At 54.2% G+C, this 57671-nt stretch carries 59 protein-coding genes (1 of these 59 only partly in view); 29 read left to right on the forward strand and 30 right to left on the reverse strand.

Annotation, left to right across the window (positions count from 1 at the left end; genetic code table 11):
* Positions 1 to 475, reverse strand: partial view of an aminodeoxychorismate synthase component I gene (locus tag KO497_RS00940; RefSeq protein WP_215942097.1) — the 5' end (the start) only. 671 nt of this gene lie to the left of the window's left edge; only the first 475 of its 1146 coding nucleotides appear in the window; it begins with the start codon at positions 473 to 475; its stop codon lies off the left edge, out of view.
* A 162-nt stretch (positions 476 to 637) separates the two neighbouring features.
* Here KO497_RS00940 and KO497_RS00945 point away from each other — a divergent pair, with 162 nt between their 5' ends.
* Genes KO497_RS00945 through KO497_RS00955 form a run of 3 tightly spaced genes read left to right on the forward strand, consistent with a single transcriptional unit; the run spans position 638 to position 2699 of the window.
* A complete protein-coding gene (locus tag KO497_RS00945) occupies positions 638 to 1510 on the forward strand; it encodes an S-methyl-5'-thioadenosine phosphorylase (protein WP_215942098.1) in 873 nt (290 codons plus the stop codon).
* Positions 1511 to 1514: 4 nt separating this feature from the next.
* Positions 1515 to 2141 carry a LysE family translocator gene (locus KO497_RS00950; RefSeq protein ID WP_215942099.1) on the forward strand — a complete coding sequence of 209 codons (627 nt, stop codon included), beginning with the start codon at positions 1515 to 1517 and terminating at the stop codon, positions 2139 to 2141.
* Between the two features lie 27 nt (positions 2142 to 2168).
* Positions 2169 to 2699: an adenine phosphoribosyltransferase gene (locus KO497_RS00955; RefSeq protein WP_215942100.1), complete on the forward strand. Its 531-nt coding sequence runs from the start codon at positions 2169 to 2171 to the stop codon at positions 2697 to 2699.
* 60 nt (positions 2700 to 2759) lie between these two features.
* Here the strand turns inward: KO497_RS00955 and KO497_RS00960 are convergent, their stop codons facing one another.
* From KO497_RS00960 to coxB, 10 genes are all read right to left on the reverse strand, one after another.
* Positions 2760 to 4175, reverse strand: coding sequence for an FAD-binding oxidoreductase (locus KO497_RS00960; RefSeq protein ID WP_215942101.1), 1416 nt, complete (start codon positions 4173 to 4175; stop codon positions 2760 to 2762).
* 29 nt (positions 4176 to 4204) lie between these two features.
* Positions 4205 to 4795, reverse strand: coding sequence for a GNAT family N-acetyltransferase (locus KO497_RS00965; protein WP_215942102.1), 591 nt, complete (start codon positions 4793 to 4795; stop codon positions 4205 to 4207).
* Entirely contained in the window at positions 4795 to 6054 is a 1260-nt protein-coding gene (locus KO497_RS00970; protein ID WP_215942103.1) for a M16 family metallopeptidase, read from the reverse strand. The genes KO497_RS00965 and KO497_RS00970 overlap by 1 nt, the downstream gene beginning before the upstream one ends.
* A complete protein-coding gene (gene thrC / locus KO497_RS00975) occupies positions 6051 to 7433 on the reverse strand; it encodes a threonine synthase (protein ID WP_215942104.1) in 1383 nt (460 codons plus the stop codon). Before thrC ends, KO497_RS00970 begins: the two co-directional genes overlap by 4 nt.
* Positions 7434 to 7459: 26 nt before the next feature.
* Positions 7460 to 8140, reverse strand: coding sequence for an SURF1 family protein (locus KO497_RS00980; protein WP_252729452.1), 681 nt, complete (start codon positions 8138 to 8140; stop codon positions 7460 to 7462).
* An 88-nt stretch (positions 8141 to 8228) separates the two neighbouring features.
* Positions 8229 to 9032, reverse strand: a complete 804-nt coding sequence (locus KO497_RS00985) for a cytochrome c oxidase subunit 3 (RefSeq protein ID WP_215942105.1) — start codon at positions 9030 to 9032, stop codon at positions 8229 to 8231.
* A gap of 42 nt (positions 9033 to 9074) precedes the next feature.
* On the reverse strand, positions 9075 to 9656 hold the full coding sequence (locus KO497_RS00990) for a cytochrome c oxidase assembly protein (RefSeq protein ID WP_215942106.1): 582 nt from the start codon (positions 9654 to 9656) through the stop codon (positions 9075 to 9077).
* Positions 9656 to 9820, reverse strand: coding sequence for a cytochrome C oxidase assembly protein (locus KO497_RS00995; protein ID WP_215942107.1), 165 nt, complete (start codon positions 9818 to 9820; stop codon positions 9656 to 9658). Before KO497_RS00995 ends, KO497_RS00990 begins: the two co-directional genes overlap by 1 nt.
* A gap of 1 nt (position 9821) precedes the next feature.
* The gene (gene cyoE / locus KO497_RS01000) at positions 9822 to 10772 is read right to left on the reverse strand and encodes a heme o synthase (protein ID WP_215942108.1); all 951 of its coding nucleotides are present in this window, start codon (positions 10770 to 10772) and stop codon (positions 9822 to 9824) included.
* Positions 10773 to 10901: 129 nt separating this feature from the next.
* Positions 10902 to 11765: a cytochrome c oxidase subunit II gene (coxB, locus tag KO497_RS01005; RefSeq protein ID WP_215942109.1), complete on the reverse strand. Its 864-nt coding sequence runs from the start codon at positions 11763 to 11765 to the stop codon at positions 10902 to 10904.
* Positions 11766 to 11942: 177 nt separating this feature from the next.
* Here coxB and tldD point away from each other — a divergent pair, with 177 nt between their 5' ends.
* Both tldD and dprA read left to right on the forward strand, forming a co-directional pair.
* A complete protein-coding gene (gene tldD, locus KO497_RS01010; protein ID WP_215942110.1) occupies positions 11943 to 13364 on the forward strand; it encodes a metalloprotease TldD in 1422 nt (473 codons plus the stop codon).
* 237 nt (positions 13365 to 13601) lie between these two features.
* Entirely contained in the window at positions 13602 to 14744 is a 1143-nt protein-coding gene (gene dprA / locus KO497_RS01015; protein ID WP_215942111.1) for a DNA-processing protein DprA, read from the forward strand.
* Between the two features lie 222 nt (positions 14745 to 14966).
* Here the strand turns inward: dprA and KO497_RS01020 are convergent, their stop codons facing one another.
* Positions 14967 to 15857, reverse strand: a complete 891-nt coding sequence (locus KO497_RS01020) for a LysR family transcriptional regulator (protein WP_215942185.1) — start codon at positions 15855 to 15857, stop codon at positions 14967 to 14969.
* Positions 15858 to 15955: 98 nt separating this feature from the next.
* Here KO497_RS01020 and KO497_RS01025 point away from each other — a divergent pair, with 98 nt between their 5' ends.
* Positions 15956 to 16453 (forward strand): lactoylglutathione lyase family protein, encoded by a 498-nt coding sequence (locus tag KO497_RS01025; protein WP_215942112.1) that lies wholly within the window; start codon positions 15956 to 15958, stop codon positions 16451 to 16453.
* A gap of 115 nt (positions 16454 to 16568) precedes the next feature.
* Here KO497_RS01025 and KO497_RS01030 read toward each other — a convergent pair whose 3' ends face one another.
* The gene (locus KO497_RS01030; protein ID WP_215942113.1) at positions 16569 to 17048 is read right to left on the reverse strand and encodes a hypothetical protein; all 480 of its coding nucleotides are present in this window, start codon (positions 17046 to 17048) and stop codon (positions 16569 to 16571) included.
* A gap of 163 nt (positions 17049 to 17211) precedes the next feature.
* Here KO497_RS01030 and topA point away from each other — a divergent pair, with 163 nt between their 5' ends.
* From topA to KO497_RS01070, 8 genes are all read left to right on the forward strand, one after another.
* Positions 17212 to 19842: a type I DNA topoisomerase gene (topA, locus tag KO497_RS01035; RefSeq protein WP_215942114.1), complete on the forward strand. Its 2631-nt coding sequence runs from the start codon at positions 17212 to 17214 to the stop codon at positions 19840 to 19842.
* Positions 19843 to 20027: 185 nt separating this feature from the next.
* Positions 20028 to 20726 (forward strand): CoA transferase subunit A, encoded by a 699-nt coding sequence (locus KO497_RS01040; protein WP_215942115.1) that lies wholly within the window; start codon positions 20028 to 20030, stop codon positions 20724 to 20726.
* 23 nt (positions 20727 to 20749) lie between these two features.
* On the forward strand, positions 20750 to 21856 hold the full coding sequence (locus tag KO497_RS01045; RefSeq protein ID WP_215942116.1) for a GSCFA domain-containing protein: 1107 nt from the start codon (positions 20750 to 20752) through the stop codon (positions 21854 to 21856).
* Positions 21853 to 22647, forward strand: a complete 795-nt coding sequence (locus KO497_RS01050) for a hypothetical protein (RefSeq protein WP_215942117.1) — start codon at positions 21853 to 21855, stop codon at positions 22645 to 22647. Before KO497_RS01045 ends, KO497_RS01050 begins: the two co-directional genes overlap by 4 nt.
* A 67-nt stretch (positions 22648 to 22714) precedes the next feature.
* Complete coding sequence (locus tag KO497_RS01055) at positions 22715 to 23368, forward strand: 3-oxoacid CoA-transferase subunit B (RefSeq protein WP_215942118.1); 654 nt, start codon at positions 22715 to 22717, stop codon at positions 23366 to 23368.
* A 156-nt stretch (positions 23369 to 23524) separates the two neighbouring features.
* Positions 23525 to 24526 carry a lysylphosphatidylglycerol synthase transmembrane domain-containing protein gene (locus tag KO497_RS01060; RefSeq protein WP_215942119.1) on the forward strand — a complete coding sequence of 334 codons (1002 nt, stop codon included), beginning with the start codon at positions 23525 to 23527 and terminating at the stop codon, positions 24524 to 24526.
* A complete protein-coding gene (locus tag KO497_RS01065; RefSeq protein WP_215942120.1) occupies positions 24523 to 25890 on the forward strand; it encodes an FAD-binding protein in 1368 nt (455 codons plus the stop codon). Before KO497_RS01060 ends, KO497_RS01065 begins: the two co-directional genes overlap by 4 nt.
* Positions 25887 to 26639, forward strand: a complete 753-nt coding sequence (locus KO497_RS01070) for an SDR family oxidoreductase (RefSeq protein ID WP_215942121.1) — start codon at positions 25887 to 25889, stop codon at positions 26637 to 26639. The genes KO497_RS01065 and KO497_RS01070 overlap by 4 nt, the downstream gene beginning before the upstream one ends.
* A 272-nt stretch (positions 26640 to 26911) precedes the next feature.
* Here the strand turns inward: KO497_RS01070 and KO497_RS01075 are convergent, their stop codons facing one another.
* Complete coding sequence (locus tag KO497_RS01075) at positions 26912 to 27910, reverse strand: lytic transglycosylase domain-containing protein (protein ID WP_215942122.1); 999 nt, start codon at positions 27908 to 27910, stop codon at positions 26912 to 26914.
* Positions 27911 to 28267: 357 nt separating this feature from the next.
* Between KO497_RS01075 and KO497_RS01080 the strand changes: the two genes are divergently transcribed.
* The 12 genes from KO497_RS01080 to KO497_RS01135 all read left to right on the forward strand — a co-directional run bounded on the left by KO497_RS01080 (position 28268) and on the right by KO497_RS01135 (position 39266).
* A complete protein-coding gene (locus KO497_RS01080) occupies positions 28268 to 28459 on the forward strand; it encodes a hypothetical protein (RefSeq protein WP_215942123.1) in 192 nt (63 codons plus the stop codon).
* 51 nt (positions 28460 to 28510) lie between these two features.
* Positions 28511 to 28702, forward strand: coding sequence for a Flp family type IVb pilin (locus KO497_RS01085; protein ID WP_215942124.1), 192 nt, complete (start codon positions 28511 to 28513; stop codon positions 28700 to 28702).
* Between the two features lie 289 nt (positions 28703 to 28991).
* Entirely contained in the window at positions 28992 to 29837 is an 846-nt protein-coding gene (gene cpaB, locus KO497_RS01090) for a Flp pilus assembly protein CpaB (RefSeq protein WP_215942125.1), read from the forward strand.
* 268 nt (positions 29838 to 30105) lie between these two features.
* Complete coding sequence (locus tag KO497_RS01095) at positions 30106 to 31518, forward strand: type II and III secretion system protein family protein (RefSeq protein ID WP_215942126.1); 1413 nt, start codon at positions 30106 to 30108, stop codon at positions 31516 to 31518.
* Between the two features lie 4 nt (positions 31519 to 31522).
* Complete coding sequence (locus KO497_RS01100; RefSeq protein ID WP_215942127.1) at positions 31523 to 32182, forward strand: OmpA family protein; 660 nt, start codon at positions 31523 to 31525, stop codon at positions 32180 to 32182.
* A 194-nt stretch (positions 32183 to 32376) separates the two neighbouring features.
* Positions 32377 to 33624 carry an AAA family ATPase gene (locus KO497_RS01105; protein ID WP_215942128.1) on the forward strand — a complete coding sequence of 416 codons (1248 nt, stop codon included), beginning with the start codon at positions 32377 to 32379 and terminating at the stop codon, positions 33622 to 33624.
* A gap of 42 nt (positions 33625 to 33666) precedes the next feature.
* Entirely contained in the window at positions 33667 to 35127 is a 1461-nt protein-coding gene (locus KO497_RS01110) for a CpaF family protein (RefSeq protein WP_215942129.1), read from the forward strand.
* Between the two features lie 14 nt (positions 35128 to 35141).
* The gene (locus KO497_RS01115; RefSeq protein WP_215942130.1) at positions 35142 to 36110 is read left to right on the forward strand and encodes a type II secretion system F family protein; all 969 of its coding nucleotides are present in this window, start codon (positions 35142 to 35144) and stop codon (positions 36108 to 36110) included.
* Between the two features lie 18 nt (positions 36111 to 36128).
* On the forward strand, positions 36129 to 37112 hold the full coding sequence (locus KO497_RS01120; RefSeq protein WP_215942131.1) for a type II secretion system F family protein: 984 nt from the start codon (positions 36129 to 36131) through the stop codon (positions 37110 to 37112).
* 74 nt (positions 37113 to 37186) lie between these two features.
* The gene (locus KO497_RS01125; protein ID WP_215942132.1) at positions 37187 to 37789 is read left to right on the forward strand and encodes a tetratricopeptide repeat protein; all 603 of its coding nucleotides are present in this window, start codon (positions 37187 to 37189) and stop codon (positions 37787 to 37789) included.
* A gap of 125 nt (positions 37790 to 37914) precedes the next feature.
* Positions 37915 to 38772, forward strand: a complete 858-nt coding sequence (locus tag KO497_RS01130; RefSeq protein ID WP_215942133.1) for a tetratricopeptide repeat protein — start codon at positions 37915 to 37917, stop codon at positions 38770 to 38772.
* Entirely contained in the window at positions 38772 to 39266 is a 495-nt protein-coding gene (locus KO497_RS01135) for a prepilin peptidase (protein ID WP_215942134.1), read from the forward strand. Before KO497_RS01130 ends, KO497_RS01135 begins: the two co-directional genes overlap by 1 nt.
* 96 nt (positions 39267 to 39362) lie before the next feature.
* On the opposite strand, the gene KO497_RS01140 is transcribed toward KO497_RS01135, so the two are convergent.
* Entirely contained in the window at positions 39363 to 40997 is a 1635-nt protein-coding gene (locus tag KO497_RS01140; RefSeq protein WP_215942135.1) for a hypothetical protein, read from the reverse strand.
* 165 nt (positions 40998 to 41162) lie between these two features.
* Between KO497_RS01140 and KO497_RS01145 the strand changes: the two genes are divergently transcribed.
* From KO497_RS01145 to KO497_RS01155, 3 genes are all read left to right on the forward strand, one after another.
* The gene (locus tag KO497_RS01145; RefSeq protein ID WP_215942136.1) at positions 41163 to 42476 is read left to right on the forward strand and encodes an ATPase; all 1314 of its coding nucleotides are present in this window, start codon (positions 41163 to 41165) and stop codon (positions 42474 to 42476) included.
* A gap of 68 nt (positions 42477 to 42544) precedes the next feature.
* The gene (locus KO497_RS01150) at positions 42545 to 43348 is read left to right on the forward strand and encodes an NAD(P)-dependent oxidoreductase (protein ID WP_215942137.1); all 804 of its coding nucleotides are present in this window, start codon (positions 42545 to 42547) and stop codon (positions 43346 to 43348) included.
* 34 nt (positions 43349 to 43382) lie between these two features.
* Positions 43383 to 43919 (forward strand): GNAT family N-acetyltransferase, encoded by a 537-nt coding sequence (locus tag KO497_RS01155; RefSeq protein ID WP_215942138.1) that lies wholly within the window; start codon positions 43383 to 43385, stop codon positions 43917 to 43919.
* Positions 43920 to 44010: 91 nt separating this feature from the next.
* Here KO497_RS01155 and folD read toward each other — a convergent pair whose 3' ends face one another.
* The 15 genes from folD to ruvC form a co-directional block, all read right to left on the reverse strand.
* Positions 44011 to 44913, reverse strand: a complete 903-nt coding sequence (gene folD / locus KO497_RS01160; RefSeq protein WP_215942139.1) for a bifunctional methylenetetrahydrofolate dehydrogenase/methenyltetrahydrofolate cyclohydrolase FolD — start codon at positions 44911 to 44913, stop codon at positions 44011 to 44013.
* Positions 44910 to 45221 carry a chorismate mutase gene (locus tag KO497_RS01165; RefSeq protein WP_215942140.1) on the reverse strand — a complete coding sequence of 104 codons (312 nt, stop codon included), beginning with the start codon at positions 45219 to 45221 and terminating at the stop codon, positions 44910 to 44912. The genes folD and KO497_RS01165 overlap by 4 nt, the downstream gene beginning before the upstream one ends.
* A gap of 179 nt (positions 45222 to 45400) precedes the next feature.
* Positions 45401 to 47335 carry an ATP-dependent zinc metalloprotease FtsH gene (gene ftsH, locus KO497_RS01170; RefSeq protein WP_215942141.1) on the reverse strand — a complete coding sequence of 645 codons (1935 nt, stop codon included), beginning with the start codon at positions 47333 to 47335 and terminating at the stop codon, positions 45401 to 45403.
* Positions 47336 to 47414: 79 nt separating this feature from the next.
* Positions 47415 to 48698, reverse strand: coding sequence for a tRNA lysidine(34) synthetase TilS (gene tilS / locus KO497_RS01175; RefSeq protein ID WP_215942142.1), 1284 nt, complete (start codon positions 48696 to 48698; stop codon positions 47415 to 47417).
* A gap of 74 nt (positions 48699 to 48772) precedes the next feature.
* Positions 48773 to 49642 carry a tol-pal system protein YbgF gene (ybgF, locus tag KO497_RS01180; RefSeq protein WP_252729453.1) on the reverse strand — a complete coding sequence of 290 codons (870 nt, stop codon included), beginning with the start codon at positions 49640 to 49642 and terminating at the stop codon, positions 48773 to 48775.
* A 40-nt stretch (positions 49643 to 49682) separates the two neighbouring features.
* Positions 49683 to 50234 carry a peptidoglycan-associated lipoprotein Pal gene (pal, locus tag KO497_RS01185; RefSeq protein WP_215942143.1) on the reverse strand — a complete coding sequence of 184 codons (552 nt, stop codon included), beginning with the start codon at positions 50232 to 50234 and terminating at the stop codon, positions 49683 to 49685.
* A gap of 85 nt (positions 50235 to 50319) precedes the next feature.
* Positions 50320 to 51588: a Tol-Pal system beta propeller repeat protein TolB gene (tolB, locus tag KO497_RS01190; protein WP_252729460.1), complete on the reverse strand. Its 1269-nt coding sequence runs from the start codon at positions 51586 to 51588 to the stop codon at positions 50320 to 50322.
* A gap of 80 nt (positions 51589 to 51668) precedes the next feature.
* A complete protein-coding gene (locus KO497_RS01195) occupies positions 51669 to 52883 on the reverse strand; it encodes an energy transducer TonB (protein ID WP_215942145.1) in 1215 nt (404 codons plus the stop codon).
* The gene (gene tolR / locus KO497_RS01200; protein WP_215942146.1) at positions 52852 to 53337 is read right to left on the reverse strand and encodes a protein TolR; all 486 of its coding nucleotides are present in this window, start codon (positions 53335 to 53337) and stop codon (positions 52852 to 52854) included. Before tolR ends, KO497_RS01195 begins: the two co-directional genes overlap by 32 nt.
* Before the next feature lie 3 nt (positions 53338 to 53340).
* Positions 53341 to 54036: a protein TolQ gene (gene tolQ, locus KO497_RS01205; protein WP_215942147.1), complete on the reverse strand. Its 696-nt coding sequence runs from the start codon at positions 54034 to 54036 to the stop codon at positions 53341 to 53343.
* 149 nt (positions 54037 to 54185) lie between these two features.
* Positions 54186 to 54575, reverse strand: coding sequence for a tol-pal system-associated acyl-CoA thioesterase (gene ybgC / locus KO497_RS01210; protein ID WP_215942148.1), 390 nt, complete (start codon positions 54573 to 54575; stop codon positions 54186 to 54188).
* Between the two features lie 81 nt (positions 54576 to 54656).
* Positions 54657 to 55295 carry a hypothetical protein gene (locus tag KO497_RS01215; protein ID WP_215942149.1) on the reverse strand — a complete coding sequence of 213 codons (639 nt, stop codon included), beginning with the start codon at positions 55293 to 55295 and terminating at the stop codon, positions 54657 to 54659.
* A gap of 69 nt (positions 55296 to 55364) precedes the next feature.
* Complete coding sequence (gene ruvB, locus KO497_RS01220) at positions 55365 to 56408, reverse strand: Holliday junction branch migration DNA helicase RuvB (RefSeq protein ID WP_215942150.1); 1044 nt, start codon at positions 56406 to 56408, stop codon at positions 55365 to 55367.
* A gap of 3 nt (positions 56409 to 56411) precedes the next feature.
* The gene (ruvA, locus tag KO497_RS01225) at positions 56412 to 57098 is read right to left on the reverse strand and encodes a Holliday junction branch migration protein RuvA (RefSeq protein ID WP_215942151.1); all 687 of its coding nucleotides are present in this window, start codon (positions 57096 to 57098) and stop codon (positions 56412 to 56414) included.
* Positions 57095 to 57664, reverse strand: a complete 570-nt coding sequence (ruvC, locus tag KO497_RS01230; RefSeq protein ID WP_215942152.1) for a crossover junction endodeoxyribonuclease RuvC — start codon at positions 57662 to 57664, stop codon at positions 57095 to 57097. Before ruvC ends, ruvA begins: the two co-directional genes overlap by 4 nt.
* Between the last annotated feature and the right edge of the window lie 7 nt (positions 57665 to 57671).

Raw genomic sequence — 57671 nt, forward strand, 5'->3', positions numbered from 1 at the left:
ACAACTGACGCGCTGACCCGTCGCAATGCACAGCCATCGGAAAGGTCAGATTCACCTGATAACAATCGCCGGCCTCAATATAAGCTTTGGCACGATCGAAAGCGGTTGTGTAGCGTTCCAACGTCCAAGCAGGTGACAGATCAGATTGCACATTTGCGACATTCTGAATTTCGTTCAAAGGCTTTGGCGCTTCATAGACACCAAATTCCAACAATGGCAGCAGATCACCTGTTCGGGCAAAACGAAGCAATGCAGGATCAAGCAACATGCCCAATTCATACGACATATACCCCGCGAGCCACGCGCCTTGGGCTTGGGCATTTGCAACGGCTTTGAACGCTGCGGGTAGGTCATCTTTCGTATAGGCACGGATGATCGAAGACGGTGTCTCAAACACCGTACCTTGCGCCGCCTTTGCACTGGACGCTGACGAGGCTGCCCCCGCAAGAGGGCCTGTGTCGAACTGTATACGCATCAAAACCTGCTCGTTTCACGGGCGCTTCTATTGCTTTTTGATCGGTTACGCCAGTCTGCAACACGCAGCCTTTAAACATATCGTGATTCGGGGCGCATTGTCCCTTTTCGCCAAAGGCAGAAGAGCTTAGGCTTTGATCAAATGCGAATATAAGGGGTCAAAATGGAACGCGTGATTGGTGTGATGGGCGGCTCTGGCGTCTACGAAATCGACGGGCTTGAAAACGCGGTTTGGCAAAAGGTCGAGACGCCTTGGGGCACCCCATCCGATGAAATTTTGACGGGCGTGTTGGATGGCGTAAAAATGGCTTTTTTGCCACGTCACGGCCGCGGACATGTTCACACGCCGACGACTGTTCCTTATCGGGCGAATATCGATGCGCTTAAACGGCTTGGCGTGACCGATCTGTTGTCTGTTTCGGCCTGCGGATCGTTCCGCGAAGACATGGCACCGGGTGATTTTGTCATTGTTGATCAGTTTATTGACCGCACATTCGCACGCGAGAAAACCTTTTTTGGTACAGGCTGCGTGGCGCATGTCTCTGTGGCACACCCTGTTTGCGAGCGCTTATCTGGGCTGGCATATGAGGCCGCGCGCGCCACAGGTGTGACAGTACACAAAGGCGGCACATATTTGGCCATGGAAGGCCCGCAATTTTCCAGCATCGCGGAAAGTAAAATGTACCGCAGCTGGGGCTGTGACGTAATCGGCATGACCAATATGCCCGAGGCAAAATTGGCCCGCGAAGCCGAGATTTGTTATGCCTCCGTGGCGATGATCACCGACTTTGACAGCTGGCACCCAGATCATGGTGCGGTGGACATCAACGCAATTATTGCCACGCTTGGGGCCAATTCAGCCACTGCGAAATCTTTGGTGGCGGCAATGCCAAAGCTGCTGGGCGCAGCTTACGCCCCATGTGAACATGGGTGTGATCGCGCGTTGGAATACGCTGTAATGACTGCGCCAGACAAACGCGATCCTGCGCTTATTGCCAAGCTTGATGCGGTCGCTGGCCGTGTTTTGAAAGGATAGAGTAATGCCATTTGAACTTTGGGTTGCCTTTGCCACGGCCTCTCTTGCCTTGATAGTTATTCCAGGCCCCACGGTTTTGTTGGTACTGTCTTATGCTTTGGGCCAAGGGCGGCGCGTGGCCGTGGCCAGTGCCATGGGTGTTGGGCTGGGCGATGTGTTGGCCATGACTGCGTCACTGCTGGGGCTTGGTGCGCTGATCGTGACCTCTGCTCTTGCCTTTACGGTGATCAAATGGATCGGGGGAGCCTATCTTTTGTACCTTGGGGTCAATATGTTGCGCTCGGCTGGTTCAACACAAATGGGCGATTTGATGCGCACTGAAAACGTAAGTGAACGCAAAGTGTTTTCCCACGCTTTTATCGTGACCGCGCTGAATCCCAAGAGTATTGGTTTTTTCATTGCCTTTGTGCCGCATTTTATCACACCAGAGGCAGCATTAGCGCCGCAATTTACAGTGATGATCGCAACCTTCGCCACGCTCGGATTTTTGAATGCTCTGTGTTACGCCCTACTCGCTGGCAGCTTGCGCAAGACAATTGCCAAGCCCCGCATTTTGCGTAACTTGACGCGTGGCGGCGGGGTTGCCTTGATCGCGATGAGCGCTTTAACCGTCAGCCTGAAACGCAGCTAAACGCGTCACTGACCGAAGGACTTTTCAATGAAAACCGTCAAAGACTACATCCGCACTATCCCTGATTTTCCACACAAAGGGATCATGTTTCGCGATGTCACCACCTTGTTTGCCGATCCGCGCGGGATGCGTTTGACCATTGATCAAATGCTAGCACCTTATGTCGGCATGCAGATCGACAAGGTCGTGGGACTTGAAGCACGTGGGTTTATATTGGGGGGCGCTGTGGCGCATCAATTGTCAGTGGGCTTCGTGCCAGTGCGCAAAGCTGGCAAGTTGCCGGGCGCTGTGATTTCACAAGACTATCAATTGGAATATGGCCAAGCGACGGTCGAGCTGCATGATGACGCGATTGAAGCAGGTGAAAAAATCTTGGTCGTAGACGATCTTTTGGCCACAGGAGGCACGGCAGAAGCCGGAATAACACTGATCGAACGTTTGGGTGGGGAAATCGTCAGTTGCGCTTTTATCGTGGACTTACCTGAGCTTGGCGGGCGCCAGAAATTGGAAGCCTTAGGATATGACATCAAGACGTTGTGCGACTTTGAAGGCAGCTAAGGCCGCGCCTTTCTATAAAGCGTAGTTTTCTATATGTTTGCCAAATCACGCGCGCCAAAGTCACTTCGGCCGAAGTACCGCCCCTGGGTTCAGAATACCCTTAGGATCCAAGGCCTGTTTGATCGCCCGCATCGCGGCGAGTTTTACAGGGTCTTGGTATCGTTCTAGGTCTGCAACTTTCAATCGTCCAACCCCATGCTCTGCGCTGATGGAACCATCATAGGCCTGCGTCAAATCATGCACGCATTGTTTCACAGCTCCACGAATGTCATCAAATTCTGCGCGGTCCCGCCCTTTTGCGGGAAAGACATTGTAGTGCAGATTTCCATCCCCCAAATGACCAAAACAGTTGATGCGAACATCTCCCAAAGCTTGCAGTTTTGTGATGCCTTCAGGAATAAAGTCGGGAATGCGCGACAGCGGAATAGAAATATCGTGAGACGAAATAGACCCGATGTGACGATTGCCGGTCGGGATGTTTTCACGCACGGACCAGAACGCTTGACGCTGCGCCTCGTTTTGCGAAATCACCCCATCGGAGACCAAGCCCGTCTCTGATGCGGCCTCAAACAAGCCCAAAAGCATATCCTTAGGATCGCCCTCGCCAGAGAGCCCCAGATCGATCAACACGCACCAATCGGGCCTTGTTTCAAAGGGTTGGCGCACATCGGGCAGTGTCTCGGCTAGAAAGTCCAAACCGACGCCAGAGATCATTTCGAAAGCAGATATGCCTTCACCCAAAGTTTGCTGCGCCAATGCCAGCAAATCAATCGCGCCCTGTGGATCATCCACAACCAAGATCGCAGCAGCCTCGTGTCGGGGGCGCGGAAACAACCGCAGGGTCGCCGCTGTAATGATACCAAGTGAACCTTCGGAACCGATCATCAGGTTTTTCAAGTCATAGCCAGTGTTGTCTTTACGCAGGCGTTTGAGGCCATTCCAAATCGTACCGTCGGCCAAAACAACCTCAAGCCCCAAACACAGATCGCGGGTATTGCCATAGCGCAGGACATTCAAACCGCCAGCATTGGTCGCAAGATTGCCGCCAATGCGACAGCTGCCCTCGGATGCCAAAGACAGTGGGAACAACCGATCAACAGCTTCAGCCGCCGCCTGTACATCATGCAAAATTGCGCCCGCCTCGACCACCATCGCGTTTTCTGACGGGTAGATTTCGCGCACAGCGGTCATGCGCTCAAGCGAGATCACAACTGGCGCGGGGCCTTCAAAGACCACCTGTCCCAAGACCAACCCCGTTCCCCCACCAAGCGGGACAACCCCCACATCGGCCTCAAAGCACAATCGCACGATTGTTGAAACTTCCATAACAGTTCGCGGCATCGCCACTGTCACACTTAATCCCTGATGACGCCCACGCGGGTCATCAAGTTCGCCATCTTTATGTGCACGAAATGTCCCCTCAGGCAGGGCGGCGTATAGCTTATCAAGAAACTCTGGTGTGGCGGTTGTGGGCATTAAAGTCTCCTGTGGGTCGTATGGAATGGCTAGGCCAATCCCACTTGGGTCGGACCGCGCCGATCGTTGCGCAAATAAGCGTATAGAACGTGATTGCGCCAGCGGCCGTTGATCTGCAAATAAGACTGCGCGACGCCTTCATATTTAAAGCCTGCCTTTTCCAAGACCCCACGCGAGGAGATGTTTTCAGGCAGACAAGCAGCCTCAATACGGCTCAGGTCCAGCTTACTAAAAGCATAGTGCACAACGCCGCTAAGCGCTTCGCGCATATAACCTTGGCGGGCGAATTCAGAACCGATCCAATAGCCAACGGTGCCCGCTTGCGCAGGACCACGACGTATGTTGTCCAGCGTCAAAGCCCCAAGCAATGCACCATCTTCGCGGCGGGTTAAGAACAGCGGCAGGGCCGTTTCCGACGCTACAGAACGCTGCGCCCAATACACACGGTTGGTAAAGCCTTTACGCGACAAATGATCAACGGACCACGTTGGTTCCCAAGGCTGCAAAAACGGTGCACCATTGGCGCGCAGCTCACACCAAGCGCGATAATCCCCATGGGTCGGCAGGCGCAACGTCATACGCTCAGTCTCGATCCGAACCTTGGGGCGCCGCGCGAACATTATGCAACAAGCCTTGCTTTAAGTGTCTCTAATGATGGCGCTGTTTCAGCGGGGCCGTAGAGCGCCATAGCCGCGCGACCCGTTCCCATTTGACCAATAAAATCACGCACACCTTGGGTGGTGACGGCATCGATTTTCGCCACGGTTTCAGCCAAGCTGGGCACGCGATCCCAAATGCCGATCATCCGCGCATTACGTTCCACACGCGACCCGGGGCTTTCCAAGCCCATCAACAGACCGGCTTTGATCTGCGCACAGGCGCGTTGAACCTCAGCGTCAGACATGTCATCCGCTGCGCGTTTCAATTCGTCCATGGTCAATTCGGTCAGTTGCGTCACATCTTCGCCAGAGGTGCCCGCATAGATCGTGGTCACGCCGGTGTCAGAGTAGGCACCGCTTTGGGCGTAAATCGTATAGCACAGACCCTTTTGTTCACGCACGGATTGGAACAGACGCGATGACATGCCCCCACCAAGTGCTGTGGTGGCAGCTTGCGCAATGTAGATGTCTTTGTCGCGGTAGCTTGGACCTTCAAAGGCGATGGCGACATGGACCTGCTCAAGATCCTTATTTGCGCGATGTTCGCCGCCAACAAAATTTGCGGGATCGATGTAATCACTGCCATGGGCTGTCAAATGGCCAAACAGTTTTTCAGCCTCAGCGACGATTTTGTCATGATCCACATTACCAGCAGCGGATAAGACCATACGTTCGGGCGAATAGTGTTCTTCGACAAAGCCTGCAAGGTCTTCGCGGCTAAAGGCCCGCACGCGGTCTTCAGGGCCTAAAATGGTCCGCCCCACGGCTTGATCGGGGTAAGACACGCCTTGCAACCAATCGAAAATGATATCGTCTGGCGTATCCAGAGCTTGGCCGATCTCTTGCAAAATCACGCCACGCTCGACCTCAAGTTCCCGCGCATCAAAAATCGGGTTCAACACAATATCAGCGATCACGTCCAGCGCCAAAGGTACGTCCTCTTTGAGCACACGCGCGTAATAAGCTGTCGTTTCTCGCGAGGTATAGGCGTTCAGGTATCCGCCCACGTTTTCAAGAACTTCAGCGATTTCCAACGGGCTGCGACGAGCGGTGCCTTTGAACGCCATATGTTCCAGAAAATGCGCGATGCCATTTTGCTCTAGACGTTCATGCCGCCCGCCCGCTTGGACCCAAACGCCAATCGAAGCGCTTTCCATTGAGGGCATATGTTCGGTCACGATGCGTAGGCCATTGCTGAGCCGGTGTGTTTTGAGGCTCAAGAAATGCGCTCCTTCACTAGAGATTTAAGACCCGCCAGATCGTTTGGCACCACTGTAAACCGTTCATCACGGTCAAACAGGTCGGCCATATGCATGGGCAGGTCGGGGTGAATACCGCAGGCCGCTTTAACGGCTGCAGGGAATTTCGCAGGATGTGCTGTGGCCAATGTGATCATTGGCACGTCGGACAGGTTTTCTTCAGCGACTTTGACGCCAACGGCAGAATGCGGGCACAGAACTTCCGTGGTGCGGATCTGCATGTCTTTAATGGTTGCTGAGGTCTCATCCTCGGACGCGCGCCCAGAGGAGAAGGTATCACGCAAAGTTTCCATCGCCCCTTGAGAGATTTTGAATTCACCTGATTTCAACTCATCCATCAGTTGCGCGACGGCACCACCATCGCGGCCATAAGCATCGAACAAAGCACGTTCAAAGTTGGATGACACTTGGATGTCCATCGACGGTGACATCGACGGTGTCACGCCCTCTTTGGTGTAGGCGCCCGTTTGCATGGTCCGGTGCAGAATGTCATTTTGATTGGTGGCGATCACCAGCTTCTCAATCGGTAGGCCCATTTTCTTAGCGATGTAGCCAGCAAATATGTCACCGAAATTTCCTGTTGGTACGGTGAAAGACACTTTGCGATGCGGCGCGCCCAAGGACACGGCAGATGAGAAATAGTATACAACTTGCGCCAAAACGCGGGCCCAGTTGATCGAATTCACCGCTGCGAGTTTCACACCATCGCGGAAATCGATATCGGCAAACATGTCTTTGAGCGCTGCTTGGCAATCATCGAAATCGCCTTCCACAGCCAGCGCGTGGACGTTGCTTTCAACCGGTGTGGTCATCTGACGACGTTGCACATCGGAGACACCACCATGCGGATACATGATAAACACATCAACGTTGGACAGGCCTTTGAAGGCCTCAATAGCGGCAGAACCGGTGTCGCCAGAGGTCGCCCCCACGATTGTCACGCGTTTTCCAGAGCGCGACAAAGCCGCTTGGAACAATTGTCCGATGAGTTGCATGGCGAAGTCTTTGAACGCAAGCGTCGGACCATGGAACAGCTCAAGTAGGAAATGGTTCGGCCCAAGCTGCACAAGCGGCGCGCGGGCATCATGGCCGAAGCCTGCATAAGATTTCGCGATGATCTCTTTGAATTCAGCGTCGGTGAACGTATCGCCGATGAACGGCTTCATCACCCGAAACGCGATGTCCTCATAGGACAGGCCGGCTAAAGCGGTGATTTCGTCCGCAGTCATGGTCGGAATGGTTTCAGGCACATAGAGCCCGCCATCAGAGGCCAGACCAGTGAGCATTGCATCTTCGAAGTTCAAGGCGGGCGCGGTGCCGCGTGTAGAGATATATCGCATGGGGCCCTATCAGAGTTGGGATCGCGTTAAACAGTTCGGGTTTTGATACGCCACAGAAGGAAGAGTGTCATCCCCAACCAGACAAGAGCGAGAGAAAACCATGTGATTGCGTAGCCAAGATGGTCATTTTTGACACCCGTGATGCCCACAGGCATGGCTTCAATGCCCTGCCCCGTGTCGGCACGCGCGACGATCAGCACTTCGGCAGTGTCCAAGGCGCGCGCCATGGCGGCGATATCGCGCCCGAACCAGATGTTTTCAGACATATCAGGTTCAGGGGTTGAACTGTTCATATCATCCGGCCAATGCAGATTTCCAGTGATGGTCGCAGGACCGCTGGCGCGAAACACATCTTTGGCCTCAGGTTTGATAAACCCACGATCCAGCAACACCCGCCGCCCGTCATCCAATTCAAACGGCGCAATCACGCGGTAGCCTGCCCCGATTTCCAAACGCGACACCAGCACGTGCAGTTCGTCTTGCCCGATGGTGCCTGTGGCTGTGACCGGCAGGTATTTCATATCGGTTGAAATCAGTGTTGGCACAGGCACGGGATCGGCTGCAATTTCGGCGGTGATTTCGGCCAAAATACCTTGTTTCCACGCCAATCGCTGCACCTGCCATGTGCCAAGCCAAAGCAAAATAGCGATACCAATCACTCCCATCAAAATAGGGCCGATCATGCGTTTGATCACAGGTTTGATCATGAGACGTTCCTTCGGAATACAAAAGGGCGCAGCTGGTGCCGCGCCCTTGTAACCTGATTATTACGTAAGGCGAAGCCTCAGCGCAGGGTTATTGACCCCAGATGTAGACGGCCACGAACAGGAAGAGCCAAACCACATCCACAAAGTGCCAGTACCAAGCGGCGGCTTCAAAGCCGATGTGATCGTCTGGTGTAAAGTCACCTTTGATCGAGCGCACGAGGCAGATGGTCAGAAAGATTGTGCCCACAAGAACGTGGAAGCCGTGGAACCCTGTGGCCATAAAAAATCCACCAAAGAACACGTCACCGCCGAATGTCCAACCCTCATGGACCAACAGTTCGTAGTACTCATAGGCTTGGAACATGGTGAACACAGCGCCAAATCCAACACCGATGGCCAGTCCAGCCACCAAGTCTTTGCGCACATTGCCGTGCACCAACGCATGGTGCGCCCAAGTGACGGCACATCCAGACAAGAGCAACAGCAATGTGTTGATCAATGGCAGGTGGAAGGCATCAACCGGAATGATCTCTGGTTTGACGTATTCTGTGCCCGCGTATTCATACATCGGGTAAATAGCGCTTTTGAAAAACGCCCAGAACCAAGCGACAAAGAACATCACTTCGGACATGATGAACATGATAAAGCCATAGCGCAGACCGATGCGCACAACGGGCGTGTGATCGCCAGCTTTGTTTTCCAAAATCGTTTCACGCCACCAAGCCCACATCACATAGAGCACGCCCAGAAGACCAGCCAAGAACATAAATGGCGTGCCTTTGGCCATCCACATGACAGCGCCAAAGAACATGATAAAGGCTGCAACAGAACCCATAAGTGGTTTCGTTGATGGTGGCAGAATGTGATAATCGTGGTTCTTTACATGAGCCATAGTCTTGCGTCCCTCTCCCTTGGGGTATTTTCCCTAATGGGTTCAGTTAAGATCTGTAACCTTAGGCGTGTCGCTTTGCAAAGCGGCAAGTTCCTCGGGCAGATCGGTTTCGTAGAATGTATAAGACAAAGTGATGCGATGTACATATTTCGCGTCACGGTCTGTGGTGATTTCGGGGTCCACATAAAACGTCACGGGCATCAACACGGTTTCGCCGGGCTGAAGCACCTGTTCTGTGAAGCAAAAACAATCGATCTTGGTGAAAAATCCGCCCGCCTCATAGGGGGCTACATTATAGGACGCAGTGCCAGCAATGACACGGTCCGTTGGGTTATGTGCCTCGTAAAAGGCGAGACCCGTTTCACCGATGCGGATTTCCATCTCGCGCTCAACAGGCTTGAAAGACCACGCCATGCTGGGGTCTGTATTGGCGTCAAAGCGGATTTTGATCGTCTCGTCTAAAATGACGTCAGACCCGGCATCGGCTTCCAATGTAGTGCCCCCAAAACCGGTGACGGCACAAAACCAGCTGTAGAACGGCACCGATGCCCATGCCAAAGCGCCCATGGTGAACACAACACCAACGAGCTTAAGAACCGTTTTTTGTGGACCATCCATCGCCATTAATTGTGCGCCTCTGCAGAGCCGATATTGCTGATCGGGGTGGTTGTCACTTTCACCATGGTCAAGCCAAGGATCAACACAACGAAGACGGCCAATACCAACCCAAGGCCGACATTGCGCGACTTGCGCCGTCTGTGAATTTCATGAAGTTTGGTAATCGCCATCTTAGAAAAGTCCCCCAATGCCCATACCGTCAAAAAGACCGCTGAGCATTCCGTCGAACATGAGCGCCGTGAAATGCGCGAAAAGATAGGCCAAAGACAGCTTAAAGAAAGACCGTTCTGCTTTGAAATTATCTGCTTTGGACGCCGCATCATCACGACGCCAAATCTTTACTGCCCCCAAGATGAACAAGGTGTTCATCACCAAAAACGCGGCAAGGTAGACCCAGCCTGCGATGGACGTGAACAACAACGCTCCCGCGGTGACAGCCAAAAGTAAAGTATAGGCCAGAATGTGATTGCGCGTGACGCGTGTGCCATGCGTCACAGGCAGCATCGGCACTTTTGCCTTGCCGTAATCCGAGTTCATGAACAAAGCCAAAGCCCAAAAATGCGGTGGCGTCCACATAAATGTCAAAGCAAACATCAAGGTGCTCGCGATGGTGATATCGCCGGTAACAACAGCCCAACCGATCATCGGAGGAAAGGCACCAGCGGCCCCGCCAATCACGATATTCTGTGGTGTCGAGCGCTTCAGCCACATGGTATAAATCACCACATAGAAAAAGATCGTAAAGGCCAAAAGCCCGGCAGCAACCCAATTGGACGCCAGCCCCAGCATGATCACGGAAAATGCAGACAGCGTCAGGCCGATGGCCAAAGCCTCGCCTTCCGTTACTTTGCCAGCAGGAATAGGGCGTCCCTGAGTACGCTTCATCACGCGGTCGATGTCCGCGTCATACCACATGTTCAACGCACCAGAGGCACCGCCACCGATCGCGATACACAGCACGGAAAAGAACGCGACAAAGGGATGCACCGATCCGGGCGCAACGATAAGCCCGACCATCGCGGTGAACACGACAAGCGACATCACGCGGGGCTTTAACAGCGCAAAAAAATCGCCAAAGCTCGCTTCCTTATCGTCGTCAAGTGTTATGGTCGCGTCGGTCATGTGGTGCCTTGCTTTTGGTGCCTGCGGACCTGCGTCGCCATATCGGCTACACTAAGGCTTCGCATAATATAGAACAGTCAGCGGGCGGGGCGATGATCTTCGCCCGCGCCCAGATGTCGCAGTGATCGCTTACTCAGCAGAAGCCAATTGGATCAGCTGTTCGCCGGCATCCAAAGACGCGTATTCTTCGATCGCGCCAGCCAACCATGCATCGTAATCTTCTTGTGAGACAACTTTCACAGTGATCGGCATGTATGCGTGGTCTTTACCGCACAACTCTGAACACTGACCAAAGAAGGTGCCAGTTTTCTCGGCGTTGAACCAAAGCTCAGCCACACGACCAGGAACCGCATCTTGCTTCACGCCAAACGCAGGTATTGTCCAAGAGTGGATCACATCCGCGCCGGTGACGCCCATAACAACTGTGGAGCCAACAGGCACAACAACAGCTGTATCAGTTGCCAATAGGTAGAGGCTTTGGTCGTAACCAGCCGCTTCCAATTCGTCGCGCTCAAGTTTGTAGCTGTCGAATGCAAAGCCTTCATCAACGTACTCATAGCCCCAGTACCACTGGTAACCCGTCACCTTGATGTATAGATCGCCTTCTGGAATTTCTTGCTGTTTGAACAAAACAGGCAAAGAGAACGCGCCAATTCCGACCAAGATCAGAATCGGGATCAATGTCCAAGCAATCTCGATGGTGGTGTTATGCGTAAAGCTTGCTGGGTTTGCATTGGCGCGGCGATTGTAGCGCACCATCACCCAAACCAACAAAATACAAACGAACAATGTGATCAGGCCAGTGATCCACAAAAGCAAGTGGTCCAATCCTTGCAAATCGCGTGCAAGCTCGGTTGCGGCAGGTTGAAAACCCATTTTACCGTTCACCGGCGCACCCAGCAATTCACCGGCTTGCTGTGCCATGGCGGCACCTGAAACGGTGGTGGCTAAAACTGTGGCGGCAAAGCCAGACAAAAAGCGTTCTGTGCGCATGTTCTTTTCCCATTTCGCAAGCGCAACAGTGATATGTGCGCCGCAGTGCCTGATGTTCAGGCGAATTTCGTTTGAGTCTTGCCCCCCAAAAACCATATTACTCGGCGTGGGACAAGATTTCCGCGCCGCCATTGACCGTGTTTTTTGATTTAGATCAAGTCCCCAAGGAGAAAATAGATGACAACGAGACGTTTTGACCCATTCGAAACCCTGTTGGATCAGGCCTCAGCCCTATCGATCTTGCAAAATGCCACCGCAGGCGCAGATGATGGCGAACTATTCTTCGAGCGTCGCACATCTGAGGGCATTGTCTTGGATGACGGGCGAATCCGCAATGCGACATATGACGCATCAGAGGGATTCGGCCTGCGCGCGGTACGTGGCGAGACCGCAGGCTACGCCCATTCCACCGAAATTTCCGAATCGTCTTTGCGCCGCGCAGCTGAAACCGCGCGTTTGGCCGTGGGCGCGGGCGGCGGCACTTTGGCGGATGGCCCGCGTGCCACCAACGTCAAACTCTACACCGACGAGAACCCAATGGACGGCGCGGCCTTCGAGGTCAAAATCGATACGCTTAAAGAAATCGACGATTTCTTGCGCGCCCTTGATCCGCGTGTGGTGCAAGTCTCGGCCTCGATGGCGGCCTCATATCAAGAAGTCTTCATCTTGCGCCCCGACGGTACGCTTGTGTCGGACCAACGCCCCATGGCGCGTCTCAATATTTCGGTCATCGTTGACAAAGATGGCCGTCGCGAAAGCGGCTCAGCTGGCGGCGGCGGGCGCACAGGTCTTTTGGGAATGCTCGCTCCGGATCACTGGAAATCCGTCGCCACCGAGGCCCTGCGGATCGCTTGCGTCAACCTAGAGGCCATCCCTGCCCCCGCTGGCGTAATGGATGTCGTGCTTGGCAATGGCTGGCCTGGTATCTTGCTGCACGAAGCCATCGGTCACGGGCTAGAGGGCGATTTTAATCGCAAAGGCACGTCTGCTTTTGCGGGCCTGATGGGGCAACAAGTGGCGGCCAAAGGCGTCACCGTTTTAGATGATGGCACCATTCCTGATCGTCGTGGGTCCATATCTGTCGATGACGAAGGCACGCCCAGCGCCAAGAACACCTTGATCGAAGACGGTATTCTGGTCGGTTACATGCAAGACCGCCAAAACGCGCGCCTTATGGGCGTCGAGGCCACGGGCAACGGACGCCGTGAGAGCTACGCCCACACCCCCATGCCTCGCATGACCAACACTTATATGTTGGGTAGTGACGCTGCGCCTGAAGACATTGTTGCCAGCCTCAAAGATGGTATTTACGCAGTTGGTTTTGGTGGCGGACAGGTCGACATCACCAATGGCAAATTCGTGTTCTCTTGCACCGAAGCCTACCAAGTCAAAAACGGCGTGGTTGGCGCCCCCGTCAAAGGCGCCACTTTGATCGGCGATGGCGCGACATCCCTGAAGCACATCCGTGCCCTCGGCAATGACATGGCGCTGGACCCTGGTATGGGCAATTGCGGTAAGGCGGGACAATGGGTGCCTGTTGGGGTCGGCCAGCCGACGACCTTGATTGGTGAATTGACCGTTGGCGGGTCCGCCACCTGAGTCGCAAAGGTTAACGTCTCCAAGCTCGCGTTATAGAAATCTGAAACTTAAGGCGGTCTTCGGACCGCCTTTTTACAATTGTTCTACTCTAGTCACGATATATTTGCGACAAAATCGCTTGAATTCAGGAAGATACAGAAAAATTCGATAAATTTGAGGATTGTTGAGTAACGGTAACGGCTCATTAACCAATTTGCGCGATGGTGTAATGGCAAGAGACGGAGAGAGCTGGTCAATATGGATTTCATCCCTTCCCACCACCCCCTCACCCCACCCCACACTGCGGAAGACCGCGCCATCTGGCTCCGCCTCTTGCGATCACGCCGTGTTGGCGTATCAACCTTTTATCGCCTCATGAATGATCACGGCTCTGCCGCAGATGCGTTGACGGCTTTGCCCGAAATTGCGCGCGAAGCGGGTGTGAGCGGCTATCAAACCTGCCCCATGGCTGTCGTCGACAAAGAACTCAAAGCGGGCCGCAAAGCAGGCGCGCGACTGATGGCGATTGGCGACACAGATTATCCTGCCGCCCTTGCTCTTATCCCTGATGCCCCGCCGCTGTTATGGGTCAAAGGCGACCTTTCCTTGTTTGAACGCCCGATGATTGCCCTTGTGGGCGCTCGCAATGCCTCGTCTTTGGGGCTGCGTATGGCGCGGGCTTTGTCGCGTGATTTGGGGGACGAGGGCTTTGGCATCGTCTCTGGCATGGCGCGCGGCATTGACAGGGCTGTGCATGAGGCGGCCTTGGGAACAGGCACCATCGCGGTTTTGGGTGGTGGATTGGATGTGATCTATCCCGCGGAAAACAAAGATATTTACGCAAAAATCGCCGATACTGGCGTCATAGCGTCCGAACAACCTATGGGCATGAAACCCTTCGCGCGGCATTTCCCAATGCGCAATCGCATCGTTTCTGGCATGGCCTTGGCCACCGTCGTGATAGAAGCGGCTGCCAAATCCGGCTCACTGTTGACCGCGGGCAATGCGATGGAACAGGGCCGCGAAGTCATGGCCGTGCCAGGCCACCCGTTTGATGGGCGCTCCTCAGGTTGCAACAACCTGTTGCGCGATGGCGCCAGTTTGGTCCGTGGGGCGCGTGATGCGATTGATGTACTGGCCAGTGCTTCGCCCTTGGCGATCACCGCGATGGACACGCCTGAGGACGCGCTTGTACCTATTGAACCGGAAAGGCGCGGCCTTGATGATCACACCGCCTTGCACAGTGAAATCCTGTCCCGTTTGGGCGGGGCTGCGGTGGCCGAAGACCAGTTGATCCGCGACATCGGAGCGCGCGCCGAAGAGGTGAGTTCCCAGATCATGACGCTGGAACTCAACGGCCAAATCCTGCGCAAAGCCGGTGGTCTTTTGGCCCGGGCCTAATTGCATTCTGTGCGATATTTTAAACATTTGCATAACAATGCGGCACGTCTTTACAACATTTTAAACCTTTCCCCTATCGTCGGTTTACATGTTTTAAAGGTCAATTTCCGTGGATTTTGACCCGTTCGCGATTAACCTTGATGAATAAATCCTAAGCTTCGCGCACGATAGGGTCAGAAACGCGCCATCTAAGTTAAATTTATACATTATTCCCGAGCAGAGTTATCGCAAAGCTTTTGACACCTGAAGAATGAAATCACTTAAAGCCGCGATACGCGAGATCTCCGTCCGCCTCTTACGGGATATAATCCACAAATCATGATACCGTCGTTTCGGCAATTGAAAGATCGCCAGCTTCTGTTTTCCATGAAAGGCATCCACGCCGGATTTGGGCAATATTGTATACCCAAGTCCCTGCGCAACAGGCAGCGGGATTTGTCCGATCTGGTTGACGAATGTCCTGACCTTGAGGTGATCAGAGCCTTTGTAATCCCTTGGGAAGTTCAGCGAAAACAAGTCATCCGCATATGCATAGCCGTCAGGATGCGCAACAAACCCCAACCCGTTCAACTGCGGCAGGTCAAGATCTCGCTCTGCATAGGGGGGCGGAACCACCAAACACAACTCTTCACGAGTCAATTCCTGCGCCTCAAGGCGCGGATGACTGATGGGTTCGGCGACGATCCCCAGATCAAATGCGCCATTCAAAACGGATTTCACAATGCTCATGTGCGGGGCGGCCGTAACATTGATCACCAGCTCTGGCGCCTGATGCAACCGATCAAGAATATGCGGATAGAGCCACATAGCAAAGCTGCCGGAACACCCAATGCTGATTTCACCTACGTTTGGATCATCAAAATTGATTACGTCTTTCAACTCGCGCTCTTGTTGACGTCGCGCAAGGCCGATGGCCAGAACGGCTTCACCAGCGGGGGTGAGTGTGAAGGATTTCCCGTCTTTTGAAATGAGTGGTTTGCCGACTTGGGTGGTCAGTTTGTGCAGGTGCTGCGACACACCAGGCTGGGTCATGCCCAACAGATCCGCCGTACGCGTGAAATGCCCCACATCACAGAGCGTCGTAAACGTTTCTAACCATGTGGCGTTCAACATCATCAACTCAAAATATTATGAAAATCATATAAAATGATAATTTTTATTACGAATTAAGTCCATCTAAATCTCTTTCGACACCCTCGAAAGGAAACACTATGCAACCTACTCCACGCTCATTTTCTCATATTGGCTTGTCTGTCCCAGATTTGGACAAGGCGATTGAATTCTACGGCAACGTCCTTGGCTTTTATGTCATCATGGACCCTACGATCATTGTCGAAGACGACAGTGACATCGGCCAGATGTGTTCAGACGTTTTTGGCACAGGCTGGGGCCGCATGCGCATCGCGCATTTGGCGACAGCAGATCGCATCGGGTTTGAGCTGTTCGAATTTGAAGGACACGAAGCCCCCAAAGAGAACCTCAATTTCAGGCAACACGGTACGTTTCACTTTGCTATTCAAGACCCGAACCTTGAAGACCTCTTGGCAAAGATCGTCGCAGCAGGCGGCAAGCAGCGTATGCCTGTGCGCGAATATTTTCCGGACGAGAAACCCTATAGAATGGTTTATGTCGAAGACCCTTTTGGAATTGTCTTTGAACTCTACAGTCACAGTTATGAGTTGACATACTCGAACGGTGCTTACTCTTGAAACAAAAGCCGACATTCACCTCGCTCGTGAGTGTCGGCACATTTGGATTAACTCTGACCTTTGTGGCATTGAATTTCAATCGCGGCTCAACACGCAGAACCCCTTCCAAATCCTCTCATCGATAGCAAAAATCAGACATAACGATAATATAGTCAGCGCATATATCTGGTGCTGATATCCACAGGTCTGTGGCCCCAATCGAAAAATGTTGCGCGACCCATGTGTCACCGGATTTGACCAAAAGCGCCATGATGGACAGACCATCCATATCCTCAAGATAGCCATCACCATCAACACGCCAGTCACCGCGCAAAACAGCGGGAACGGTGGTGACATCGATGGGTCCGCCACCGGGGCGCTTGGGTGACAGGAAGGCCAGAGCGCGGTCGCCTGACAAGCGCAGGGTGTCCACCACGAATTGCACAGGCGCCCCCAGCTGCCATTCTGCATGAGGGCGAATGGCATCCATCAGGTCTTGACGGACTTTTGATCCACGGGTGGGTTCGGACCAGTCTTGGGCCAGGGCTGGCAAAGGGGTGGTCAGACAGGCGATTAGGGGCAAAACAAACGCAAAAGCGAACCGTGTGAAAAGCATTATCATTTCTGTCCTGTTGTAAAATCACGCCAAAAATAGGGCGCTAGTTGATTGTGCCGCAAAGATATTAACATCTTCTCACGATCTTTCATTGACAATCCGCAGTTGCGCAAACCATCTTGCCCCGCCATAAGGCCACCGTAGTCGTATCAAAGGATCTATCATGCCAGTTGTCGTCGTCGAATCCCCTGCCAAGGCCAAAACGATCAATAAATACCTTGGAAGTGACTACACAGTTTTGGCGTCCTACGGCCACGTGCGCGACCTGCCGGCCAAGAACGGATCGGTCGATCCGGACAACGATTTCGAAATGATCTGGGACATCGGCGCACAAAGCCGCCCGCATGTGAAAGCCATCGCCGACGCTTTGAAACACGACGACGTATTGATCCTCGCGACCGACCCCGACCGCGAAGGCGAAGCGATCTCATGGCACTTACAACAAGCGCTGACCAAACGCCGCGCGATCAAAAAATCCACCCAAGTGTCGCGCGTCGTGTTCAACGCGATCACCAAAACGGCCGTCACTGAGGCGATGAAAAACCCGCGCCAAGTCGATGTGCCGCTGGTCGATGCCTATCTGGCCCGCCGCGCTTTGGACTATCTGGTGGGGTTTAATCTGTCGCCCGTGCTGTGGCGCAAATTGCCCGGCGCGCGCTCTGCCGGTCGTGTGCAATCGGTGTGCCTGCGGTTGATCGTGGAACGTGAAGACGAGATCGAGGCCTTTAATCCGCAAGAATACTGGACCGTCAAAGCGATGCTGGAAACCCCACGCGGGCAGCAGTTTGAAGCGCGCTTGACGCAGCTGTCAGGCAAAAAGCTTGATAAATTCGACTTGGGCGATCGCTTGTCGGCTGAGATGGCGGTGCAAGCCGTGTCATCGCGCGATCTGAAAATCGCATCGGTTGAGGCCAAACCGGGCACACGCAACCCATCTGCGCCCTTTATGACATCGACCCTGCAACAAGAGGCCAGCCGCAAATTCGGCATGGGCGCGCGTCAAACGATGAACGCGGCGCAACGCCTGTATGAAGCGGGTCTGATCACCTATATGCGAACCGATGGCATCGATATGGCGCCCGAGGCCATCGTTGAGGCACGCGCGGCGATCAAAGCGCGCTACGGCGATAAATATGTGCCAGCCTCGCCACGTGTGTACAAAAACAAAGCCAAAAACGCGCAAGAAGCACACGAATGTATCCGCCCGACCGAACTGGCCAAAGGCCCAAAAGAGGCCGCGCTGTCGGACGGCGACCAAGCCAAACTTTACGATCTGATCTGGAAACGCACCATTGCATCGCAAATGGAAGCAGCCCGACTGGAACGCACCACGGTCGACATCGCCTCGGCTGACCAAGAGGTCGTCTTGCGCGCCACGGGTCAAGTTGTGGCCTTTGACGGTTTTATGGCGGCCTACACCGAGGGCAAAGATGACGCGGAGGGCGAAGAAGACAGCGCGCGCCTGCCCCAGATCATGAAAGATGAACCCGCGAAAAAAGTCGCGGGCGCTTTGAAATCTGACGCAGAAGGCAAAGAGGCCGCTTTGGGGGGCAACGATTCGGTGCTTGGTATGCAGCACCACACCAACCCACCGCCACGCTACACCGAGGCCACGCTTGTCAAACGCATGGAAGAGCTCGGCATCGGCCGCCCGTCCACCTATGCCTCTGTCTTAACAACGATTGTTGAACGCGAATATGTGCGCAAAGATCAAAACCGCCTGTTCCCAGAGGACAAAGGCAAGATCGTGACGATCTTTTTGATGAACTTCTTTCGCAAATATGTCGGTTATGAATTCACCGCCGATCTGGAAGGCGAACTTGATTCCGTTTCTGCGGGCGAGATGAATTATAAAGACGTTCTGAACCGATTCTGGCGTGATTTCTCTGCCGCGATTTCGGAAACGTCAGATTTGCGCATCTCGGAAGTGCTCGACAAATTGGACGAAGCGCTGACGCCAACGCTCTACCCGCCCCGCGAAGATGGAACAGATCCACGCGCTTGCCCCAAATGTGGCGCTGGCAGCCTGCACCTGAAAACATCGCGTTCTGGTGGCTTTGTTGGCTGTTCCAATTACCCAGAATGTCGCTACACACGTCCGATTTCAGGCGAAGGCGCTGAGAGCTATGAAAAGGTTCTGGGCGAAGACAACGGCGATGAAATTTCTCTGCGCTCGGGTCGGTTCGGCCCTTACGTGCAGCGCGGCGAAGCCACGCCTGAAAACAAAAAACCACCGCGTACGTCTTTGCCCAAAGGCTGGGCGCCGGAAAGTATTGATCTGGAAAAAGCGCTTTTGCTGCTGAATCTGCCACGCGAGATTGGCCCGCACCCTGATGGAGGCGTGATTGCTGCCAATTTGGGTCGTTTTGGTCCCTATTTGGTCCACCAATTGCCAGACGAGGAAAAGCCCGTCTACGCCAATCTCAAAGAGACCAGCGAAGTGTTCGAGATCGGTATGAATTTGGCGATGGAAATGATCACGCACAAACGCGAAAACCCCGGTCGCGGACGCACCGTGGCCAAGGCGCTGAAAGAATTGGGCGATCACCCCGATGGCGGTCCGATCAAAGTGATGGACGGCAAATTCGGGCCTTATGTGAAGTGGGAAAAAGTCAATGTGACCCTGCCCAAAGAGATCAAGCCCGAGGACATCACCGTCGCGCAAGCGTTGGAATTGATTGAAACGAAAAAACCGGCCAAGAAAAAAGCCCCCGCGAAAAAGAAAGCTGCGCCGAAAAAGGCTGCGGCCAAGAAAGCGCCAGCCAAAAAGCCTGCGGCGCAAAAAGACAGCTAAACCCACAGGCTGACACAGCTTTGATCCACACGGGCGCGACATAAAGTTGCGCCCGATTTGCTTTGATGTGCGATATATTGCGCATAGCGCCCATCAGAAATTGTTACTGCAGTGCAGCAATCCATTGACACTTGCCCGTCAATTGCGTCCAATTGCGCAAATTTGACTGTTAGGGAGAGAGCGTCATGAAAAAAGTTTACGGATCCGCAGCTGAGGCCTTGGACGGCATTTTGCATGACGGCATGTTGATTGCCGCAGGCGGTTTTGGCCTGTGTGGCATCCCTGAGCTTTTGATCGAGGCTTTGGTCGAAAGCGGCGTCAAGGATTTGACCGTGGCCTCAAACAACGCAGGCGTTGACGATTTTGGCTTGGGCAAACTATTGGCCACTCGCCAGATCAAGAAAATGATGTCGTCCTACGTGGGTGAAAACGCCGAATTCATGCGTCAATATTTGAGCGGTGAATTGGAATTGGAATTCAATCCCCAAGGCACCTTGGCTGAACGCATGCGCGCAGGCGGCGCGGGCATTCCGGGATTTTACACCAAAACAGGTGTCGGCACGGTGATCGCTGAGGGCAAAGACGTAAAATCATGGAATGGCCAAGATTATATTTTGGAAGAGGGTATTTTTGCTGATATCTCCATCGTGAAAGCGTGGAAAGCCGATGCCACAGGCAATGCGATTTTCCGCAAGACAGCGCGTAATTTCAACCCGCCAGCGGCGATGTGCGGCAAAATCTGCATCATGGAAGTCGAAGAGATTGTGCCTGTCGGCTCGCTTGATCCAGATGCGATTCACCTGCCCGGCGTCTATGTGCACCGCATCATTCAAGGCCAACACGAGAAACGCATCGAGCAGCGCACAACGCGCCCAGCCGCCTAAACGGCACGGCAGGCCCGCGCGTGATGTCCCCCTATGATACATTGCCGCCCCGCGCTTTTTGGCGCAGCGGCGTCGTGGCTGAGGTGCCTGAGTCGGCTGAACCGATTCAGGTGGCTGAGCCGCTGCAGGCAATTCAGGGGCTTTACCTGCCGAAATTTGCCATCACCAAAGATACGACAATCATGACTGCGGGCAGTTGCTTTGCACAGCATGTGCATCGCAATCTGTATGAGCGCGATTGGGCCGTGTTGGATTTTGAAAGCCCACAGCACAATTTTCGCCGCGATGTTATGACCCGCTTTGGCTATGGCATGTATTCGGCACGCTACGGCAATATTTATTCCGCGCGTCAAATGGTTCAGCTACTACACGAGGCTTACGGGTTTGAGACGCCCCACGCCCCTGTCTGGCAACGTCCCGACGGCAAATATGTCGATGCGCAGCGTCCTGCGATTGAGCCTGACGGCTATGACACCCCCGAATTGGTCAGGGACGCGCGCGCCCACCATCTGCGCATTTTGCGCAAGACTTTTGAATCGGCTGAGCTGTTGATTTTCACTCTTGGGCTGACCGAAACATGGTGTCACACGGCCACGGGCACGGTGTATCCGACGGCCCCCGGAGTGATTGCCACGCCGACAGAGCCGCAAGAGATCAGCTATCGCAACGACGGGCACCGCGCCATCATGGCGGATTTGCGCGCTTTGAACGATTTTGGCAAAAGCCGGAATCCGAATTTTAAACTGTTGCTCACTGTCTCCCCCGTGCCTTTGACAGCGACGGCATCGGGCGCACATGTCTTGCCCGCCACGACCTATTCCAAATCGGTTTTGCGGGCGGCTGCAGGCGAATTTGTTCGTGCGCATGATACTGTCGATTACTTTCCATCCTTTGAGATCATCACCAATGCGGCCACGCGAGGGCGCTTTTTCGAGGCCAACCAGCGCAGCGTGACCAGCCGCGGTGTCAAAGCTGCAATGGACATGTTTTTCCAAGCCCATGGCGAAGAGGTCGACACCCATCAGCCCCGTATTTCGGCCAGTCTCACCGGCGGCATGGCAGACGAAGGCGATAACGCAGTGCAATGCGAAGAGGTACTCTTGGACGCCATGAACAGGAGCCTGACATGAAGGTCTTAGTTCTGGGCACATCTCATTCGGCCAGCCTGCGCATGAGTGCCGATTGGATCAAGCGCGCCTATCCCAGCCTTGAGGTCGATTATTTTTCCCTTCCGGGGATCGTGCATTCCAGATCACTGATGATCGGCAGCACCTTTGGCCCGACGCCCAGCGATGCTTACGGCTGTAAAATGAGCCAGCAGTGGAACGGCAGCTTGATCGTCGATTTGGCGCCTTACGCGCAGATTTTTCATGTGGGTGAACGCTTTGCCATGGGCGCGGTCACCCGTTTGATGGCCGATTACGACATCTTGGAACATGAAGAACGCAGCCTGCGCCCTGTGATGTCATTGAGTGCTGCGCGGGCCTTGATCGGCTCTGCGGTTTATGATTTCGTTGAGGCGCGCCACGATGTGTTTGGCGACGACAGACGCATCACCTTTATGCCTGCGCCCTATCCTTTGGCGCGCAGCGCGAAACGCGGGCCGGGGTTCGAGAACACGATGTCGCGGCTGAACAAACGTCACACAGCAGCCGATTGGTCGCAGATCTATGAGCACGCCATGGGGACCAGTTTGGCCGATTTTGGCTATCGGTTTATCGCGCAACCGATGCACACGCGTCAGGGTATTTTCGCAACCCAAGACATTTTTGCGCGCCCCAAGTCGTCGGTCGCAGATGTCGGCGACAAGGTCGACAACAGACATACCAATGCCAACTACGGGCAAGAGATTTTCGCAGCTTATGCACAAAGCCAATTGGGCCTCGCCCCGTTGGAAATGGCATCAGCACCACAGTCATAATCGCCAGCGCGCGCAAGCCGCTAGCAAAGGTCACACCGCAGCATTGCGGACATAGGGAGAGCACATCATGGCCACAGACACACAAGCCCCAAAGGGTTGGGATCGCAATCAAATGGCAGCGCGTGCAGCGCTTGAACTGGAAGACGGGACCTATGTAAACCTTGGGATCGGCATTCCGACCTTGGTGCCAAATTTCATTCCAGAAGGCGTCGAGGTGACGTTGCAATCTGAAAACGGCATGTTGGGTATGGGGCCTTTCCCCGTGGAAGGCACTGAGGACGCCGACCTGATCAACGCCGGCAAGCAGACCATCACCGAGTTGCCAAACACGGCCTATTTCGATTCCGCATTTTCTTTTGGCATGATCCGTGGCGGCAAAATCGCGATGGCGATTTTGGGTGCTATGGAAGTCGACGAAAAAGGCGATCTGGCCAACTGGATGATCCCCGGGAAACTGGTCAAAGGCATGGGCGGCGCGATGGATTTGGTCGCGGGCGTGGGCCGCGTTGTGGTGGTCATGGATCACACAAACAAACACGGCGACAGCAAGCTGTTAAAAGAATGTACCCTGCCCCTGACTGGCAAATCGGTTGTGGACCGTGTGATCACCAATTTAGGCGTTTTGGATGTGGTTGAGGGCGGTTTGAAAATCGTCGAGACGGCTGAGGGCGTGACCGAGGCCGATCTGCGTGCTGCCACTTTGGCGACGATTGTCGACTGATCCGCGCCGCATTCACTGTGCAAACGACAAAGGCTCCCACTCTGGGGGCCTTTTTTTTCGAATCCACGCCTCTATTGTCGCCAATTCGGCAACAGCATCATATTCTTGCCCCAATCTGTCGCTAGAACGGCGTGAAATACGGGCAAATTAGATCACATGCAGCAAGAGCAAACCCTTTCCACCACCATCAAACCCACCGCAGGAGGCTCCAAAGCCTTGCGGGATCGTTTGGTCTTGCTGGGACTTATGGCCTTGCTGATCATCGGCCTTTTGGGGGCTGCGGCCGCCACGGGCTGGTCTGAGACCCTGCACCAAATCCAAAAACTGTCCTTGTGGCAGGTCTGCGCGCTTCTGGCGCTATCGCTGATGAATTATGGTTTGCGCGGTTTGCGTTGGCATCTGTTTGCCAAACGTCTTGGGCTTGATCTATCACTGATGGCCAATATGCGCCATTTCCTTGGCGGTTTTGCCATGACGGTCACGCCGGGGCGTGTGGGCGAATTGGTGCGGATGCGTTGGATACGGCGCGAAACAGGTTGGGCGGTTGAGCGCACTGCGCCTTTGGTTTTGGTCGATCGCGCCTCTGATTTGGCGGCGATGGCTGTGCTTTTGGCGGGCGCACTTTTGTTATCAACGTCAAAAATTGCTGGCGGCGTGCCTGTCACGCTTTTGGCTTTGCTTGCCGCATTTATCGCCACACGGCCCGCGCTTTTGGCGTGGTGCGCCCGTTTGGGGTATCAAACAACGGGCAAAGCCCCGCGTCTGTTTTCTAAGGTCCGCCGCGCGGCGCGCGCGCTGGAGCCGTTCTCGCAAGGCGGCACTTTGTTTCAAGGGTCCCTGTTGGCGTTCATCGGCTGGCTGGCCGAAGGGCTGGCCTTTTATCTATTACTGGCATGGATGGGCGCGGATGTATCTGCCTCCACCGCCATCGCGATATTCCTGTTTTCAACCTTGGCGGGCGGGCTGACCGGCGCGCCAGGCGGCGTGGGCGGCGCAGAAGCCGCGATGATCGCGCTGCTCAGCCTAGAGGGCGTGCCTTTGGCGCTGTCCCTGCCCGCCACGGCCATCATTCGTTTGACCACACTTTGGTTCGCCATCGTGATCGGTCTGATCATTTTTCCCATCGCGGAACGCATATCAAAGAGAGTTCAAACATGAGCTGGAAAACAGTAGACACCACAGGTTGGGGTCGCGCACATTGCACCTCTGGCGAGGTTGCCCGCCCTGAACGCGCATTGCAACTGAAACGCCTCTTGGCAACGGCACCTGTACCGGCCTTTGGCATGCGCAGATCATATGGCGACGCGGCCCTGACTTCTGATGCGCGGTCTTTGGATATGACCCGTTTGGATCGCGTGCTGTCGTTCGATGACACCTCTGGCGTGGTGCATGTAGAAGCAGGCCTGCCGATTGGCGATCTGGGGCGAATGTTTGCCGCAAAAGGCTGGATTCCACCGGTGATGCCGGGCACGGGCTTTGCGACGATCGGCGGTTGTATCGCCAATGATGTACACGGCAAAAACCACCATGTTGTGGGCTCTTTTGGGCAACACGTGACGGAAATCACCTTGATCCAAGGCGACAAAACCCGCGTGATTACACCGAAAGACGCTGGCATCTTTCAAGCCACCGTCGGCGGCTTAGGGCAAACGGGCGTGATCGCCTCGGCCAAGATACAAATGGCCCCCTGCAAAGGCGACCTGATGGTTTTGACAGAGCGGCGCATCGACAATTTGGATGAATTTTTCGTGGCCTTTGATGACAGTTCTGCCGATTACACTGTCGGTTGGATCGATGCCACAGCCAAGGGCGCAAATCTAGGCCGCGGCGTTTTGGAAGAAAGCGAAATCACTTCGGGCGTGAACCCCGGCAGCGGCAAAAGCAAATCGGTACCGTTCAACGCGCCCCGCTGGGCTTTGTCTGCGCCGATCGTGCGTCTGTTCAACGAAATGTATTTTCGCCGCGTGCCCGCCTCTGGGCGCACAAGCGTCAAACCGATTACTGATCCGTTTTTCCCGCTGGATGCGATCCACAATTGGAACCGTCTGTACGGCAAAAACGGCTTTAACCAATTTCAATGCGTTGTGCCGCTTGAGGCCACGAATTGTTTGCGCATCATGCTGGAGCGGATTTCAGCCTCTGGGCTGGCTTCACCTTTGGCAGTGTTGAAAAAAATGGGCGCGGGACGCGCGGGCTATATGTCATTTCCGATGGAAGGCTACACTTTGGCGGTGGATTTTCCCAATCGCGGCAGCGCCGAATATTTGGTGCGTGAATTGACCGATCTGGCGCGCGAGGCTGGCGGGCGGATTTACTTTGCCAAAGATGGCTTGGCCCAAGCGAAACAGATCGCAGGCATGTATCCAGAACAAAAGGCATGGCAGCAAGAGGTGGCGAAAGCCGATCCAGAGCGCGCGATGGAAACTGATTTGGTGCGTCGCTTGCAATTGCGCGGTGCGCCAGCTGCGCCCAAGTTCCCTGAAACAAGCCTGTCTGCCAAAGACCAAGGAGAGAGCGCATGAGCAAAGCCTCACAAAACGAGACATGGATTATTCTGGGCGCAACCTCGTCAATGGCGCGGGCCTTTGCACGCGATGTGGCAGCGCGCGGCGCGACCCTGTTGGTTTGCGGACGCGACATGGATGATCTGGCCAGCACAGCGCAAGATTGCTTGGCACGCGGCGCGAAAATGGCTGAGCCATGTGCCTTTGATGCGCGCGACACATCCAGCTTTGCCCCGATTATTGAACGCGCCACGTCGGAAGACGGCGTGATCAACTGCGCCGTTTTCGTAGGCTCGATGCCAACCCAAGACGCGATTGATGCAGAGCCTGATTTGATCAATGGCACGGTACAAGACAATTTCACCGGCCCCGCGACGTTTTTGCAAATGCTGGCTCCTGAATTGGAAAGCCGCGGCAGTGGCACGGTCGTGGGCGTTGGATCTGTTGCGGGGGATCGGGGGCGCATCGGCAATTATGTTTACGGATCGGCCAAATCGGGTTTTGCCACCTATCTGTCAGGCTTACGCAACCGTTTGACCCGCGCAGGCGGCCATGTGGTCACTGTGAAACCGGGTTTTGTCGACACGGCGATGACATGGGATGTGGAAGGCATGTTCTTGGTCGCGGCCCCTGAAAAGGTGGCGTCAGACATAATGAAGGCCGTCACCAAGAAAAAGAATGTGATCTACACGCCGTTTTTCTGGCGCTACATCATGCTGATCATCCGCCATATCCCTGAGTTTATCTTTAAAAAGATGTCTATCTGAGGGATCGCGCCAAAGCGTTGCGCCGTTAAGGTTAACAGCTCGCGTTTTGCAACACATGTAAATGTCACATAAATATATGTCACACAAAAGGGACGCCCAAATGGAGCGTCCCTTTTTGATGTTTTGCGCCAGCACAGGCGGCTGTTCTCCCTGTGTTACTCGCGTTGACTTTGTTTCAAACCAACGCACCCCGAGCCTTATAAATGTTGATCCGCCATTATACCCGCCTTTTGCTATGAACTTGTACGCTTTCCCAGCGACTATATGGTCCTCTAATTCGATGAGCGCAGCGCGTTGGTGGCGAAGACGCAGCCATCGGAGTAGAGTTCGGGCTGAGTGACGCAAAGCCTGCGTGCGACTTGCCACGCAGCAAGGACTTTGGGCACATAGGCGCGGGTTTCGGGATATGGCGGCACGCCACGATTGTCTTTGACCGCGTTTTCGCCTGCATTGTAGCCCGCCAGAGCCAAGATCACATCGCCTTTAAACTCTTTGATTAACCAATCCAGATAGGTGATCCCGCCAGATATATTTTGTGAAGGGTCCATGGGATCTGTGACGCCAAAGCGCGCGGCTGTGGCGGGGATCAATTGCATCAAGCCCTGCGCCCCTGCTCCGCTCACCGCATTCGTTTTGCCTGCAGATTCCACCGCGATAACAGCCAAAGCCAAAGCGGGGCTGACATCTGTACCAATAGAATGGATCAGTAAGTCTGTGCCATATCTATTGGCCAAATCCGTGACATGTTGAAAGCTGGGGGTAGACAAGACTGCTGCACCGTCATTGTCGAGCGCGGCCAAAGCCTGCGCAAAACGTTCAGGACCAGCACCCGCCACATCATGGGGCACAACAGTCCAATACCAGTCTTGCAGATCGGCAGGCGCTTTTGGCACATCGGCCAAAGGCATCACAGTGCCTGCGGGCAGCGGACCTGTTGGACCGCTGGGGCCTTGTGGGGCGCTGGGTGATGAGGGCCGGATTTGAACGGTGATGCGATTGGTGGTGCCCGATTTGGGTGGTGTCAGGCGACGCGGTGTCACTTTGGGCCAAGGGGCTGGCGTCAGCGAGGGGGTAACCTTTTTAACAGTACTTCCAGTTTTGGGGCCGATAACGCTGGGGCCAGTTGGACCGGTTGGACTGGTTTGCGCCAAGACCGCAAGCGGTGCTGCACTGGCGAGACCCCATATGAGACCCGTATAAAGGCAACATTTCGGAACACCTGTGCGTGGCACCCTGGCCCGTATCCTGGCCCAAATAGTGATTCCACTCATGAATATGCCCAACCTGCTTTTTCTCATTTTTGTCAGTTTCGCAAAAATAAAAGGTTTCGACCAGTGATTAGCGCAAAATTGGCACCAATAACCGGTTTGGTTAACGACAAATTACCTCTCCAAGCGATAAACTGTAAAAAGGTTAATTTTAAAATCGATATATTTCAGATGCTTACAGATTTTAGTTGATCAAAAATTAACGGTACCAAAAACGTACTATTCCTGCCCCACTCTCGCCCCAGTTCGGGGGCCATATAGTCACATCGAAAGCGACAAGGCAGACGACGCGGTACGGGAAACACCGCAGCTAACACCGCTTAGAACGTGGACATCAGATATACCCCGGAGGGTAACAACATGAAATTTTTTAAACTCTACAAAAACTTCCAAGCAGACGAAGACGGCGCAGTAACTGTTGACTGGGTGGTTTTGACTTCCGCAATCGTCGGCCTCGGTGTTGCAGTTCTCGCAACTGTTGCAAAAGGCACAAAAGAAATTGGTTCTACAATTTCTTCCGATCTCGCTGGCCGCTCGGTCGTAACTTACTAAGTCAAAATATCTCAAAGTCTTTGGCTTTGATCTGAACACAGGAAATACATCATGAAATTCTTCAAACTCTACAAAAACTTCCAAGCAGACGAAGACGGCGCAGTAACAGTGGACTGGGTTGTTTTGACTTCCGCAATCGTAGGCCTCGGTGTTGCTGTTCTCGCAACTGTTGCAACAGGCACAAAGAAAATTGGTTCTACAATTTCTTCCGATCTCGCTGGCCGCTCGGTCGTAACTTACTAAGTTACCTTGATCAACGCTTTACGTGTTGATCAGACAGGCAAGACATGAAAACCGCGCTCTTAATCGGCGCGGTTTTCACCATTTGGGCCGTCTTCCTGGCTGACCATGAGATGTGAGACGATTGACCCAGAAGGGACGACAAAGATGCCCTGACAGCACTTTGTTATACAAAAACAGTAGAATCCCAGCTGTTGACGCGCGAAAACCACGAATTCGCCATATTCAACAGTCATTTTCGAACAGTGAGCAGAAGGCCCAAATCAAGGGTCAGAGGCAAGAGGATGTGAAGATGCGTATTATTTTTGGATTGGTTTTGGTGGTTGGGATGGCCCTTGCGGGCTTTGCTGTTCACATTACGAGAGGTTACCTCTCAACCTATCAAGCGGATTTGGATCGCGAAAAAGCGTTGCGCCAGAATATCGTGAAAACGGAAGAGATTTACATCGTGACAACGAAAGTTGCATACGGTGATCCCATTTTAGCCGAGGCGGTGACGCTGGCAAAATGGCCGGTAGACTTCATGCCCGAAGGCGTGTTTCGCACCGAAGAAGAATTATTCCCGCAAGGCGCCGATGTGCCTCGGATTGCCCTGCGTGCGATTGAACCGATGGAGCCGCTTCTGGGTGTCAAAGTGACCGAACCCGGTGCTGATGCAGGCGTGGCCTCGCGACTGAGCAAAGGTATGCGCGCCTTCGCGATCCGTGTAGATGTGTCCACAGGTGTGTCCGGATTCTTGCGTCCTGGCGATAAAGTTGACGTCTATTGGACAGGTAATTTGCCGGGTCAGAACAACGGTGACGTCACCAAATTGATCGAATCCTCTGTGCCGCTCGTGGCGATTGACCAAATGGCCGACGGTGAGCGGTCTTCGCCCACCATCGCACGCACTGTGACCGTAGAAATCACACCACAACAGGTTGCCGCATTGGCGCAGGCACAATCCACTGGTCGCTTGTCCCTGTCCCTTGTCGGCCGCGATGATGATACCGTGATCGATGGTGTTGAGATCGACCAAAAGACTCTTTTGGGCATCGAAGCCGCAGCACAAATTGTCGCTGCTCCCGAAGAGCGCGTCTGCACAGTGCGTACCCGCAAAGGCGCAGAGATCATCGATATGCCGATCCCCTGTAGCTAATAAAGCACAAGGCAACGCTTCATTTGCTCAAACTTAGCGGCACAGCGCAAAGTTTTGAAAAGGCAGCATCTGATAAAAGGTGCCGCCTTTTTCAATGACTTGTCGGCAAAACCCGGTCGTGACCTAGAGGCAACCTGTGACTTGTCCACATCACCAAAGCCAGCCAAGCGATTGATTCTTGCAAACAAACCGGTTTTCGGCCATGGTAACCGCAATAGGGTCGTTAGAACCCAAATCTAGAGGCGTGATCATTTCAGAGGCAGGTCACATGAAAATGATGAATATACTTAAGGCAGCCCTATTGGGGTGCGCCGTCGCGAACATGGTGCCGCAGGTGGCATTTGCAGATAAACTTCGGGTTATGACGGGATCGCCTTCTGGGGCTTTGAACGTCCCAATGAACCGCGCTGTGGTCGTTGAAAGTGACGAACCCTTTGCGGAAATTTCGGTGGCCAACGCCGAGATTGCAGATATTTCGACATTGTCTGACAGATCGATTTATGTGCTTGGGCGCTCACCTGGCCTGACGACGATGACGCTTTTGGCACCGGACGGATCTTTGATCACCAACGTTCAGATCCAAGTCACCCCAGATATTTCAGAATTCAAAGAACGCTTGCGTCAGATCATGCCCAATGAGGCGATTGAAGTGCGCACCGCCAACGATGGCATCGTTTTGTCAGGGGTGGTCCAATCGGTCACCTCGATGGAACGCGCAGTTGAACTGGCCAATCGTTATGCGCCGGATCGTGTATCCAATCTGCTAAACATCGGCGGCACCCAGCAGGTGATGTTGAAAGTGCGCTTTGCGGAAATGTCGCGCTCAGTCTCGAAAAACCTTTCAGGATCTTTGGCTTTCGTGGGCAGCGTCGGAACAAACGGCAACTGGACCGGCTCTGAGACCGGTAGTTTTCTAAGCGACGACAACGGCGTAACCACTGCGCTCACCGCAAAAGATGATTCATTGGGCGCGTTGAAACTTGGCGCGTCTATCGGCGGCACCGAGATTGCTGTGTTGCTCGAAGCGATGGAAAGCAAAGGCATCGTGCGCACACTCGCCGAGCCAAACCTGACTGCCCTGTCTGGCCAGCAAGCCAAATTCCTTGCGGGTGGCGAATATCCAATTCCTGTTGCCAGCGAAAACGGCATCACCATTGAATACAAACCTTTCGGTGTTGAGCTCGACTTTACCCCCCGTGTTGTGAACGGCGATCAGATCAACTTGGAACTCAAAGCAGCTGTGTCTGGCATTGACACCACAGTGAACTACAACCTTGAGGGATTTTCGGTGAGCTCGTTCACGCGTCGCGAGACATCGACGACTGTGGAAATGCGGGACGGCGAAAGCTTTGCCATCGCGGGCCTGTTGCAAGACGATTTCCAAGACCTTGCCGGCCAAGTACCATGGTTGGGCGACATCCCCGTTTTGGGTGCCCTATTCCGGTCAACCGATTATTCACGTGACCAATCTGAGCTGGTGATCATCGTTACGCCGCATCTGGTCACGCCGACCAATGGACTAGCTTTGGCTTTACCAACGGATCGCGTGAAAATTCCAACAGAATCTGAATTGTTTTTGTTTGGTAAAACTTATGGCGGCACTGAGCGCCCGAAAACAGGTGCTGCGGCTGAAGTCGCCAAGCAAGACTTTTCCGGTTCTTACGGCTATGTGATGGAGTAAGATCATGCGCGCAAATATCAAAATGACACTGGCTGCGACAAGCCTTTTGGCTCTCTCTGCTTGCTCTGATTCACCTGTCTTTGCGTCTTGGACACAAGAGGCCGGCGGATATTTGGACAACGGCACCTTTGGCAACGCGACGATGAACAACACTTTGATTCAAAATGGTGAATTGTCTTACGCCATTAACATGAATGAACGTTTTGCCGCCGAAGTTGACACCACAGTGAACTTTGAATTCAATTCTGCGATCTTGGATGGGCCTGCGCGCGAGACGATCAAGCGACAAGCCGCATATATCGCGCAATTCCCCGAAGTACGTTTCCGCGTCTTTGGCCACACTGATTTGGTTGGCTCTGATGCTTCGAACAAAGCGCTTGGGATGCGTCGCGCCCGTGCTGTTGTGAATGAAATGGTCCGTCACGGGATTTCAAGATCACGCGTCGAAGCGGTGATTTCCGAGGGCGAAACACAGCCCTTGGTCGCCACACAGGGTCCAGAACGTCGCAATCGTCGCACGGTGACCGAAGTGTCAGGCTTTGTCCAAAACGCACCGCTGATCATGGACAGCCGTTACGCCGATATCATTCACCGTGAATACATCGAAAGTGCGACAGCGCCTTCTGCCCTTGTAGATTATGGCCAATCTCAGCTAGCGGAGTAAACATCGTCCCGAAATAGCGAATTATTATGCTATTTTGGCCCTATTGTTGCCCACATTGCCCGTCACCTTAGACCCAATAGGAGCAGTTCGTTTGACAGTGAGTCGGACGACATGCGCCAGGGACCAAGGGGCGGGCTTTGTTTTTAAAGCAAACCTTTTTGGCTTTGGCGCTCCAAGGTGAAAAGGACGCGGCAATGACGAGTGAAACTGCATTGCATACTGAACAAGACCAATTGGTTGCGTGTACAATCTCACGCGATGTTCAGAATTTCGATCTGTTGGTCGAAGACATGGAGACCGAACTGGGAGAATCCTGGGGCGATCTTAACTTTGAGGATGCGCGGCAATTCTTCCGGCAACCTGAATCAGGCGCATTAAAATTTGTCGCCGTCGCCATTGACCAAGAAGACGAAGGTATGCTTGCCATCGTTGCAGATTTGATCAAGTCGGCCAAGGCTCAGAATGTTAAAGTCATTTTGATCGCGGATGAGGTCAGCCCGATGGCGCTGCACCACTTGCTACAACTTGGCGCTGAAGATTTTATCCCCTACCCCTTGCCCGAGAATGCTTTGTCAGAAGCCATCGCGCGTCTTGACGCACCGCGCAAGGCGCATGCTTCGGATTTTATCGAGCAAGCTACGCCCCCAAAACGCGCAGCCAATGGTGTGGTCTTGCCGGTTCAATCTGTTTCAGGCGGCGCAGGCGCGACGACTTTGGCGGTGAACTTGGCCTGGGAACTTGCCCATGTTGAAAAATCCGAACCGCAACCGCGTGTGTTGTTAATGGATTTAAATCTGCAATTCGGATCGGTTTCTACCTATCTTGATTTGCCGCGCCGCGAAGCGGTTTATGAGCTGCTGTCCTCGACAGAACATATGGATGACGAAGCGTTCAAATCGGCATTGACCAACTTCAACGATTCAATTTCGGTGCTCACCGCGCCAGCAGATTTACTGCCGCTTGATTTCATCGAGTCAGAGGATTTGGATCGCATCTTGGAAATGGCGCGCCATCATTTTGACTATGTGATCATCGACATGCCATCGGTGTTTGTGACTTGGTCCGAAGTGATATTGAACCAAGCTGACATCATCTTTGCCCCTTTCGAGCTGGATATGCGGTCGGCGCAAAACATATTGCGTCTCAGATCCGCCTTGCGGGCCGAAGACCTGCCGTTTGAAAAGTATCGCTTTTTGTTGAACCGCGCCCCCAAAGGCATGGACCTATCAGCAAAATCACGGATCAAACGCATGTCCGAGAGCTTGGAAATCGCCATTGAGGTGCAACTGCCAGATGGCGGCAAAGCCGTGCTTCAATCGAATGACCAAGGGCTGCCTCTGGCGATCGACGCAGGTAAAAACCCGCTGCGCAAAGAGATCCAAAAGCTCGCCGCATCGATACACGTACGCCAAAGCGAAGCAATGAGCGCAGCAGCACAATAAGACCTCGTGAGGGGGTTTCAGGTTTAGGTTTAGGGGAATTACATGTTTTCGAGATACAAAAAGACAGACACAAAACAAGCGCGCGCCGTTACAGGCGCGCCGGCCCAAGACGCGCCTGTGTCCCAAGCTCCCCAAGTTGCAGCCTCTGCACCGAAGCCAAAAGCGACAGTACAGCGTCGTGACATTCAGCGCACAGAAGTCATCGTGCCTGAGGAAAAAGACCGCAAACGCAAGGAACGCATTTCCGACATCAAAGTGTCGATGCACCAACGCTTGCTGGAAGACTTGAACTTGGCCGCGCTGGAAAGCGCGCCGGAAAAAGAGTTAAAGCTAGAGATTGCCGCCATCACCACAGAGTTCCTCAATGAGGAAGGTATGGTTCTCAATCGCGACGAGCGGATGGTCTTAAACCAAGATTTATACGATGAAGTCAAGGGCTTGGGGCCGCTGGAAACCCTGCTCAAAGACGACACTGTGAACGATATCTTGGTCAACGGTCCGAACCAGATATTCGTGGAACGCGACGGTAAATTAATGCTGTCGGATGTGACATTTAAAAACGAAAAGCACCTGTTGCGCATCATCGATAAGATCGTGTCGGCCGTTGGCCGTCGCGTCGATGAATCCAACCCTTACGTCGATGCGCGTCTCGCGGACGGGTCACGTTTCAACGCCATGGTGCCGCCTGTCGCGGTGGATGGGTCTTTGGTGTCCATTCGTAAATTTAAAAAAGAAAAACTGGCGATTGACGATCTGGTCAAATTTGGGGCCTTCACCGAAGAAATGGCCGCCTATTTGCAAGCTGCCGTGTCCACACGACTGAACGTCATCGTGTCAGGTGGGACGGGCTCTGGTAAAACGACCACGCTCAATGCGCTGTCATCCTTTATTGCCGATGACGAACGTATCCTAACCATTGAGGACACGGCCGAGCTTCAACTGCAACAAACACATGTGGGCCGGATGGAATCCCGTCCCGCCAACGTCGAAGGCAAAGGTGCAGTGACCCAGCGCGATTGTTTGCGCAATGCTTTGCGGATGCGCCCTGACCGCATCATCGTGGGGGAAACCCGCGGTGAAGAAGTTATCGATATGTTGCAAGCGATGAACACCGGTCACGATGGATCAATGACCACAATTCACGCCAACTCGGCACGTGATGGTGTGTCTCGTCTGGAAAACATGGTCGCCATGGCCGGGATCGAAATGCCGCTCAAAGCGGTGCGCAGCCAGATCTCAAGCGCGGTGAACCTGATCGTGCAAGCCTCGCGTTTGCAAGACGGGTCACGCCGCATGGTGTCGATCACTGAAATCACCGGCATGGAAGGCGACGTCATTTCGATGCAAGAAGTCTTTCGCTACCAACGCACAGGCCTGACGCCTGACAATAAAATTATCGGTCATTTCACAGCGACCGGCGTGCGCAGCCACTTTTCCGAGCGGTTCAAAATGTGGGGTTATGATTTGCCACCATCATTGTTCGAACCCACGAAACCGCAGTAAGGACACGAACAGCCATGGCCATTTCAACTGATCTTATCATCTACGTCGTCGTCTTTATTGCCGTGCTTTTGCTGGTCGAAGGCATTTATCTGACCGTCTTCGGCAAATCCATTTCGCTCAACAGCCGCGTGAACCGTCGCTTTGAGATGCTGGAAAAAGGGGGCAACCGCGAAGAGGTGCTCAACCAGCTGCGCAAAGAAATGGGTCAGCACCTAAAATCGCGTCAGGTGCCGCTCTACTCCATTCTGGCAGAGAAAGCGCAGAAAGCGAACATCGCCTTTTCACCGGTTCAACTGATTGGAATTATGGCGCTTTTGGCGATGATTTCCTTTGTGGGCTTAACTGTAGGCACCGCGACATCAGCCCCATTACGCGCAGGCGTCGCTTTGGGCATGGGGGTCACAGCCGTATTTGTGTGGATCAACAACAAAGCTAAAAAGCGGATGTCGATGATCGAAGAACAGCTGCCAGAAGCCGTTGAATTGATGGTGCGGTCCTTGCGTGTGGGCCACCCGTTTTCCAGCGCCTTGACCATCGTGTCCAAAGAGGTCCCCGACCCGCTTGGCACTGAGATGGGCGTGATCGCCGATGAATCAGCTTACGGGCGAGATGTGGGCGAGGCGTTGAAAGACATGGCCGAACGGCTTGATATGCAAGACATGCGCTTTCTGGCCGTGGCCGTGTCGATCCAACAGCAATCGGGTGGTAACCTGGCTGAAGTTTTGGAAGGCTTGTCCAAGGTTATTCGTTCAAGGTTCAAACTGTTTCGCCGCGTGAAAGCGATCACGGCTGAGTCGAAATGGTCCGGCATGTTCCTGTCATTGTTCCCGCTTGGGTGCTTGTTGGTCATCTTGGTGGGCAAACCCGATTACTACGACACCGTGAAACATACCGCCGCGTTTATTCCCGCCTGTCTTGTGGTTGCTGGCTTTCTGGTCGCCAATATTTTCATCATGCGCTCCCTTGTCGACATCAAAGTCTAGACGGGGAAAGGACATACCATGCTAGAGTTTTTCACATCTATTTTTGGCGAACAGCTTGGCCCCTTCGGCCCGGTGATTATCATGGGCGTGCTGGGCATCGTTCTGATGCTGTTTGCAACCCCTGCCCTGTTGAAAAAACGCGATGATCCTCTAGATCGTTTGCGTGCGCAGGTGCGTGGCAATGCCCAAACGGCAAAGGCCAAAAACGGCAAGACAACGAAATTGCGTCAGACCCAAAAGAAAGACAAGCTTGAGAAATACGCCGATTTCCTAGAACCACAGAACGAAGAAGAATATTCTGCCGTTCAGTTGAAACTGATCCAAGCGGGCTATCGCGGCAAAAACGCAGTGCGCATGTATAACTTTGCGCAGCTTGCTTTGGGCATGGGCCTTTTGGCCATCGGTGTGATTTTGGCAGTGATCAAAAGCGGCAACGCTGAGGTCTCAACCCAGTCGATGATTATGACTGTTCTGATCCCTGCTGGCATCGGCTATATGGCGCCAAAATACTGGGTCACACGCCGCGTCGAAGCACGCAAAGAAGAGATCACCAACGGCTTTCCAGACGCGCTTGACTTGATGCTGGTCTGTGTGGAAGCGGGCCAATCGCTGGATCAATCCATCGTGCGCGTGGCACGTGAAATTCGCTCGGGTTTTCCCGCATTGGCCGATGAGTTTGAGATCGTCAGCTATGAGATCAAAGCCGGTAAAGACAAGATCAACGTGTTGCGCGATATGTCCGAGCGTGCTGGCGTGGCCGATGTGGCCTCATTCGTGACCGTGCTGATTCAATCTCAGTCCTTTGGGACCTCTATTGCCGATGCTTTGCGGATTTACGCGAGTGAGATGCGCGACAAACGGGTGATGCTCGCTGAGGAAAAGGCCAACACTTTGCCGACAAAAATGACCTTGGCGACCATGATGTTGACCGTGCCACCGCTGTTGATCATTTTGATCGGCCCATCTGTTTATGACATCGTCACCTTGCTGAAAGGGTTCTAAGCCTTTACGATATAGCCTATAGGGGCTGACGTTGCGCGCCCCTATATGCCCTATAAAGCAAAGGCCCGAAAGACATGTGTCTACGTCATGATCCGTCTTCCCCAAAGCTGGTACTGCGTCGGGTTGTCTTGGCGTGTTTGAGCCTCGCGACGTTGACAGGGTGTCATGATCCCAACGCGTTGGCCCCACTCAAAGAGGGCGGCGTCTATGCGCCAACAGGTATCAAGGCGAATGTCGCTTCCGTAGACGGGTTGATCGTGGGCCACAGATTGATGGCATCCGGCGAATATGAACTGGCCTTGCGTGCTTACTTGCGTGCGGCTGGGGATCGCGGCCTTGATGTGGATGTTATGTCAGCCATCGGGTCAGCCAATCTTAAGCTGGGGCGTTTGGGCCAAGCTGAAAAAATTCTGCGCCGCGCGGTTGAGGCGGACGAAACCTTCGTGCCGGCATGGAATAATTTGGGCGTTGTTTTGATGGAACAACGCAATTACGGCGAAGCAGAGCGCGTGTTCCGTATGGCCTTCGCCCTTGATAGTGGCCAATCTGCCGAAATTCGTGACAATTTACGCTTGGCGCTCGCCAAATTGAAAAATCCTGATACAATTATTCAAAATGAGAGTGATTTTACCTTGGTGCGTCGAGGAACAGGGGATTACCTGATCTTGGCACGCTAATCGGACCTCGGGAACAACCCGGCGGCGGCGATCTCAAATCATACGTTCTGTGTGATTTTGGGCAAACCGGATGCAAAAAGGCCGATATCTGGTGAAACGGGCAGTCAAAAGAGGTGGCAGGCACCATGCGCAAAGTGATTTTAACTTCGCTGACCCTTTCGGGCGCGATAATCTTGACCGGTTGCGGTCAATCAAATTTCGGTGACGTGAAGCGAGCAAAAACATCCGTCAATGTCATCGATGAAAACAACCTCAATGATGTGATGTTGTCGGCGGCAGACCCAAACGAGTCTGTGTCTTATTTTACACGAGCCTTAACTTCAGATCCGAACCGTATCGATCTGATGCGCGGGCTGGCCCAATCCTTGATCCGAGCACGCAATAATACTGCAGGCGTTAAAGCCTGGAAGGGCGTTGTTCAACACGAGGACGCCACCAGCACGGACCGCGTGGATTACGCGGATGCACTGATCCGCTCCGGCGATTGGAAAGAAGCGCAAGTACAACTGAACCTTGTTCCACCAACCCATGAAACATACAAACGCTACCGTTTGGAAGCGATGATCGCCGACAGCAATCAAGACTGGAAAAAAGCCGACAGCTTTTACGAGACAGCGGTTGGCCTGACCACAAAGCCATCGTCAGTGCTGAACAACTGGGGCTATTCCAAAATGACCCGTGGCGAATTCACTTCGGCCGAGCGGCTGTTTGCAGAAGCGATCACCTATGATCCTGCCTTGTTCACCGCAAAAAACAATCTTGTGTTGTCACGCGGCGCTCAAGGTAAATACGAATTGCCCGTCGTCACGATGACCCAAGTCGAGCGTGCGCAGCTTTTGTATACGCTGGGTCTCTCTGCGGTAAAATCTGGCGATGTCACCATCGGCAAAGGGTTGATCAAAGAAGCCATCGACACCCACCCACAGCATTTTGAAACGGCCGTGCGATCTTTGCGTGCGCTTGAATCCAACGTCACGAATTGATGCTCAACCTTGATGCGACTGCGGCCTTGTGGATTTTGATTGTCACCACGCCGCTATCTTTTCTAGCCGCGTTCAATGACTTGGCGCGGATGAAATTGCCCAATGCCCTCGTGATGGCTTTGGTGGCTATCTACGTTGTGATCGGGCCGTTTTTGTTCGATTGGCCGACCTATTTTTGGGGCTTTGCCCATGGCATTGTCATGTATCTATTTGGCATGTTCGCCTATGCCTTTATGGGAGTTGGCGCGGGCGACGGCAAATATGCGGCCGCCATGGCGATGTTCATTCCCGCCCATGATGCGCGCTTTGTGGTGCCGCTGTTTTGCGCTTACTTGATCGGGGCTTTTGTCACCCATCGGCTGTTTCGCGCCATACCTGCTGTGCGCAACGCGACGCAAACTTGGGTGTCTTGGGGGCACAAAAAATTCCCCGCTGGGCTGGCATTGGCAGGGGCTTTTACCACATATTTTGGAATCGTCGCCTTTGGCTGGTAACGGCGCATAGATTGAGAGTAACACTGAGACATCAAAAAGCCGCGCATGATTACGCGGCGTTTTTACTTGGGTCATGTGCCTACGTCTAAGATAGGTCTATTCACCCGCCTTTTTAATCGGATAAACCCACATCACATCATTCTTAATCGGTGCCCCCAAGGTCAGGTCGGCTTGTTCAATCGCGGCCAAGGTCTCACGTCGCACAAGCGCATCTCGGGGGCAGACAGGGACAACGATGACATCCGCATTCTCTATCCCTGGCAATCCTGAATAATACCACGGCGCCCCGCCTTTGAGTGGTGCAAAACCGCCCTCGATCCAAATTGAGCTGACCAAATCCGTCACAAAGACCTGCGTGAGCGATCCAAAACCATAAGGTGCGCCGCGCAATGTTTGTGCCATATATGTGTCTAAGGGGCCTTGCCCAGAGTCCAATGTACAACGCGGCAACTCTGCGCCCTGAAACGTCATAGGCTCTGACAACGGCGCGCCATAAATGGCCAAGGCTGGCACCCGCAAGGCCATCGGTCGCGTTTCAGTGATTTGCGAGACGCGATCGGCAAATACAAACACATCATGGGCCTTTGGCGCTGTCTTAAACAGCATGGCATAGCCCTCTTCAACCTCACCAAAATGGCGCATCGGGCTGGTGATCATGTTTTGAAACGAGGGCGCGATTAAAGCAAAGCTGACCAAAGCCAAAGCCGCGCTGGCATTGCGGGCGTCAGCGTTGAAAATAACCCGCGTGCCCCGCGTCGGGCGATGCGCCAGCAAAAACACACATAGAAATAACAACCATTTGGGGTCGTTTCCAAAGTTTTGGTAGGTGACATAGATGAACCCAGGGGCCAAGAGCAAAAGCACCAGCCCTGCCCGCCCTTGACGCCCTTGTCGCAACACGATGATGCTGAGTACCAGCACAAGTGTCCCGATCAAAAACCGCGGGCCATTTAGAACTTCGGCAAAATCAGCACTCGGGGCCGCACGGGTGGGAGATTGCGCGACAGTCAACAGATCGTGGATATAGGCAAGGTAGAAATCCACCCCAAATCCCCAAGCCACCATGAGTGCCACGACACAGCCCGAAACAAGTCCAAACAGCAAAGACATCCAAGCACCGCGCAAGGCCAATGCCGCAGAAATTGGCAGCACAAAGGCGATAAAATACGTGGGTTTCAACAAGGCTAGCCCTGCCAATAGCACGCCAATGATCAGCCCATCCAAGCGCGGGCGATCTGATCCATCCTGAGCAGGCATAGCCGCCAAAAAGAGCGCAACAAACGACATGGCCCAAGCCCAGCGGTTGTAATACATCGAGGCAGATGTCGAGGCGACGTCTTCGCCGTGAACCAATGACAACACGATCGTCATCACCACCAAACCAAAGACCCAAGCACTCATCCCGTTGAGACGAGACACGGCCACGCGCGTCACCATAGGCGCAAGCAATCCGGCAATCAAAATCTGCGCCGCGATAAAGCTTTGACCGTAACCAAGACCAAGCGCGCTGAACAACGTGATCGGATAAAACGCTGCAATCCCCAAAGGGGTAGAAATGTCGATATGAGGCACCAGCCCTGCATCGATACGCAGCAAAATATCCAACAGATGCGCCACATCTGCCTCATAACGATCGACGAAGAACCCGCCTTTGGCCAAAGCCACGCCGCCCATAACGCCGATGATCACGATCAAAAAAAGCCCATAGCGCATGCTGGAAATCTTGCTCATCACTGCCTCGTTTCATTTTTTTCAAAGATTAGGCTCAAACGCCATGGTTTGCAAAGAATTGCGCGGTAAATTCTTGGCGTGGCGCGTCAGGCTGGCTACACTGTGCTAACATCGCGGGCCGTGCGAGCATTCGCCAAAACAGCGCAGCGGAAGAGGACAAGATAGATGAACATGGACGTAACCCCAAACGTGGTCGCACCGCCCCTGCCCCGCACGATTGCCGACACGGGCCTTGGCGTCGTGATGATGCGTGATATCTTGTTGAAAACGATGTTTCGCACCAATCAAGAGCAGGTGTCGAATCTGTCCAAAACCCTCTGTTTGCCGGTGAATGTCACGCAAGAGTTGGTCGATATGGTGCGCGAGCAAGGCTTGGTCGAAGCGACTGGGACTTTGGCGGCGGGGCAAGGCTCTGAAATGGGGTTTCGTCTGTCAGATACCGGCAAAGCGCGCGCGCTTGATGCCTTATCGCAATCTGAATATTACGGCCCGATGCCGATCCCGCTTGAGGTTTACGCCGAACAAGTGAAACGCCAATCGGTGCGCAATATGCGCATCACTCGGCAGGCTTTGACCGATGCCATGGGTCATCTGATTTTGCCCCCTGACTTGCTGGACCAACTTGGGCCGGCGGTCGGCGCAGGGCGTTCTATTTTAATGTACGGACCACCTGGCAATGGTAAGTCGTCAATCTCGAACGGTATTCGCGACGCTTTGGGTGATTTGATTTATGTGCCCCGCGCCATCGATTATCATGGTCAGGTGATCACGGTTTATGACCCTATTATTCACACCATTCGCGAAGAAAACGAAGATGATGCCTCGCAATTGCGCCGCTCTGCCAACCGTTTTGATCGCCGCTATGTGCGCATCCAGCGCCCCACGGTGGTCACCGGTGGCGAGCTGACTCTCGACATGTTGGATCTGGTCTACAACCCCACTGCGCGCACCTATCAAGCGCCGCTTCAGCTGAAATCCAATGGTGGTATTTTCATCGTCGACGACCTTGGTCGCCAAGAAGAGCCTCCACAAAAACTGATCAACAGATGGATTGTGCCGCTCGAGGAAAACAAAGACATCTTGGCGCTACAATCGGGTGAAAAATTCGAAGTGCCCTTTGACACTTTGGTGATTTTCTCGACCAACTTTCACCCCAATGAAATCTTCGACAAAGCGGCTTTACGGCGGATTTTCTACAAAATCAAAATCGACGGGCCTGACCAAGAGGGCTTTTTGAAAATCTTCGCAATGATGGCGCGCAAGAAAAAGATGCCGCTGGACGAGGCCTCGCTGATCTACTTGCTGAAAGAAAAATATCCAACGATTGATAGCATTTTCGCGAACTATCAGCCGATATTCCTGATCGATCAAATGATTGCCATCTGCGAATTCGAAGGCATGCCTTACCACATGTCGCCCGACCTGATTGACCGCGCATGGGCGAATATGTTTGTGGCCGAAAGTACGTTTGATCACTAGGGGGATTGCAAAAAGCCTCTTCCCAACCCTGACCAATAGCGCCATCCTCCCCCTCAGGAGGACAAGACATGACAAAAACAGGACTGGCTGGCGTGGGCCGTATGGGCAGTGGAATGCTGACCAATATGCGCAAAGGTGGGATTGACGCGGTGGGGTTTGATATTCGCCCAGCCGGTGAATTTGGCAATCTACCGGTGACCAATGATGCCGATGCTTTTGCAAATGGGCTGACGACACTGATCACCGTTGTGCGCGATATGGTTCAGACCGATGAAGTGCTGTTCGGCCCCCAAGGCTTTGTGCTGCGCGCCACAGATTTGGAAACCATCATTGTCTCATCGACCTTATCGCCGAAATATGTGCGCGCTTTGCGGGACCGCATTCCAGATCATATCAATTTGATTGATGCGCCGATGTCGGGCGCACAAGTCGGCGCAATAGAAGGCACGCTGGCCTTTATGGTCGGCGGCGATGATGCGCCAGTTGAAGCCGCTTGGCCCTTGTTTGAAGCGATGGGCAGCAACATCCATCGTATGGGCGGGTTTGGCGATGGCATTCAAACCAAGGTGTTGAACAATCTGCTCTGTGCTTCGCATACGGTGATGACGCGGCTGATTTTGGATTGGGCCTCGGATGCCGATCTTGATCACGGTAAGCTGCTGGCGCTGGTGGAAAAAGCCACAGGGCAAAATTGGTTCGCCTCGCGTTTCGAGCAAATCGAATTTGCCCGCCAAGGCTATGAGACGGGAAACACCGTCGCGATTTTGGAAAAAGACGTGGCTGCGGCTTTGGATGCTGCGCCTGAGGGCGCGGATACCGCCCTGCCAGAGCTGCTGAAACAGATGCTGCACAATCTGGAACCGATGGATTAGATCAACATGCGGCAAAACTTATGAAAGCAAAATTATGCAAGTACAGGTGATCAAAGCCGCCCCCAATGACAAGCCTGATCTGTGGCTCGCACAAAGCCGAAGTTTGGCGCAGATACTTGTCGACAGTGTGGCGGCGGGGGCGGCGATTGGTTTCATGCAGCCTTTAAGTCTTGAGGCAGCACAAGCATTTTGGCGCGACACGGTTGCGTTAAGTGTGATCCAAGGCGAACGCGATGTGCTCATAGCGGTTGAGAACAATACAGTGTTGGGTACGGTTCAATTGGTCGGGAATATGCCGCCCAACCAACCGCATCGCGCCGAGATTGCCAAGATGATGGTTGCCCCAGAAGCGCGTCGTAAAGGCATTGGACGGGCTTTGATGCATGCCGCCTTGCGCACAGCGAAAGGCAACGGCAAAACGCTCGTCACATTAGACACGCGCACCGGCGATGTGGCTGCACCCCTTTATGCCTCTGTCGGGTTCAAGGTCGCAGGCTCGATCCCTGATTTCGCCTATGATGCCGATGGACAGGCATTGCACGGCACCACATATATGTACTGTAAGCTGTGAATCGCGAGCCTTTTTAAACAGATAAAAAGCCCGCGCAAGGTGCTCCTCAGCGCGGGCTTTTCTATGCGACTTGCGCTGGGTTTTGACGGCCTTAGGCTGTCAGACCTTCGGGTTCGGCCAAACCGTTGGCACGGCAGCAGGCGGTGACTGTATTGGCCAGCAGGCATGCGATGGTCATTGGACCTACACCACCGGGCACAGGCGTGATCGCGCCTGCGACCTCGGCGGCAGAAGCGTAATCAACATCGCCCACAAGACGGGTTTTGCCCGCGCCACGCTCGGGCGCGTCGATGCGGTTGATGCCCACATCGATGACCACAGCACCCGGTTTGATCCAATCGCCTTTGACCATTTCAGCACGACCCACAGCGGCGACAACGATGTCAGCGCCGCGCACGACCTCTTCGATATTCTTGGTGCGTGAATGGGCGATAGTGACAGTGGCGCTGTCGCGCAGCAACAGTTGCGCCACGGGTTTGCCCACCAAATTGGACCGCCCGATGACCACAGCATTTTTACCAGACAAAGACCCTAGCTGATCGCGCAAGAGCATCAAACAGCCAAGCGGCGTGCAGCTGACCATAGCGCGCTGACCACTGGCCAAAAGACCCGCATTCAACACATGCAAGCCGTCGACGTCTTTGGCGGGATCAATGCGGGCGACGATATCGCGTTCGGACAGATGGTCGGGCACTGGGAACTGACACAGGATGCCATGCACAGCAGGGTCGGCGTTCAACTGGTCAATCAGCGCGTAAAGATCAGCCTCGGAGGTGTCCGCGGGCAGTTTGTGTTCAAAAGAATTCATGCCCACTTCGATGGTCGATGTGTTTTTATTGCGCACGTAAACTTCGGACGCAGGATCGGCGCCCACAAGAATTACAGCCAAGCCAGGGGTTATGCCCTGCTCTTCTTTGAGGCGCGCCACATGGGCTGCGATTGCGCCGCGCATCGTAGCAGCAAAGGCTTTTCCGTCAATTCGGGTGGCTGTCATTCGGTGTCTCCTTTGGACATGGCCTGCTCTTCGCGGGCGATCATGTTATCAACCATCAAACGCCACATGTCAGCAGCAGTTTGCGCGTCGAATCCTTCGCGGGTCGCAAGCCGGCGCACGTTGTTCACAACCTCATTGACGCGATCGTCAATGCGCGCGGGCAGACCCACGGCAGGCTTGATCTCGGCGGCGCGATCGATGTGGCTTTGGCGGATCGACAGCATGCGGATCAGCTCAAGATCAATCTGATCAATCTGAGCACGCAGATCTGCCATTGTGTCGATGTCTTTTGGATTTCTAAGCGTCATATCAGGTCCTCTTATCCGCGCTTTATCATGTGGGAGGTCTTGAGGAAAGAGGCCGCATGGCCGCGGCCAAAATCGCGACGCTTCACCCGCCAGTGCAGATTGATGATGTTTTGCCCTAAGCGACTCATAAAAAAACCGCACCCTAAGGCACGGTTTTTAAATTCATATAGTGACACAGATTACTCTGGTGTCCCCGCATCAGAGGCATCCGTATCTGGCGTCTCTGATTTCGGCGCGTCCAGTTTACGTTTACGCGTTTTAGGCACGGCCATCAAAGAGGGCTTGTCTTTGTCGGTCTCATCGTCCGCGTTTTCATCCACGTGAGGTGATTCACCTTTCATCACGCGTTTGATCTCGTCGCCAGTGAGGGTCTCATATTCAAGCAAGCCTTGCGCCAGACGTTCAAATTCTTCGCTGTTTTCTTCGAGAATTTGATAGGCACGCTCATAGCCCGCTTGGATAAAGTTTTTGACTTCTTCCTCGACCATTTCTTTGGTCGCAGCTGACATTGAAAACCCGCCAGCGCCGCCGCTGTAGCCTTCATGCGCTTCGGTGTAATCGATATTGCCGACCTTGTCTGACATGCCCCAGCGCAAGATCATCGCACGCGCCAAGCCAGACGCCTGTTGAATGTCGCCTGCGGGACCGTTGGACACTTGGTCCGCACCGTATTTGATGATTTCAGCCGCTTTGCCCGCCATGGTCATCGCCAAGCGTTGATGGCACTCGTCTTTGAACATGTTCAAGCGATCCATTTCAGGCAGGCTCATCACCATCCCCAAAGCAGAGCCGCGTGGAATAATCGTCGCTTTGTAGACAGGATCACATTTCGGCAAGATGATGCCAACAATGGCGTGGCCCGCTTCGTGGTAAGCCGTCATTTCTTTTTGCTCAGGCGTCATAACCATAGAGCGACGTTCCGCGCCCATCATGACCTTGTCTTTGGCAGATTCAAAATCGACCATAGTGACAACATTGCGTCCGATACGCGCGGCCATCAAAGCGGCCTCGTTCACAAGATTGGCCAGATCGGCACCCGAAAACCCCGGTGTACCACGCGCGATGATGCGCAGATCAACCGCAGGTCCAAGAGGGATTTTACGCGCATGCACGCCCAAAATTTTCTCGCGACCTTTGATGTCTGGGTTTGGCACGGTGACTTGGCGGTCAAAACGACCCGGGCGCAGCAAGGCAGGGTCAAGAACGTCACGACGGTTGGTCGCAGCCACGATGATCACGCCTTCATTGGCTTCAAAGCCATCCATCTCAACCAGCAATTGGTTAAGCGTTTGCTCACGTTCGTCATTGCCGCCACCATGGCCAGCCCCACGGGCACGGCCCACGGCGTCGATTTCATCGATAAAGACGATACATGGCGCGTTTTTCTTGGCTTGTTCGAACATATCGCGCACACGAGAGGCACCGACACCGACGAACATCTCAACAAAGTCAGAGCCTGAGATGGTAAAGAATGGCACGCCAGCTTCGCCCGCAATCGCACGCGCCAGCAAGGTTTTACCAGTACCGGGAGGGCCAACAAGCAAAGCGCCTTTTGGAATTTTACCGCCAAGGCGTGAATATTTTTGCGGATTGCGCAGGAATTCGACGATCTCTTCCAGCTCTTCTTTGGCCTCGTCGATGCCGGCGACATCATCAAATGTCACGCGTCCGGCTTTTTCGGTCAAAAGCTTGGCTTTCGATTTGCCAAAGCCCATCGCCCCGCCTTTACCGCCGCCTTGCATGCGGTTCATGAAGAAAATCCAAACACCGATGATCAAGATGAAAGGCAAAAAGGTGATCAACAAAGATGTCAGACCGCTTTGCTTTTGCGCCTTGCCTTTGACGTTCACGCCCTTGTCGACCAAGGTGCGCGCCAAATCGTCATCGCCTGGGTTGATGACATAAAAGTCCGAGCCATCCGACAGGGTGTAATTGACCTTCTCGCCATTGATATAGGCCGAGGTGACAGTACCAGAATCAACACTGGACATAAATTCGGAATAATTGGTTTCATTCGTCGCCAAAGATGATTGACTGCCACCGATGACGTTGAACAACGCCACCACCAGCATCAACAGCACCAGCCAAAAAGCGAGATTTCGTGCATTACCCAAAACAGGTCTCCTCGAAAATTCAGACTCAGCGCGGAGGCGCTGAGCGGTTTCCCTTAAAATAGGGATCAATGGGGTAAGTTCAATGCGATAAAAGCGATGTAAACGCGTGACCGCGTGGATGGATCAATTTTGCATGGATAGATTGAGCGGCAACCCCCACCGGAACGCTTGGATCAGCCAAGGGAGCAGCAATCAAATCATCGCCTGAAAACACCGCAGGCGTGGACTTTAAGCTCTCTCTGGGCGCTCCCCCCTCTACGCGCGCCCCTAGTTTTTGCAAACCGTCTTCGCCCAAAGCCCGTACGATCAAACCATCTGATTTGTCGCAGGTTATCTGCCAGCGATTGTCCCAAATCCCGTTTGGAATGCTCACTTCGTCTTGCACAGCCGAAAATTCACGACACAGGCGCAAGGATTGCGCGTCTCCGATCAAGCGCACCCCGTGCAGAGTCGCATGTTGACCGCGAAGCATCGCAGACATGAATTCTTGTAATTTCAACCCGCGCGGCCCGTAATCGGCGGATGAAATCCACTTGAGCGCATGAGAAACAAGGCGGCGATTGATCTCGGGGGCGCCTTGGGAAAAGCCTTTGCGATCAATGATCAAATCGCCATTGTCTTCAACCATGCAATCAATCGCATGATCATGGGTCGTCACATCCAGCACTGAACGCACTTGCGACAGGTGATCCATCACCCGCCCCACCACATGAGAATCGATGCCCAAATCCGTCAGCGCCGCCATGGCTTTGCGCGCTTTTACACGGTCGTAGGTTTCGTCATCATTGCTGGGATCATCAATCCAAGGTTGGCGCAGATCGCGCAAGTACTGGCGCAGCTCACACCGTTCTTGCATCAGCAAAGGTCGCACCCATGTGATCCCGTCCGCTTGCCTGCGCCGTTGCATTCCCGTCAGCCCATCAATGCCAGACGCCCGCGCCAAACGCATGAAAAAGGTCTCTGCCTGATCATCGGCAGTGTGCCCCAGTGCGATGGTATCAATATCGTTGTCCTTGGCCCAATCCGCCATCAAACCGTAGCGCGCACGGCGGGCAGCGTCCTGCAGATTGCCTGCGCCACTCCAATCGGTCCAGTTCAATGTACTGTGTTTGATTTTCAGGCTTTCACAGGTCTCAGCCACAAATTCCGCTTCGCGTGCGGCATCCGCGCGCAAGCCGTGATTGACCGTGACAGCAGACAGGCGCACCCGCTGCTCTTGGCCCCAATCGGCCATCAAGCGCAGCAAAGCCATGGAATCCCCGCCGCCGGACACAGCAATACCGACATGGTTGGGTTTCTCGAAAGTGAAAGCGGAGGCAAAAAAATGTTTCAGCATCGCGCTGTGGGTGTCTGTCTGAACCATAATAACGTTATGCAATCACATCAATAAAATGACCAAGCGGCGCACCGCATGGTCCAATACTTAAAAGCATGTATTTACTGGCACCCAAGAGTTTGACGCGCGGTTTGCGCCTCATTTGCCTCAGATGATCCAGAAAAACGACTGCCCACTTCAGCCAGCATCACACAGCCCTTATCCACATGCCCCAAAGCCGCCATCGCGCCCCCAAGACGCAACAAGGCCGCAGGAGCGCGCACGCCGTCGGACGAGATGTTGAAACTGTCCAAATAAGACCGCGCGGCTTCCGTGGTCTGGCCCAATTTGCTCAAGGCTTCGCCGCGCATGAAATGCGCTTCGCTGGTCAAAAATCCGCCAGTGTAGTTTTGCGCAAACGTGCCAAAGGCATCGGCAGCCACCTCATAGGATCCCGCGTCATAAGCGGCTTGAGCTGCATCAAAATCGGCTTGTTCGGCTTCGGCCAATTGACCACCGCCACCATCCATCGGCGCCTCTGATCCTGGCCCGACAGCGACGACATCGCTGGCTCCGCTTGAAGGTTCAACCCCGCCAAGCGGTTCCAAAACGGGCAAATTGCCAATGTCACAACCGGCCTCCATATCGCAGATACGGAAATTCAGATCATCAAGCTGACGTGTGCCATCGGCTACAATGCGGTCGATGCGAAATTCAAGCTGTTCCATCTTGGCTGTTAATTTGGTGAGACTGCTTTCCATCAAATCAACACGTTCCAAGGTGGACGCGCCGCCAAAAGCAGTATTCGGCGCGCCAGTCGTGGACAGTTCACGTTTCAATTTAAGCAGCTCAACCGACAAGACAGCGGCCTCTTGCCGGATATCCGCCAAGGTCTGCGCATCTTGTGCGACGGCACCTTGCACGCCCGCGCCAAAGCTCAGACCAGCACCGAGGCCAAACATCACCACAGTCGTCATCAAAATGCGTTTCATACCGCCACCTTTTGCCAGTTTATTGCGCCTATACAAGGCCTTAGCTTACGCCAGCGCCCGCCGCCAAAACAGTCACAGCGCGACGGTTTTGTGCATAACAGCTCTCGTCGGAACACACCGCGATGGGGCGTTCTTTGCCGTATGTGATTGGTTTAAGACGCGATGGGTTCACCCCTTGCGAGATCAAGAAATCTTGCACCGCAGCGGCGCGGCGGCTGCCAAGAGCCAAGTTGTAATCGCGTGTGCCTTGCTCATCGGCATGACCTTCGATGATCGCGGTGTAACCAGGGTTGGCCAACAACCACTGCGCTTGCTGCGTCAATTGTCCGCGTGCGCTGTCTGTCAATGTGGACTGGTCCACAAGGAACAACACACGATCACCAATAGTTTGGTTGAAATATGCAGTCGAGGTCGGATCGTTGATCGATCCTGCGATAATGCCGCCATTCGCGCCAGCTGCGCCAGCACCCGCACCGCCCGCGCCAAAGCGGTCAGGGTTGGTACAGGCCGTCAAAGCCAGTGCGGACATCAAAACAAAAGCGGCCACGCGGGGGGGGCTTTTGCGCGATTGTGTGGAAAGTGTCTGTGTCATTTGGTCATCCTTTGCGGAATTTAACGCTGCTCATTTTAGGCAAGTATAGCACCCCGCAAACCCTTTGGGGAGTGGGGCAGGTTCACTATTTTAACAGGGGCGACCACGCCGGATCAGAAGCGCCAGAATTGGTCGGAACGCGGCGCAGATTGCGTCCTGAAATGTCCACGGAATACAATGCGGATTCCCCTGTGGCTCCTTGAGTTTCACGGGTGAACATGATCACGCGCCCATTGGGTGCCCATGTTGGCCCCTCGTCCAAAAAGGACGCGGTCAACAGACGCTCTTCGGACCCATCCGTGCGCATCACGCCGATATGGAAACGCCCATTGGCTTGCTTTGTAAAGGCGACCAAATCCCCGCGCGGCGACCACACAGGCGTGCCATAACGCCCTTGGCCAAAGGAAATGCGCTTCGCATCGCCGCCAGCTGCATCCATGATGTAAATCTGCTGCGTACCAGAGCGGTCACTTTCAAAGACGATCTTTGATCCATCTGGTGAAAACGACGGCGCAGTTTCAATCGCAGGCGTATTGGTCAAACGCGCCACCTGACCAGATGCGATGTCCATGCGGTACAAATCGGTGTTGGACCCCGTGGACACAGAATAGACCACAGAGCGCCCATCAGGTGAAAAGCGTGGCGCAAACGACATGCTTTCAGTCGGCACAGGTAACCTGCGACGGGTCACGGTGCCCACATCCAACATCATAATTTGCGGAAAGCCACTTTCATAAGATGTGTACAAAACGCGGTCGCCTGTGGGCGAAAAGCGTGGCGCCAAAACGATGGCAGAGGCATCAGTGAGATATTGCACATTCGCGCCATCGTAATCCATCACAGCCAAGCGTTTTTGACGGGCTTGCTTTGATCCGGCCTCAGACACGAACACCACGCGACTGTCGAAATATGCGCCCTCGCCGGTGATCCGACTGTAAACCACATCGGCCACTTTATGCGCGATGCGACGCCAACTGTTGGTGGATCCTCCCAGCTGCATTCCAGACCCCAGTTGCCCGTCATTGAACACATCAAACACACGGAATTTGACCGACAAATTTCCGCCCGCATCCACGGACACAGCCCCTGTGACCAACCCTTGCACGTTGATCGCTTTCCAATCGGCATATTGCACGGGACTCTCGAATGAGGTGATCTTGGAAATATAAGCGCTGTCAGGCACTTCGCGGAACAGGCCCGTCCCCACAAGATCGGCGGCGATCACATCTGAAATTTGTTTTGCAAATTCCGCAGCTTGTGCCGTTTCCACAATAAAATCAGGCACGGCCACAGGCAAGGGTTCGATCACACCTTGGGTGATTTCGATTTTAAGCGGGCCTTGATCTTGGGCCATCAATGGCGTGGCAGCCCCGAACACACAGGCTGCGGTGAAAGCCGTTGCGGCCAGGCGACGGACATAGGCTGAAAGTTGGATCATTTGAACCTCATTTGTTCAGGGTCGAAGCTAAGTTCGATATCGCGCCACTCGTTGTATTTTTCGGCAGGCAGTTGAAAGCCGCTTCTGCCACAGATGATAATAGCGCGGCGCGCAGTTTGAAAGGCTTGCTCGGCAGAGGCACTCGAGCCCCCAGACGATCCAAGCAGTTTGATCGAGCCAACAATGGGCGTGCCATCTTGGTTCATCGACACGCCCACAGTCACTTTCGTGCGCTGCGCTTCTGTCGACATGGACCCAGTGTTCCAACATTGCTGAACCGCCACACGCAGCGCGTCTTTTTCGCCCGCGCTCATCGGTGGACCTGTTGGGCGACGGGGCGCGGCAGGTGTCTCAGATGTGGCCTCTGCCACCAAAGCCGAGGCGGCATCTGCGGCGGCATTGGCTGCCGCATCACTGTTGGCTTGTGCTGCGGCTTGGGTATTGGTCTGAGCTGTCGCTTGTGCTGCGGCTTCGGCCTTTTTCGCAGCCGCTTGAGCCACAACAGCTTGCGGACGCGCTTTGGGGCGTGGTGATGTGGACAGGCCCGATGGCTTTTCCGCCTCGGTCACAATTTCTGTCACAGCCTCTTGTGGGGCAGCTGCGGGTTGATCGGGCACGGGTTCAGCCGTCGCTGTGGCCTCGGGGGACACCTCAGGGATCACTTGATCAGCGATGTCTGGCGTGCGCTCGGGGTTGACCACGGCCTCGGGCGCGATGCGTGGCACAGGGCGCGGCGTTGGGCGTTGATTTGGAATATCAGGCAAACCAGCACCAGGGTCCTCGGTCGAGATTTCTGGCTCCACTGTAGGACTGGGCGGTGTCGGATCAACTGCCGCAGGTGGTGTGATCGGTTCCACGGGTGCGGGCGCGGGTGTGGATATGCTTGGCTCTGCTGGTGCAACAGGTTCAGGCGTGGCCGGTGCGGCCTGTTCAGGATTTGACAGGGCAGCCGTATCTACAGCTGGCGCTGTGATTTCAGGCGCCTCAACGGGCACCTCAGGGGCTGTCTCGACACGGCTGAGCGCCGCAAAATCGGATTCCGAGATTAAAGACACTTCTTGCGTTTGCACAGGTTCGCTGTCACGCGCGTTGAGAAAAAATCCTCCCAGCAAGACATAAGCAATGAACCCGAAATGAGCCCCCGCCGAGATATATTGACCTGTGTTCACGCCTGCGCCCTCAGTTGCCTGTGCTTGCAGAAGTGCCGTCAAGACGTGGTCCGCCCTGTTCGGTCACAAGGCCGATATTGCGAAACCCGCCTGCATTGAGCGCGCCCATGACTTGAACGACTTGCTCATAGGGAATGGACCCGTCCGCGCGCAAAAACACTTTGTCGTCAGTGCGCTCAGCTGCGATGGCTTGCAATTTGGTCACCAATTCATCTTGGTTTTCTTCGTTGTTCATCAACAAGACGCGCCCATCCGCGGTCAGCGTGATCGACAATGGGTCTTCAGATTCTTGCGGCAAGGCGGTGGCGGCTGTTTCTGGCAACTCGACAGGCACGCCCACGGTCATCATCGGAGCGGCGACCATAAAGATGATCAACAACACCAACATAACATCGACGAAAGGCGTGACGTTGATCTCGCTCATCGCCGCAGATTGCCCGCGACGACGACTGCCGCGCCCGCCGCCACTTTTGCGTTTGACTACTCCAGCGCCCATGGCTCAAGCGTCCAATTCGCGCGACAGGATGGTCGAGAACTCGTCCGCAAAGGCTTCGTACCCGCCTAATATTTTGTCGCTATCCGCAGACAATTTATTATAGAAAATAACCGCAGGGATCGCAGCCAAAAGACCCAATGCAGTGGCCAAAAGTGCTTCGGCGATACCAGGTGCCACAACCGCCAGATTGGTCGATTGCGCCAAAGCGATGTCTTCGAACGCTGTTTTAATGCCCCACACAGTCCCGAACAAGCCGATGAAAGGACCGGTTGAACCGACTGTGGCCAGAATGGACAACTGGCTGTTCATGCTTTCCGCTTCTTTGGAAATTGCCACATCCATAGACCGATCAATACGCGAGGCAGCGCCAGCAATCAGCCCCCCGTCTGAGCGGTGCGAGCGACGCCATTCGGTCATGCCCGAGACGAACACCCGTTCAGGCGCATTGGCAGGCGCGCCCCCGATTTTATCGAACAGCTCATCAAGCGGTTCGCCGGACCAAAAGGCTTGGTCAAACACGGCGGCCGAAGACCGCGCTTTGCGGTAAAAAATGTGCTTTTGAATGATGATCGACCACGACCAAAAGGACGCGCCGATCAGCATCAGCATCACAAGTTTAACTGTAAATGTCGCTTTCATAAAAAGCGCCAGCAAGGAGAAATCGATCTCCTGCGCCATTGCGAGGGTAGTTTGTTCCATGACCTGCTCTTTTCGCCTGTGCCGCTGTTTGCGCGGCTTGTTGTTAACTCATGATTTACCCTATCGGCAGGGTTCACGCCAACACTTACATGTGAGTTCAGCGTGACATACGGGGAAAAACGGTCAAAACCATGCAGGTTTTGGCCAGTTCAGTGCAAATTTCGGCGAATATTTGCCGGCAAGCGCGTTGGCTGACCTGTTTCAGACAAAGCCACAAGCGTCACTTGCGACACAAACAGGATCGCATCGGCCCGTTTGACCGTTTGATTAAGTACGATCCGCACGCCTGTGATGGCCTCAACCTCGGTCTCGACGGTCAAATCTTCGTCGAATTTTGCGGGCAAAAGGTAATCTGCCTCGACACGGCGCACGGCAAACACGATGCCATCATCGGCCTTCAGCGCGACCTGATCGACGCCCGCCTCACGCACCCATTCAGTGCGCGCGCGTTCGATGAATTTGAAATAATTGGCATAGTAAACGATGCCCGCAAGATCGGTGTCTTCATAGTAGACATGCACGGGAAATTTATGGATCACGTCGAGCCCCTCAAGCCGTTTTCATCAGGCTAAGGCTTGCGTATGACATGTGCAAGACGGGGTCATGTCGCCAGCCTTGCCCTATCCAGCAATCAGCCGCGCATAAAGACGCAAGGCATGCGACGCATCGCGCGCAGCACTTGGCAGGACCGGATCATAAGAGGCGCGCAGCACATTGGCCACATCTGGGCGTATGACTGTGCCCGCCTCGGTCAGCGCCAGCGGACTGTCTTGGGTGAAGGTGGTGTCAGACCACAACAAAAGCGCTTGGGTGGCCTGAGACAGCGCAATCACATCGGCAGGCACCTCGTCCATTGCCCCGCCCATGCGCACGAAAGTGAAACAGGCTTTGATCGCGCCCTCATCGTCAAAGCGAAAGGCACGGTACTGATGCGCATTGCGGTCGATCAACATCTGAACGCGCATTTCTAGATCAGGGATCATGTCGCCCATATTAGGCACGTCCAACAGTTCTTTCCAATCCGAGAAAAAGAACATCATCAGGTTTGATCCAAGTTCAGGATCGGTCTCGGCCATTTCGGCACCCGCAATGGCCACAGCCGCTTCGATGCTGCCTTTGATCACCGACAATGAATCGTCGGCCACGCCAAAAACAACAGGCGCAATAGGCCGCCCCCAACGGGCAAACACATAATCACCACTGGCGCGGGTGAAATAGGCTTCAACGGCTTCGGGGGTGAATTCTGAAGTGTCTGACATGGGGTCTCCTTTGCGCTCACCGTAGATGCGCAATTCCGACGCAAATCGCAAGGGGCAGTTGTGTACCGCCTATTTACCGAACATCTGGATCTGCTCCGGCTTTTGCGGCGGTTGCATCCCAAGGTGATGCCATGATTTTTGCGTCAACATCCGGCCACGCGGGGTGCGCTGGATCAGACCTTGTTGAAGTAGGTAAGGCTCGATCACATCCTCGATCGCATCACGGCTTTCCGACAAAGCGGCCGCTAAGGTTTCGACACCAACAGGCCCCCCTTGATAGTTTTGCGCGATAAGCAACAGATACCGCCTGTCCGCCCCATCAAGCCCCAAGTGATCCACACCCAAACGCGTCAAGGCATTGTCAGCAATGGCATGAGTGATGCGCCCGTCGCCTTCGACCACAGCGAAATCCAGCACACGACGCAGCAACCGCCCCGCAATGCGCGGCGTGCCCCTTGCGCGTTTAGCGATTTCATGCGCGCCATCATCGTCAGCAGGCACCCCAAGCATCCGCGCGCCACGGGTGACGATCTCGTGCAACTCATCCGTAGTGTAAAATTGCAAGCGCGTGGGAATGCCGAAACGATCCCGCAAGGGCGTGCTGAGCAATCCCATGCGGGTTGTGGCACCGACCAGCGTAAAGGGCTGCAACTCAATACGCACGGTCCGCGCCGCAGGCCCCTCGCCGATCACCAGATCCAGCTCGAAGTCTTCCATCGCGGGATATAGAATTTCCTCGACCACGGGATTCATCCGGTGAATTTCGTCGATGAACAGCACATCGCGGGCTTCGAGATTTGTGAGGATCGCCGCCAAATCACCAGCACGAGCCAAAACAGGCCCAGAGGTCATCTTGAAATTCACGCCCAACTCGCGGGCCATGATTTGCGCCAACGTGGTTTTACCCAAACCGGGAGGGCCGTAAAACAGCACGTGATCCATGGTTTCTTCGCGTTTGCGCGCGGATTCGATAAAAATGCGCAGGTTGGCGCGGGCTTCTTGTTGGCCGATAAATTCGTCCAACGTTTGCGGCCGCAAAGCACGATCGGCGTCTTGCGGTTGGCGCTCAGGGCGCAGCGTTTCGTCTGGCTCAATAGGATCAAAGGCGTCCATCTATCAATCCTTCGGCGCAAGCAATTTGAGGGCGGCACGAATAAGCGTCGATGTGGTGGCCTCGGGCGTGTCCACGGCGGCTTGTGCCACGGCACTGGCAGCATCTGAGGGACTATACCCTAAATTTTGCAAGGCTGACAGGGCCTCAGCCTCGGCGGCGACATTTGGCTTGGCAGCGGGTGTTTTGGCTGCAGATTTGCGGGCGGGCTGAGGCTGCGAGGCCTCGATCACCTCTGCTGCATCAGAGGCATCCAGCGTTTCGGGCAGAGCGCCACCCATGGCCATGACTTTGGGCGCTTTGTCTTTTAGCTCCATAATCACGCGCTGTGCGGTTTTAGGGCCGACGCCGGGGGCAGCTTTGATCGCGTTCCAATCGCCCAGCGCGATGGCGCGCCCTGTGGCCTCGGGTCCAAGCGTGCCTAAAATGGCCATAGCCGCTTTCGCGCCGATGCCTTGGACAGAAACCAGCAAGCGATACCATTCTTTTTCGAACAGCGATGTAAAGCCAAACAGCTGCATGATGTCTTCACGCACCAGCATATCTGTATAGAGTGCCACAGGTTCGCCCTGTCGCGGCATGGACATGCGAGTGCGTTCCGACACGAAAACGATATAACCAACGCCGCGCACATCAATCATCGCGTGATCCGTGCCGATGTAATCAACGATGCCTGTGAGTTTGCCAATCATGCGCGTGCTTTCTTGATGGTGGATGTTCTGTAGCTTGATGTTTTAACTACGGGGCGTTTGACGGCGGCCTTTTGGATCGCGTCACTCAAGCGTGCCCCAGATTGTGCGTGATGCGAATGACAAATCGCGATGGCCAAAGCATCAACGGAATCTGCGCCGACCAGTCTCGCCCCCGGCAACTGTAGCTTGATCATATGTTCGACCTGTTGCTTGGCAGCATGCCCCACGCCGACAACGGCTTTTTTCACCGCATTGGGAGCGTATTCACCAATCGGCAGGCCAAATTGGGCAGGCACTAAAAGCGCCACAGCGCGGGCTTGGCCCAGTTTCAATGTGGCGACGGCGTCTTTGTTGACGAATGTCTGCTCGACCGCGGCGCAATCAGGTTGATGCGTATGGACGACGTCTGCCAGTTGGTCAAACAGCGACAACAGTCGGATCGCTAGATCATCACTGGCCAATGAATGGCACACGCCATTTGCCACATGCGTGATGCGCGAGCCTGCGACGTCGATGACCCCCCAGCCCATATTGCGCAACCCTGGGTCTATCCCGAGTACTCGCATGTTCACC

This window comes from Pacificibacter marinus, from assembly GCF_018860665.1.
In the GTDB taxonomy this organism is placed as follows: Bacteria; Pseudomonadota; Alphaproteobacteria; order Rhodobacterales; family Rhodobacteraceae; genus Celeribacter; species Celeribacter marinus_A.

Coding starts and splice junctions, on each gene's coding strand:
- KO497_RS00985 (WP_215942105.1), bottom strand. CDS start 9,032: ATGGCTCATGTAAAGAACCACGATTATCACATTCTGCCACCATCAACG.
- KO497_RS01085 (WP_215942124.1), top strand. CDS start 28,511: ATGAAATTCTTCAAACTCTACAAAAACTTCCAAGCAGACGAAGACGGC.
- KO497_RS01020 (WP_215942185.1), bottom strand. CDS start 15,857: ATGTTGAACGCCACATGGTTAGAAACGTTTACGACGCTCTGTGATGTG.
- KO497_RS01025 (WP_215942112.1), top strand. CDS start 15,956: ATGCAACCTACTCCACGCTCATTTTCTCATATTGGCTTGTCTGTCCCA.
- topA (WP_215942114.1), top strand. CDS start 17,212: ATGCCAGTTGTCGTCGTCGAATCCCCTGCCAAGGCCAAAACGATCAAT.
- KO497_RS00960 (WP_215942101.1), bottom strand. CDS start 4,175: ATGCCCACAACCGCCACACCAGAGTTTCTTGATAAGCTATACGCCGCC.
- ybgF (WP_252729453.1), bottom strand. CDS start 49,642: ATGAAACGCATTTTGATGACGACTGTGGTGATGTTTGGCCTCGGTGCT.
- KO497_RS01115 (WP_215942130.1), top strand. CDS start 35,142: ATGGCCATTTCAACTGATCTTATCATCTACGTCGTCGTCTTTATTGCC.
- KO497_RS01100 (WP_215942127.1), top strand. CDS start 31,523: ATGCGCGCAAATATCAAAATGACACTGGCTGCGACAAGCCTTTTGGCT.
- ruvC (WP_215942152.1), bottom strand. CDS start 57,664: ATGCGAGTACTCGGGATAGACCCAGGGTTGCGCAATATGGGCTGGGGG.
- KO497_RS01125 (WP_215942132.1), top strand. CDS start 37,187: ATGTGTCTACGTCATGATCCGTCTTCCCCAAAGCTGGTACTGCGTCGG.
- KO497_RS01070 (WP_215942121.1), top strand. CDS start 25,887: ATGAGCAAAGCCTCACAAAACGAGACATGGATTATTCTGGGCGCAACC.
- KO497_RS01055 (WP_215942118.1), top strand. CDS start 22,715: ATGGCCACAGACACACAAGCCCCAAAGGGTTGGGATCGCAATCAAATG.
- KO497_RS01120 (WP_215942131.1), top strand. CDS start 36,129: ATGCTAGAGTTTTTCACATCTATTTTTGGCGAACAGCTTGGCCCCTTC.
- pal (WP_215942143.1), bottom strand. CDS start 50,234: ATGACACAGACACTTTCCACACAATCGCGCAAAAGCCCCCCCCGCGTG.
- thrC (WP_215942104.1), bottom strand. CDS start 7,433: ATGCGATATATCTCTACACGCGGCACCGCGCCCGCCTTGAACTTCGAA.
- KO497_RS01060 (WP_215942119.1), top strand. CDS start 23,525: ATGCAGCAAGAGCAAACCCTTTCCACCACCATCAAACCCACCGCAGGA.
- KO497_RS00990 (WP_215942106.1), bottom strand. CDS start 9,656: ATGGCGATGGATGGTCCACAAAAAACGGTTCTTAAGCTCGTTGGTGTT.
- KO497_RS00965 (WP_215942102.1), bottom strand. CDS start 4,795: ATGTTCGCGCGGCGCCCCAAGGTTCGGATCGAGACTGAGCGTATGACG.
- ruvA (WP_215942151.1), bottom strand. CDS start 57,098: ATGATTGGCAAACTCACAGGCATCGTTGATTACATCGGCACGGATCAC.
- tolR (WP_215942146.1), bottom strand. CDS start 53,337: ATGGGCGCTGGAGTAGTCAAACGCAAAAGTGGCGGCGGGCGCGGCAGT.
- KO497_RS01110 (WP_215942129.1), top strand. CDS start 33,667: ATGTTTTCGAGATACAAAAAGACAGACACAAAACAAGCGCGCGCCGTT.
- KO497_RS00950 (WP_215942099.1), top strand. CDS start 1,515: ATGCCATTTGAACTTTGGGTTGCCTTTGCCACGGCCTCTCTTGCCTTG.
- KO497_RS00945 (WP_215942098.1), top strand. CDS start 638: ATGGAACGCGTGATTGGTGTGATGGGCGGCTCTGGCGTCTACGAAATC.
- tolQ (WP_215942147.1), bottom strand. CDS start 54,036: ATGGAACAAACTACCCTCGCAATGGCGCAGGAGATCGATTTCTCCTTG.
- tilS (WP_215942142.1), bottom strand. CDS start 48,698: ATGGTTCAGACAGACACCCACAGCGCGATGCTGAAACATTTTTTTGCC.
- KO497_RS01130 (WP_215942133.1), top strand. CDS start 37,915: ATGCGCAAAGTGATTTTAACTTCGCTGACCCTTTCGGGCGCGATAATC.
- KO497_RS00980 (WP_252729452.1), bottom strand. CDS start 8,140: ATGATCAAACCTGTGATCAAACGCATGATCGGCCCTATTTTGATGGGA.
- KO497_RS00995 (WP_215942107.1), bottom strand. CDS start 9,820: ATGGCGATTACCAAACTTCATGAAATTCACAGACGGCGCAAGTCGCGC.
- KO497_RS01105 (WP_215942128.1), top strand. CDS start 32,377: ATGACGAGTGAAACTGCATTGCATACTGAACAAGACCAATTGGTTGCG.
- tolB (WP_252729460.1), bottom strand. CDS start 51,588: ATGGCCCAAGATCAAGGCCCGCTTAAAATCGAAATCACCCAAGGTGTG.
- KO497_RS01135 (WP_215942134.1), top strand. CDS start 38,772: ATGCTCAACCTTGATGCGACTGCGGCCTTGTGGATTTTGATTGTCACC.
- KO497_RS01140 (WP_215942135.1), bottom strand. CDS start 40,997: ATGAGCAAGATTTCCAGCATGCGCTATGGGCTTTTTTTGATCGTGATC.
- KO497_RS01145 (WP_215942136.1), top strand. CDS start 41,163: ATGAACATGGACGTAACCCCAAACGTGGTCGCACCGCCCCTGCCCCGC.
- KO497_RS01045 (WP_215942116.1), top strand. CDS start 20,750: ATGTCCCCCTATGATACATTGCCGCCCCGCGCTTTTTGGCGCAGCGGC.
- folD (WP_215942139.1), bottom strand. CDS start 44,913: ATGACAGCCACCCGAATTGACGGAAAAGCCTTTGCTGCTACGATGCGC.
- cyoE (WP_215942108.1), bottom strand. CDS start 10,772: ATGACCGACGCGACCATAACACTTGACGACGATAAGGAAGCGAGCTTT.
- cpaB (WP_215942125.1), top strand. CDS start 28,992: ATGCGTATTATTTTTGGATTGGTTTTGGTGGTTGGGATGGCCCTTGCG.
- KO497_RS01075 (WP_215942122.1), bottom strand. CDS start 27,910: ATGAGTGGAATCACTATTTGGGCCAGGATACGGGCCAGGGTGCCACGC.
- coxB (WP_215942109.1), bottom strand. CDS start 11,765: ATGCGCACAGAACGCTTTTTGTCTGGCTTTGCCGCCACAGTTTTAGCC.
- KO497_RS01050 (WP_215942117.1), top strand. CDS start 21,853: ATGAAGGTCTTAGTTCTGGGCACATCTCATTCGGCCAGCCTGCGCATG.
- KO497_RS01095 (WP_215942126.1), top strand. CDS start 30,106: ATGAAAATGATGAATATACTTAAGGCAGCCCTATTGGGGTGCGCCGTC.
- tldD (WP_215942110.1), top strand. CDS start 11,943: ATGACAACGAGACGTTTTGACCCATTCGAAACCCTGTTGGATCAGGCC.
- KO497_RS01080 (WP_215942123.1), top strand. CDS start 28,268: ATGAAATTTTTTAAACTCTACAAAAACTTCCAAGCAGACGAAGACGGC.
- KO497_RS01155 (WP_215942138.1), top strand. CDS start 43,383: ATGCAAGTACAGGTGATCAAAGCCGCCCCCAATGACAAGCCTGATCTG.
- KO497_RS01040 (WP_215942115.1), top strand. CDS start 20,028: ATGAAAAAAGTTTACGGATCCGCAGCTGAGGCCTTGGACGGCATTTTG.
- KO497_RS01150 (WP_215942137.1), top strand. CDS start 42,545: ATGACAAAAACAGGACTGGCTGGCGTGGGCCGTATGGGCAGTGGAATG.
- KO497_RS01215 (WP_215942149.1), bottom strand. CDS start 55,295: ATGTCAGACACTTCAGAATTCACCCCCGAAGCCGTTGAAGCCTATTTC.
- KO497_RS00955 (WP_215942100.1), top strand. CDS start 2,169: ATGAAAACCGTCAAAGACTACATCCGCACTATCCCTGATTTTCCACAC.
- KO497_RS01065 (WP_215942120.1), top strand. CDS start 24,523: ATGAGCTGGAAAACAGTAGACACCACAGGTTGGGGTCGCGCACATTGC.
- KO497_RS01030 (WP_215942113.1), bottom strand. CDS start 17,048: ATGCTTTTCACACGGTTCGCTTTTGCGTTTGTTTTGCCCCTAATCGCC.
- dprA (WP_215942111.1), top strand. CDS start 13,602: ATGGATTTCATCCCTTCCCACCACCCCCTCACCCCACCCCACACTGCG.
- KO497_RS01165 (WP_215942140.1), bottom strand. CDS start 45,221: ATGACGCTTAGAAATCCAAAAGACATCGACACAATGGCAGATCTGCGT.
- ruvB (WP_215942150.1), bottom strand. CDS start 56,408: ATGGACGCCTTTGATCCTATTGAGCCAGACGAAACGCTGCGCCCTGAG.